Genomic DNA, 57,671 nt, shown 5'->3' with positions numbered 1-57,671 from the left:
GTTTATCGAGCAGCGCTATTACCGCGGCTAACATCGATTTCAACCTCAATTTCATATTGACTGCTGGCTGATATAGAGAAGCCAACAGTCTCCCTCTTTTTGTCAATCCATTAGGGACCTGCCGCTCTACCCACAGTGTTTATCAACTCATTACCATGTCCCTAAAGTCGTAACCGGAAAGCGTTGAGATTTTCCAACGATCACCAAGCCATGCTCTGTCTCTGAGCACCAACTATTGAAACATGTGAATTTAATAAAAAATCGTAACTATTCAGCACCCTTCATATAAATCTGGAATTTTCTGATTTTTCGACCATCATCTTATACTCAATTTTTCTAACAAATCTCCAGTATGGAACCAGACTTCCCAGCTACTCCGTTTACCGAAGCTCTCCTTAAAGAGAATGAAGAGCTTCGGACCGAGAATGCGCTTTTACGGGAACGTTGCAGCGAACTGGAAGAAAGGGTTAATAAAAACAGTCAAAACAGTAGTAAGCCACCATCGTCAGATGGTTATCAAAAGCCCAGTAAAAAAGGGAGTGATAAAGGTGATACATCTTCCAAAGAAGCCCCCTGCTCCTCACAGGAAACACCGAACCCCAAAAGCCTTAGACCATCTTCAGGCAATAAACCAGGTGGCCAGAAAGGTCATCAAGGCTCTTGTTTGAGACGTGTCGCCTTACCCGATTATGTCAGGCATCTGAAGGTTGAAAAATGTTGCTGTTGCCAGTCTTCGCTTATCGATATTAAACCCACCAAATACATTGAGCGACAGGTTTTTGATCCAGGTAGACCCGGAGAATTTGAAGTTACCGCGTACTGGGCAGACGTTAAAGTATGTCCTTGTGGTAAACGGAACACCGCTGAGTTTCCCCAAGGAGTGAAAGCCGCTGCTCAATACGGAGAAGTGACTCAGGCAATGGCTGTTCATTTAAACCAGTATCACTTCATCCCATATCACCGGGTGTCTGAGTATTTCAATACTATTTATTGCATGAGTGTCAGCGCAGGCTCTGTTGCCAATTTTGTTGCCTATACCCATGAGAACCTGGCCTCTACTGAGCAGAGTATCCGCGATGCTTTACAAGAAAGTCCGGTTGCAGGAGCGGATGAAACTGGCATGCGGGTTGACGGTTCACTGTGGTGGTTACACATTATGCGAGATGACCAATGGACGCTTTACTACCTCTCAGAAAGGCGAGGTTGTGAAGCAATGGATGCAATGGGCATCCTGCTGACTTTTGCAGGCATTCTGGTTCACGATCATTGGAAGTCCTACTTTGCCTATGCGGCAGTGCATGTGCTTTGTAATGCCCATCATCTGAGAGAGCTTCAGGGAGTTGTCGATAGGGATGCGAATAAGCTGGCTCTGCGGCTGATGAAATTGCTTACGCTCTCCTGGCACTTCTGCAAGAAATACAAAGCAGCCGGTCTGACTCAAATGCCTGGTGCAATACAGCTTCGCATTGAGACGATATACGACCAAATCCTTCAAAGGGCTCTCACGAAGGAAACCGCTTATATGGAAAAACAACGACAGGTGCTTGGACGTAAGAAGGTCAGGAATACCAAGGCCTACAACCTGTTCAAAAGGCTTATTGAGTTTAAGGTTGAAACGTTGCGCTTCATGTCGGACTTTTCAATTCCCTTCGATAACAATGGCAGTGAACGTGATGCCAGGATGGCCAAACTTAAGCAGAAGATCTCAGGCTGCTTCAGAAGCGAAGACGGAGGTACCATGTTTACCCGAATCCGAAGCTATTTATCATCTGCTAAAAAGCAGGGGTTGAACATATTTCAGGCGCTTCTTAAAGCGGTTCGAAATTACAACAATACGCCTTTGCTGGGTGCTGAATAGTTACAAAAAATCAATAAGATACGTCTTTTCCGGGATGGTAAGTTAATATTTATTTAGAAATAATGCATAATCAACCCGAACAGAATACATTGACCCGCTGTCAAACTTACTGACCGTGAGATGTACTGACAACGATAGATAATTACCGACATTTCCTGATTCTTTTATTAACCAGACAGGAAATTTGGATTTTTTGAATCATACTTTTGTGCATGGCTGAGTTTGAGGAGCCCAAGGCTTGTTATGAAGCAGTTTACAGCCGTTAAAAAGAGACAGACCAGCCTGCGTAACTGGTTAACTTTTATAATTCCATCCCTGGTTGGCCTGTTGCTATTTGTCACTCCAGTCAGCCTTAACGGTGAGTTTACTATCCCTGTTGCTCTTTTGGCCGGAGGTTTAAAAGCGCTTCTCAAAGAACAACTGACCGCAATCGTTACCCTCATTGTGAGCTTTACCGGATTGATGACCATCATCACCAAAGTATTTCAGCCACGTTTGATAATGACACGCCCGTTTCTATCATCCCTGTTTGATATTACGCCAATCTGGTGTCTGGTAAGAGTTGCGGGAATGATCTTTGTTCTTTTCAGCTTCTTCAAGGTTGGTCCAGAGGCTGTCTGGTCTGGTGCCACCGGTGGTATGGTCTTAAACGACCTGATGCCAACTCTGTTTTCAGTCTTTATCTTTGCGGGATTGTTACTGCCATTATTGATGAACTTTGGCTTGCTGGAACTATTGGGCACTCTGATGACACGCATCATGCGTCCCGTATTTAATCTTCCTGGCCGGTCTGCTATTGACTGTATAGCCTCATGGCTCGGTGATGGCAGCGTTGGCATCCTGATGACCAGCAAACAGTATGAAACGTCCTATTACACTCAGCGTGAAGCTGCAGTTATTGGTACCACATTCTCAGTGGTTTCAATTACTTTCTCGCTGGTCGTCATTGCCCAGGTTGGCCTGGATCATATGTTTACCCAGTTCTACCTGACGGTCTGCTTTGCCGGACTGGTAGCAGCATTCATTGTTCCAAAACTGCCTCCACTGTCCCGGAAAAAAAACGTTTTCATTTGTGGTAAGACCCGCAGTGATGATGATGAAATTATTCCCGAAGGTATCAGTGCTTTTGCATGGGGATTAGAGCAGGCATTGGAAAAAGCGGCAAAGATCACCAACCCAATGAAAGTGGTTCAGGATGGCGGTAAGAATGCCATTGATATGGTCTTTGGTGTGCTACCGGTGGTTATGGGGATCGGGACCATTGCTCTGATGATTGCAGAACACACGCCGCTCTTTCAGATTCTGGGAATGCCTTTTCTGCCATTGCTTGAGTGGTTGCAAATCCCTGAAGCCCAGACTGCATCCACAACCATGATGGTTGGCTTCACCGATATGTTTGTGCCTTCTATTCTGGCGGCATCCATTGATAATGATATGACCCGGTTTGTTATTGCCGCATTATCTCTGACCCAGCTGATTTATCTGTCTGAAGTCGGTGCTTTGCTACTGGGAAGCAAGATTCCGGTAACGCTCTTTGAGCTATTTATTATTTTTATTCTGAGAACGCTGGTCACACTGCCCGTGATCGCAGCCATTGCCCATCTTATCTTCTAACATAGAAAACGGAGCCTCAGGAATCTGGGGCCCGTACCCAAATTATTTAATCAGTTTGGCAATATCACGGAACTGTGGCGCTTCGGCAGACTTCATTAATTCAAACAATGCCATTTCAACGGTCGTCAGATCGGCCCCCAGCGCTGACATTTTATCAAGAGCTACCTCTTTATTTTGAATGGTTCTTGATGAAACTGCATCAACCAGAACCTCCACCTCATAGCCTCCTGCCAGAAGATCCATCGCCGTCTGGTACACACAAATATGAGTCTCTATTCCGGTTAACAACACCTGTCGACATCCCGTCTTTTCCAGTGCGGACATAAAATCAGGCTCACCACAGGCACTGAACGATGATTTTTTGACAGGACTGAAATCCAATAATTCCTTAGCCAGTTCAGGAATACTCGGCCCCAGCTTCTCAGGTATTTGTTCCAACCAGATAATTGGTAGATTGAGTAGTTTGGCTCCTTTCACCATGGTCACAATGTTATGAGACAGTTGTTCATGTTCATGCATCAGAGTGGCTAGTTTTCCCTGAACATCCACTACCACCAACACCGTACTTTCAAGATTCAGCATACTGATTCCCCCGAGACTAACCGTTAAATGCGAAAATATACGCAATAAGACCGTATACAACATGTTAACAAATGTTGTTTTACGAAAATTATTGATCCAGATCCATTTTCCAACCACGAACTACAGGTATATTTGAGACAGCCCTCATCAGGCTACCTCAAGCAGGGTCGCTTCAACAAATAAACATTACTAATGGAGTTTCAGCCGTGACCAGTGTGACCAACTTAAACGACACTAGAGTGGAAATGGACATCAGGGCAGCAGGACTGAAAGAAGCTATGGACCAGTTCCAGAAACTGCGGTTTCTTGCCCACAAGATTGAAACCGATCCTTGCAAAATCATCTGCGAAACCAGTCGAATTAACGACAGCACCCTGATTCATGCCCACTTTGATTTCTGTTGCGCCGTTGAAAAAATCATATTTCAAATGAACTGCCAGTTTAACAGTGAGTATAGCTTCCATTAATTTTCTTGATTATTCACACTGCAGAGCATGCTTAAATAAAGAGAATGGCTATTAATGAATAAGTCATTGAGCCGAAGCTACTTTAGTGCTGACAGCCAAGGATATTGAAGGAGAATAACCTTGGCATACTCTTTTATTACGGAAAATCTAATACAGAAGATATTGTTTATAGGGCTATCCGATAACATACGTGAGCAACTGAAATAATATCTATATATATCGTTTTGCCCTGATATATCGTCGCTTCCAATAATCATTTTTCATACTTGACCGGGTAACCCCCTTTGATGTGGAAGCGTGTATGAATTGATTAGAACCTGTATAAATACCCGCATGCAATTGCTTTACACCTGTTTGAAATATGACGATATCTCCGACTTTCAACTTATCTCTGCTTATAGCCCTACCTCTACTGGCTAGCCCTTCTGTTGTTTTCGGCAATACAATCCCAAAAGCTTTTCTATAAGCTGTATTAACAAAGCCTGAGCAGTCAATACCTCTTCGATCTCGCCCCCCATATCGATAGGGTGTACCTTTATACTCTGAAAAGACCTGATTAAGTTTTTTCAGGCTAAGGTCAGATAAAGAAGTATTTGATTTTAGGGTTTTAACGGGAGGCGAGCGAACCGGCTTATGACTTTGTGAACTGACACAGCCTATCAATAAAAGGGAAAATAGCGTGGCTATCTGTATACGCATAACACCGCACCATATGTAAATATACGCTATGACAACTCTGCTCATACGGCTTTACAATAAAAATGAAGTTAAGTTGGGAATGAACGGAAATGTATAGCTGGACAAAAAGCCATGTTCTAGATAAGAAAAACAACTTAATGGCAAAAAAGTTGCCAATATAATATACATCTAGAAAGATATGATGTATGTATTACTTGGCACTCAGATCTTAAAAAGATAGCAAAATGGATATTTTCATATCATCTATTTATATAAAACAATCAACAAGACAATTCAGCCAAAGATTATTATTAACAGTAAAGCAATAACAGTACACTTACAAATAAGAATATATACTCTTCCACTTTCATAATAATGGACGACAATATTACCAATTAACAAAATACACATCGATTAATAATCATCTGGAGGAGGAAACTTGATGCTATGAATAGTATTTGGAACATCCTCCGCGAAAATTGATGGGTAATAATAGGCGGCTAGAGCAACTCCAAAAAAATAAATTCCTGCTGCCCGATAATAATAATTTATATTATTCTGCCTTGCTAACCGGTAGAAAGCAGATATACCAAGCTCTCCGGATAATAATACACTAGGCACAAACCATGAAAATGACCTCTCAGTTGTATATACAATAACCTCACTTCTAGAGCGTACAGATGCTTCAGCAGCCTGACAAAGGTTCTCAGTATAAACTCGAAACTTATTCACATTCGGAACCTGTTTTATTACTTTTTTCCTGATCGTTTTAATCCTTTCTACTGGCTTTATCGTTTCTTTTCTAATGCCCCATGTTCCAAACTCACGAGATTCATAAATGAGCTCTTTCTGATGCCTTTGCACTAAAACTTTTTTATTTTTTGTTCCTCCTTCATGCAATAGTATTTCACAATAATTCCAAGCCAAAGGGATAGGCCCCATAGAGAAGTATCCCTTACGATCCACTCTGACCACCTGACCACTCCTGAATGAGTCCTGCTTCGAGACTCCCTTGTTCCATTGAAAAAGAAAAGTTCGATCCGACTCTTCATACCTTCCTGTTCTTTTGAAATATTCAGTCTCTTCAAACTCAACCGGATGATTTACATCCGTAACAAGCTTTTTTGTTGCATAAAAGAATTTATAAAGAAGAGCAACAGCAGAATCTCTATACCTTCCCGGCCTAGGTTGTCTTTTATCTTCGTAATCATTAATTATTTTATACTCGCCATTATCCCCGTAGATATTATTTTCATCACTTATTTCATACTCCTCCACCATTTCATCGTCAAATTCGTCATTATCATCATCAGTATCCTCTACAAAATCCAATGCCAGCATGAATGGCTTCACAACATCAATAACCACAAGTTCATGCTCATGAGTTTCACTCATTTTTCTTGCAACATCTCCTGTCTCAGCTCCCAGCCGTTTAACCGTTATGGGATGATTATGATACTTACTGTCAATAACCCCTGGGCTACGCACCTCTGATCCCAGCTTGAAATCACCGATCACATTTTTAAAAACCGCCCCCCATATACTTCGTATCCACGTACTACCACCAGTACTCTCTTTGAGACGATTATCAAAAGTCCCTAGCATGACACTATCCATATATCGAAAATAGTGATCTCCCTTACGGACAGGGTCAATAACATGGTGATTAATGGCATCCTTCCATGCCAGAGAAAATCGATAAAACGGAAGGAGCAGTGAGCCAACCATTAAATCGGAGAACAAATAGTTTCCGGACTTGGCAATTTTCTCCATAAACGAGTAAGTTGGCGCTCTTTTTGATTTTATTAATTCTTTGTAATAATCAATCTCAGTGTCTTTAACCTCATCTTCAGATCCATCAAAATCGAAAGCTTCTTCAAAACCACCGTTATTGCCTTGCTCATAGGCGCTCAGAAAATCATCAACCCCCTGAAAGTCTTGATCCAGCTTTTGAAAAGGAGTTTCGAAATCTGCACTTTCATACTCCTGCCCGTAGGAAGTTGAAATAAGCAATACAGAAAAGAAAAACAAATAGAAATAACGGACATAGAAAACCATCCCAATTGTATTCCTCAAAATATAAAAGCCATTCGGTATCGATCAATATTCTTATACATGACTAAAAACTGAAAAATGCAACATGCAACATGCAACATGCAACATGCAACATGCGAAAAGCATTCCTAATGAGACATTTTTAAAGAAAGATCGTTCCTGCTTTATAGAACTAAAATTTTCCATTCTTATTCAGATCATCCATCCAAAACAATTGGGCAACACTAATCAATCTGATTTGCGTGTATCTGTCATTACTTTGTTATCTTGCAATCTTAAGTACCAGTCAGCTCAGGTCTCTGGGCGTAAGAAAAAATAGCTGATAGAATGCCGGTTAAAATTAAATGTTAAATAACAAGGCAAGAGGTCGATGGAAGTCACCAGTCTTAACCCGGCTCCAGTATGGAGAAGAGCTGCGGCCATGTTGTACGATTCTCTATTAATCCTGGCCCTGTTGTTTATGGCTGGTTTTCTCAATCTGTTCATCCAGATTCAGATTTTTGGTGATGAGCAGCTCAAAGCGATGACTGAAGAGGGTTACAGCCTCGGTGGGCCCTTTTTCTACGCTGCCTTACTGGTCATTATTTACGGTTTCTTTGGTTTTTTCTGGACCCGGTCAGGGCAAACCCTAGGCATGCAGGCCTGGAGAATAAAAGTGGTCAGCACTGAAAATCAATTGATCAGCCCATGGCAAAGCATTATCCGTTTTCTAATTGCCATTCCTTCGCTGTCTCTTGCTGGTACCGGTCTTCTCTGGGCACTCATCGACCGGAAGCGGCGAAGCTGGCAGGATCTGGCCTCGTCTTCCAGAGTCATTCTTCTGGAAAAACCTGCAAAGAAAGCCTGATAACACGCTCCCTATATTCCTCGGTGCAGTTCCATAACAAGACTGCACTGGCGACACTGCCAGCCCGCCCAAGTTCATGCCCCTGCTCACTCCTACCTACAGTGAAGCGCGAATATACCGAAACATTTATTGGTATTTTTACCTACCCGGCATTAGAATGAAATCATCGCCATTGATCAATGATGGTGTGCCGGCAAGCTTATATTGGGCTATTCATTACAAACAGGCTTTCAGCAAGCAGTAGAAAAGGGAGACTTCAGTATGAACACCCAGCTATTTGAACAGCTTTTATCTCATCTGGCGGAAGTCTTTCGTCGTTTATCAGGTCAGCCGGAATCATTCGATCGCACAAGCCAACTCGAAGAGTGCAGGCTTTACTGCCCGGTCACACGAACCCCACAGCGGCCTATAAGAAGAAACCCAAGATATCCATATTAAGTCACTTCCATAAACTGGTTTTAAATCTGATGCATAGGCTTCAATCAACACCTGAAAAATTGTTTGCTTCATTTGACAGGTGTTGTAGCCATCCCCCCTTATGCAGCACGCCTTAGCATTACCGCCCCGGCCAGCAGGCAGATGATGATTGGTATCATGACCGATAATACCGGCGGAAACCCGAATACCAGACTGGATGGCCCCATCAGGTTCTGAACAATCATGAACACAATACCGGTGATCACTCCGGAGAATATCCGTAATCCCATACTGACCGAACGCAAAGGGCCAAAGACAAAAGAAATGCCCACAATAACCAGGGAGAGTATCGATAACGGCTGAAGCAACTTTGTCCACAATGCCAGATCATACTCTCCAGCATCCAGCCCCTGTGCTGCCAGATACTGCGTGTATGTGAGCAGGCCGGATATCGGCAACGCTTCCGGCTTTACCACAACCACTTTCAGAAGCGTTGTGGTCAGGCTGGTATCCCAGGGTTCTACAAGACTCTCCTCAGTAATGAATTGTTCATCCTTACGGCTTATGGTCGTGACATTCTCAAGCAGCCAGTGATCACCCTGGTAAATGCCTCGTTTGGCAAAAGAGCTTTCCTGAAGTCTCATGTCATCATCAAAAACATAACGACTTACGCCATAAAGCACTCCGTTTGGCTCAACAGCATTGAAGTACATAAATTCATGGCCTTCGCGATGCCAAAAGCCTTCTCCGGTATAGGTTCCATCCGCTGAGCGGGCAATGGCTTTTCTGGTCTCTCCAACCTGCTCCGCCATGGGAGCCAGGTATTCTCCCAGTATCAACCCAGTAAGAATCATGACCAGGGTGGCCTTCATCACAGCACCAAGGATGCGCCATAACGAGACACCCGCAGCCCTCATAACCACCAGCTCGCTGTTGGAGGCCATGGAGCCGAGTCCCACAAGACAGCCAACCAGTGCTGAAACGGGAATCAGCTCGTACAGTTTTTTGGGAATCATCAACAGAGTGAAAATCAATGCATCCAGCGATTGATAATTGCCTCTGACATCATCCAACTGCCCAAGGAAAGAAAACAGTGCTTCAAGAAACACCAGAATCAACAGGACAATAACCGTTGCCCCCAGAACATTCCTGGATATGTACCGATCCAGCTTACGCATTTCCAGCCCTCCGGCGCGCCAGCCAGAGTTTGCCCGGCTCAACAAGGTACAACATCAACGCAATCAATAAGAAGAGAATATGAATGGGCCATAAGCCAATGTCTACCGGGAGGCGTCCATCTTCAATCGCCCCACGCCCACTCATCAGCAAAGCCAGATACAACAGATAGAGCAATATGCCAGGCAACAGTTTCACATAACGACCCTGCCTGGGATTAACCTGGGCAAGCGGTAATGCCATCAGTACAACGATCGGTATTAACAAGGGTAGAGAGATCCGCCATTGCAGCTCAGCACGATGGCCGGGTGCGTCGGAATCCATCAGCTTAGTCGTTGGCAGCGCCTGCTCTTTGCTGATCTCTTTTCTCGAGCGGCGCTCTTCCATTCGAAGACCGTAATTTTCAAACTCAATTTCCCGCAGAGGCAAGGCTCCGGGAGTCAGGTCATAGCGGTAACCATCATCCAATATCAGATAGCGCTGTCCACCCTCTCCTGCATTGGCTTCGATTCTTGCCTTTTCCGCCAGAAGCAATGTCATGGACCCCAGGTTATTGCTATTCACGTTACGGTTGGCAATAAAGACCTTGTTCATCTGCTGATGATCATCGGTCAGCTCCTCGGCATAAGTTACGCGCTGCCAGCCAAACTTCTGGAAACGACCGGAAACCAGGGTATCAAACTCGGTCAGCGAGTCCTGCTCGGCAAAAATTCGTTCAACCTTCTGTATTCCCTGGGGGGCAACCACAAGACTTAACAGCGCGACCAGCAGCATCACCCCGACAGCAGGAATCATCGTCATGCCTAAAAGTTGATTACGACTCAGACCACAGGCGCTGAGCACCGTCATTTCGTTATCAACATACAGCCTGCCATAGGCGAGAAGAATGCCCAGAAAAAGCCCCAGGGGCAGTATCATGACCAGAAACTCAGGAATCCGGTACCCCATGATGGCAAAGAGAAAGTCTGCTTTCAGAGTGCCAGTTGCAGCCTGTGCAAGGTAGTTCACAAAGCGTCCACTCATGATAATGAGCAGTACGACAGACGTCACAGCTAACATGACCTGCAGCATCTGTCTGGACAGGTAACGAAATATGATTAAAGGCATGCCTTGGTGAAATTCACAAAATCAAAACGAACAATTATACGTCAGTCGCCGTAAAAAACCGGAAAAATCCCCGGCTATCTGGCAGAAGCGTAGAATAAACATACAATGAATCTGTTGCTTTTCCACGCCCTGATTGCAGCTCGGATATTGCAGGAGCCTGCCATATCCGAGCTAAAGCGTCTGGTTGAATTGGCTTAACCATATTATTATCCATGAAATCGGATAACTTGTCCCCTTGGAGAGACTATGGAATTTGTTGTTAAGAGCGGCGCCGCAGAAAAACAGAAAACTGCCTGTCTGGTTATTGGCGTCCACAAGAAAACGCTTCCACCCTCTGCGACAGCCATAGACTCATTAACTGAGGGGTATCTTGCCGGAGTACTCAAGCGTGGAGACCTGGATTTCAAGCCCGGTCACTCACTGATGCTCCTGCATACCCACCATGCGCCTTTTGAGCGTCTGCTGCTACTCGCCATGGGTGATAATAATAAGCCATTAAAGGAAGCCGAGTTTAAAAAGCTGACGGCCAATCTGGCCAGCCAGTTGAAGTCGGTTAATTCCAGGGAAGCAACCGTTGCCATCGAAGACATCGCCGTAGAAGGTAAATCACTTCAGTGGATTACCCGCCAGGTGGTCGAAGCGGTTGAGTATGCGTTTTACCAGTTCAGCCAGTTCAAAAACGATACGGGCAAAGGCCCAAGCCTGAAAAAAGTCACACTATTGGCGGATCGTAAAAATGCCGAAGCAGTGAAAGCGGGTCTTTCCCAGGGACAGGCCATTGGCAATGGTCGTAATGTGGCCAGAACGCTGGGCAATTTGCCAGGCAACATCTGCCACCCTACCTATCTTGCTGATGAAGCCAAAGCACTGGCGAAAAAGCACGCCAAGCTGACCACCAAGGTACTGAATGAAAAACAAATGTCTGACCTTGGCATGAGCTCCCTGCTGTCCGTCAGCGCCGGTTCCGAACAGGAAGCCCGACTGATCTGTATGGAATTCAAAAATGGCAAGCGTGGTGCCAAGCCTCTCGTTCTTCTGGGTAAAGGGATCACCTTTGATACCGGTGGTATCTCGCTGAAACCCGGTGCAGCCATGGACGAAATGAAGTTTGATATGTGCGGTGCCGCCAGTGTATTTGGCGTAATGAATGCCATTGTCGAAATGGACCTGCCCGTTAATGTTATTGGCATGGTGGCTGCAGCAGAAAATATGCCCAGTGGCAAGGCAACACGCCCGGGCGATATCGTAACCTCCATGTCCGGCAAAACCATTGAAATTCTCAACACCGATGCCGAAGGTCGGCTGGTGCTTTGTGATGCACTGACCTATGCCGAACGTTACAAGCCCGAAGCGGTTATTGATATTGCCACGTTGACCGGCGCCTGCATCGTTGCCCTGGGTCACCATACCACTGGCCTGCTCAGTAATAATGAGCCGCTGACTGAAGAGCTTCTGAGTGCGTCCAAAGAGGCCATGGACCGAGCCTGGCAGCTCCCAATGGGTGAAGAGTATACCCAGCAACTGGACAGCAACTTTGCCGACATGGCCAATATTGGTGGTCCATCTGCAGGTACCATTACAGCAGCCTGCTTCCTGGCAAAATTTGCTGAAGCCTACCCATGGGCACATCTGGATATCGCTGGTACTGCCTGGAAATCCGGTAAGGAAAAAGGCGCAACCGGTCGCCCGGTGCCAATGCTGGTTCAGTACCTGCTGAATAAAATCTGATTAGCAGTACCAATAATCAGCCCGAAAACAGGCCTTGGATGAGTTCTCTCAAGGCCTGTTTGTTTGTGTCAATTGAGTTATTATTCCTGAATGACCAGAGTTACTTTTTATCTATTAGACAGTCAGGGGCAGAATGCCGAGCAATTTGCCTGTCGCCTGATCGACAAAGCATGGCGCGGTGGACTGCCCATGCACATTCATACTTTTGATGAAAGTAGCTGTAAATCCATGGATCAATTGCTCTGGTCATGGAGGGAAGACAGCTTTTTGCCTCACGGGATTGTTTCTGACACTCAGAACAGCACTCCTGAAAGTCGCCTACTGGTGAAACAATCCCCCATTACCCTGGGGTTTGATAAACCGCTGCTGGAGCAAAAGCGGCTCCTGATAAATCTCAGCACCGAGGTTCCCTCCTTCTTCAAAGACTTTTCCCGTGTCTGCGAAGTCGTGGTTCAGAACCCGGATCAGAAAGCCGTTTCCCGAGATAAATTCCGCGCCTATCGACAAGCCGGAATTGAGCCCGAAGTTCACAATATGCCAGCGTTTACCGGTTAATAACAAGCCGAAGACTTTGCTACTCGTTGAGAGTATTTTGAATACCATCAAATAAATGGAATATGCATGAACAGTGAGTAGAATTTCTTTCCACTGTTCAAACACCGGAAATTGGGACAGACTTTATTCTTAGTACCAGTTTCCCCCTCCCCTCAGTCTTTAAAAACTCTCTACCCGCACCAAATAATTTTAAAAAGCAATCGTTCTCAACATTCTTCAAACATTCTCCGAGCAAAGGAAGCACGGTTTTGACAAAAAAACCATGATCAAGCCATTCATTCAAGATCAGCATCTTCTCTATGTCGCCCTGAGCACATAAAATACGTTTCAATATTTCATTAATCGTTTTTCTTCTTCCTACAGCCTTTTCGGTACTGTTTAAATCATGCTGATTTAGTCCTGATTTATCACCTACTTCTACACTATCACCACCATGAATCTTATTGCACAATAGAATAAAATTGGAGATAAAATCCCTATGCCCTGTGACAAAATCACTTAAGGTGTAACGGTCTGCCATAGACTGACAAAGACGCCAGCTACGGCCTACCTTAACAACCAGAAAGTGATGCGCCGAGAGTTGTGACCTATCGCCTGAAGGAAACCTGCTAGCCAGCGTACAGTTAAACAATTGGCTATCATCCTTGAAAATACTAAATACTCTATGCATATCAAATGGGCTGTTTGCCTCAAACTGCTTTTCTTCACCCGCTTGAAAAATACGGAGCTTTTCCAATAACTGATCCGTGGTTTTATGACACACAGTGGTCGTTATATCACTGCATGCTTTTTTAATTACATTATCTACACGTACTTTAACTGCACTGTTATTATCAGCGCTCGACACAACTTCTAAAACATTGACTTCAGGAGAATGACTGGCAACTTTCATTTCATGCAAATATTTATTTCCCTTTTCAGACCTGGTCTTTAACCCTTTGTCAGCATCAGGATTACACATACAACTTTCCTGCAAGGGAGAATTAGGAGCATTCCTGAGCGGAGCACCGTTAAAAACACTATTGTGCAAAAAACCTGGTGTATTATTTGATCTGACATCCATATTTAAGCGCCCATTAACACCAACTAAAAATACTGGCTATTATTTGCAGTAGAATATTGGGTAATAATGCTCATTTGTGTACCGAATCAATTAAAAAGTTCCCTTGGAATCCAGCTCTCCTTTTAGATACAAGGATACTAACTTTGCCAGGACACCTCACTCCGATCAATTCTTCGAATAATAGAAGAATGACAACGACTTTCGACTTCCTGAATCAGCCCCACAGTGTATAATCACTCGTTTATCCAAACCCAGAGACTCCCTGCTCTTCAGGACACGCTTTGGAACATCTACTGGAAAAGCAGTTATGGAAAAGACGTTCAACCCCCAGGCCATCGAACGCACGCTGTATCAAAACTGGGAAGAGAAAGGCTATTTTGCACCATCTGGCGAAGGCAAGCCTTACTCCATCATGATCCCTCCTCCCAATGTCACCGGCAGCCTGCACATGGGCCACGCCTTCCAGGACTCCATTATGGATGCCCTGATCCGCTACAACCGGATGAAAGGCTGCAACACGCTGTGGCAGGTGGGTACTGACCATGCGGGCATCGCAACCCAGATGGTGGTTGAGCGCAAGATCCTGGCGGAAGAAGGCAAAACCCGTCACGACTACGGACGTGAAGCCTTTACTGATAAGATCTGGGAGTGGAAAGAAGAGTCCGGCGGCACCATCACCCGTCAGCTTCGTCGTCTGGGTGCATCCGTTGATTGGGATACCGAGCGCTTCACCATGGACAAAGGCTTCTATGCGGCTGTCCAGGAAGTCTTTGTCCGCCTTTATGAAGACGATCTCATCTACCGCGGCAAGCGTCTGGTTAACTGGGATCCAAAGCTGCACACTGCCATCTCTGACCTGGAAGTAGAAAACAAAGAAGTCAAAGGCAATATGTGGCACCTGCGCTATCCACTGGCGGATGGCGAGAAAACCGCAGAAGGCAAAGATTATATTGTGGTTGCCACCACCCGTCCGGAAACCATGCTGGGTGATACCGGCGTTGCTGTAAACCCGGAAGATGAGCGTTACAAAGCACTGATCGGAAAAGCCGTTATTCTGCCTCTGGTTAACCGTCGCATCCCGATTGTCGCTGATGAACACGCCGACATGGAGAAAGGCACCGGTTGCGTAAAAATCACCCCGGCACACGACTTTAATGACAACGAAGTCGGCAAGCGCTGCAACCTGCCAATGATCAATGTCATGACCCTCAACGGTGACATCCGCCAGCAGGGTGAAGCCTACAACATTGACGGCACGGTTAATCAGTCTATTGATACTGCCATTCCAGAAGCCTATCAGGGCATGGAGCGCTTTGCTGCCCGTAAGCAGATCGTTGCTGACTTTGATGCGCTTGGTCTACTGGAAAAAATCGATGACCACACACTAATGGTACCTTACGGTGACCGTTCCGGCGTGGTTATTGAGCCTCTGCTGACTGACCAGTGGTTTGTCCGCGCTGCGCCGCTGGCAAAGCCTGCAATCGAAGCGGTAGAAGACGGCCGTATTCAGTTCGTACCCAAGCAGTATGAGAACATGTACTTCTCCTGGATGCGAGATATTCAGGACTGGTGCATCTCCCGTCAGCTCTGGTGGGGACACCGTATTCCAGCCTGGTACGACGATGCAGGCAATGTCTACGTTGGTCGTAATGAAGACGACGTTCGTGAAAAGCACAACATTCCCTCTCCGGTTGTCCTGAAACAGGATGATGATGTTCTGGATACCTGGTTCTCTTCTGCTCTCTGGACCTTCGGCACCCTGGGCTGGCCAGAGCAGACCGACCGCCTGAACACCTTCCACCCGACCGATGTGCTGGTCACCGGTTTTGACATTATTTTCTTCTGGGTAGCCAGAATGATCATGATGACCATGCACTTCATGAAAGATGAAGACGGCAAGCCACAGGTACCGTTCAAGCACGTGTACGTGACCGGTCTGATCCGTGATGAGCATGGCGACAAGATGTCCAAGTCTAAGGGTAACGTCCTTGACCCTCTGGATATGATTGACGGTATCGAGCTGGAGTCACTGGTTGAGAAACGCTGCGGCAATATGATGCAGCCTCAGCTGGCGGAGAAGATCGAGAAGCGTACCCGCAGCACCTTCCCTGATGGTATTTCTGCCCACGGTACCGATGCCCTGAGATACACCCTGTACTCACTGGCCTCGACCGGTCGTGATATCAACTGGGATATGAACCGTCTGGAAGGCTACCGGAACTTCTGTAACAAAATCTGGAACGCCGCCAACTATGTCAAAATGCACACCGATGGTCAGGACTGCGGCAACAATGATGAGCCGGTTGAGCTGACTCTGGCTGACCGCTGGATTGTTTCCCGACTGCAACGGGTAGAAGCCCAGATCGAAAAGAACCTCTCCGAGTTCCGTCTTGATCATGCGTCCCAGAACCTCTATGACTTTGTCTGGAATGAGTACTGCGCATGGTACCTGGAACTGTCCAAGCCAGTATTGTGGGACGAGAACGCACCTGCTGAGCGTAAACGTGGCACCCGTCGTACACTGGTTCGGGTTCTGGAGTCCATCATGCGACTGGCTCACCCGTTCATGCCTTATATCACTGAAGAGATCTGGCAGAACATCAAGCAGAGCGCTGGTGTTGAAGGAGAAACCCTGATGCTGCAGAGCTATCCAGTGTCTGACTCAGCCCGTATTGATGAAACGGCTGAGCGTGATATTGAGTGGCTTAAGTCGTTTATCACCGGTATCCGTAACATCCGTGCCGAACTGAATATCGGGCCAAGCAAGCCGCTGAACGTCCTGCTGCGTAACACCTCGGCTGACGACGTTGCCCGCCTGAATGACAACCAGACCTTCCTGAAGTCTCTGGCCAAGCTGGAAGACATCAAGGTACTGGCTGCAGGTGAAGAAGCACCAATGGCAACCACGCAACTGGTGGGTTCCATGGAAGTACTGGTACCGATGGCCGGCCTGATCGACAAGGAAAAAGAGTCGGCCCGACTCAATAAGGAAATTGAACGGTTTGCCAAAGAAGTGGCCCGCTTTGAAGGCAAGTTGAACAACGAGAAATTCATCAGCAAGGCACCTGCTGACGTTGTTGAAAAGGAGAAAGCCAAACTGGCTGAAGCCCAGGCTGCCAAAGCCAAGCTGGAAGAACAGCTGGAAGCGATCAAGGCTCTGTAAACCAGAGTCTTGTATATGATAACCACCTGCAGAAGTAGGTGGTTTAGGGATAAACAATAAAAATGGCTGCAGTTATTGCAGCCATTTTTTTACGTCCTGTTTTTTACACCGCTGCACGCCCTGTCGCAGGAGCCAGCAGAAGACGGGCAGTCATCACCACCAGCAGGGTCAATACACAGAGAATTGCGGCTACCGGAACCTGACTGGACATAGGGATACTGGCGGCCACCAGCGTCACCAGACCACCGCCCAGGTTTTGCATACCACCCAGAACCGCACCGGCTACACCGGCATTTTCCGGAAATGGCTCAAGTGCAGCAGTCGTTGCAGTAGGAAACAGCAGCCCTGACCCCAGGAAATAGAGTGTTGCCGGCACCAGTATCACCCAGGCATTCAGATAACCCATCAACCCTGCCACCAGCATACTGGCCGAGCCAATAACCAGCATCACCACACCTCGGCCGATGATGCTTTCCAGACTGTGTTTCTTTGCCATCTGCCCCGCCAGCCAGGAACCAAACAGGTAACCAGGGATCGGAATCACAAACAGTACGCTGATCACTCGCGGATCAAGTCCCATCAGTTCACCAAACAGCACACCCGCAGCGGCTTCGAATACCGCAATACCGGCAAAGGTGGCCACCAGTGAGATCATAAAACCATTGAACTGCCCATTACTCAGAACATAACGATAACTGGCCAGCGCCCCCATGGACCGTTTGCCAACATTCTTGTGGGTCTCACCAAAACGCCCCAGCACCAGAAGCCACACCAGCACACCAAAGCCGGTCAAAAACCAGAAGCTGGCCTGCCAGCCAAACGCCGTGCCCAGAAAGCCACCCAGCATCGGCGCAATCAACGGTGTAAAAATCAGCGCCATGCTGATGTAACTGTTAGCCCTTTGCAGATGAAGCCCACTGTACAGATCACGCATGACCGTACGCGCCATCACCCCACCGACACCGGTTCCCATGCCCTGAACGAAACTGGCCAGCAGCAACATTTCAAAGCTAGGGGCGACGCTGCCAATCAGCGAGCCGGCAATAAAAATCACCAGACCAATCAACATTAACGGCTTACGGCCAAAACGATCCGACAACGGCCCATACAAAAACTGTGAAATGCCATAAGGAATCAGGTACAGAGCAATTGCCGCCTGAATAGCCCCCGGGGCTACCCCGAAGTCCGCCGCCATCTGAGACATGGTCGGTACATAAATCGTGTTGGTCAGCTGGCCACAGGCCGTCAGCACCACAATGACAAACAGTACCTGGAAAAATCCCTGTTGTTTCATTACCCCAATCTCACCAAACTGAAAATCAAATAGCCCCTGCTCACCTCAATGGATGAGTCAGAGAAATTCAACATGTACCGCCCTGGAACCACTCAGGCTTCAGGGCTGACAAAGAAAAGTGTTGCTTAGCAACTCAGAGATCAGGACTGATCCTGAGTACATCGTCCGTGGCTGATAGAAAGATTGTTTTTATTATTTCATCAGACCATCAGTACAAAATGAGACGATTGTTTTGCTCGAAATGTAATCACATCTATCGCTACCGGCAATGGGTAGAGAGCGCAAGGCCGCGTAAACATAAAATATTATTGTTATGCAGTAAGAAAGCAGAGATTAAAACCACAAATAAAGCATAATTCAGACATTAAAATACAACAGGAAGACAATAAACAGATAATATAGCGACAACAAGAGGAGTTATGAATCAGCGGCAAATAAATGGTGCAGGCCGCTTCGGTAAAGAATTCCCAGCTCTGTCTAACAAAAGACACCTTTCGGCTTTTTTCATCATTCAGGCCTCCATCGAAAAAGGGCAATAGCAGACGCTATCAAGCCTGTACCTACCACTCTATTCAACCACACTGAAAACCGACCTATCTTTGCTGAGATAGCATGTGAGCATATGCCATATAACAGGAATACCGACATTGCTATAGCAATGTACAGAATACCTAAGAGTAACAGGTCAAAAAAATAGCTTTCCTGACGCTCAATAAACTGAGGCAGGAAAGCTGAATAAAACAGAACAGGTTTTGGGTTGGTCATTGAAATCAAAAATGCCTGAAAACAGACCAGCCTACCGGAAATCCGTTTGACGTTTTCGATCACCCTTATTGAAGGGGATGCCAGCACTTTGACTCCCATGTAACCGAGATAAAATGCTCCACAGATACGAAGAGCATCCAGCATCTTACTGGATGCAACAATTAATGCTGTCACCCCAAAAACGGACAGTATCAACCAGAGCAGATTGGCCACAGCAATCCCTATCAGCGCTGATACGACACGCTTGAAATTTCCTGTTGTTCCCTGTGAAAGTACAAATAAATTCGTTGGGCCGGGTATCGCAACAATCGCTATCGACAAAATAAGAAATGCTGGAGAAACGGCCATATTGAAGACTCCTTCGATACTATAGCTATAGACCTTATTTACATTGATAAGTTCTTGTACAACTACAGTTCAGCGGGTAGGAAGCAAAGGGTCATTATCACTCATGTATCCAGCAGGCCATACAATGACTATAGGCAAATCGCTGGATTTTTTCTCAATGATTACCGACACCGCACGTTCTCAGATGCCGAAGAAACGACAGCCTCTTTCAGTGATAGGAAACAATGGCTTGAAGGAATGCGAGATAATGCTTTCAAATAATAGAGATAAGCCGAACGATGATAGTTTACAGAATGCGTGTTCATAAAGCCGTGCAGAAAGTCTGTCCGTAACACATCAACATATTGCTTTTGCTCAACCACCTCGATCAACTCAGACACATCAAAGTGCTTTTCTTCTTTCGGAAACACCAGGCACATCGGGAAAGCGGGCTCGATACCGGAATAGTGACGAATCTGTGAGCCATAAAAGCCCAGAGCGCCAGAAACCCTTGAAGCAGCAGGTTTCTCAGAAAGTCTCCAAATGGCAGATGCTCCAACGCTGAAACCAAGAAGGCTCACCTGATCATCAGAAATCGTGATTTTTTCAGCCAGCTTGTTAGTGTATGTGTCCAAACCTCCTTCAGAGCAGAAGCAGGTATACGCCTCAGCTTCATTGCTAAACCTCATGTGTTTTCCATCATAAGGATCAACCAGCTCAACATTGCCTGGAATCAGCGATATGAGTTCTTCGAGTGCAGCCGTTGCCCCAAAAATATCTGACACAATAATACGATGCATGATTTTCCAGTACTCTTTCCACGTCGGGTCACATCATGGCACCAAGTATCATCAGGGAAAACGTATAATAAGCATAAATGGCTAATAACACCTCAGCGGTGGCTGCCATGAACTCGGCGGGTCTTGAAAGCACCCCGAGGAAGCCAAACTGCCCTGAATAGTTATCCTGTGTATCCAGAAAGAACTCAGTGAGTAATAAAAACAACGTAAAAACATTCACATTATCCCCCCGTTTATACAGCCCCTTTTTAGTCAGATAAATGGTAGGTGCAACCAGAAGGTACACAAAATAGAAAAAAGCAACGGCAGGAAACAGCACACTTGAAAAGACATTGTTGCTTGATAAATCAGTATGAATTACCGATTGGAAGCAAAGAAAGACAGTCAATAGCCGGATCATAAATTCCCTTTACTGTGGCCACCTGGAGCCTTACCAAAAGCCTGTTGATTAAAAAGTACATCCCATGTTGCTTAAAACATCATTACTCAACAAACAATAACATGTAGAAGTTCAGACCTGACCTGACAGTTACCGATTTTCAAGAAGGTGTCTGTCAGGTTAAATTCAGGCTATGAACTTTTCCTTCCAGATCTCTTTCCCATCAATCAGTGTTTCTATCGGCGTTCTCCCGTTGCACTGCTTACCTTGATGGGTACGCTCAGTATTGTAGTGAATTAACCATTCGTCCAGATCTGACTGAATCATCTCAATACTCGTATACAGCGTCTTTCTCAATGCAGGTTGATAAAACTCCTGCAGAATCGTTTTATGGAAGCGTTCACAGATTCCATTCGTTTGTGGATGCCGGGTTTTCGTCTTCGTATGTTCAATGTCGTTCACCGCCAGGTAAAGTTGATAATCGTGTTGATCAGCACGACCACAATACTCTGTACCTCTGTCTGTCAGTATTCTGAGCACAGGTAGCTCTTGAGCTTCATAGAATGGCAACACGCGGTCATTGAGCAGGTCTGCAGCCGTAATTGGGGTCTTTGTCTTATAGAGTTTGGCCTGCGCTACCTTGGAGTAAGTATCAACATAAGTCTGCTGATAAACGCGGCCAACACCTTTAAAGGTTCCAACATAGAAAGTGTCCTGTGAACCAAGGTAGCCAGGGTGCGCTGTGTCAATCTCACCACTGGCCTCATCATCCAGCTTCTTGCGCTCAAGTGCCCTGACCTGGGACTCGGTGAGAATGATTCCTTCTCGAGCCACTTTCTCTTCAAGGGCTTTGAGGCGCAGTTTGAAGCTTCCCAGATCATTTCTTAGCCAGATGCTTCTCACACCGCTGGGAGAGACGAAGATACCTTGCTTGCGAAGTTCATTGGAAACACGGGCCTGCCCATGGGCAGGATCTTCTACCGCATACTCATTTCAACAGCGGGGTCTACTCGGTTTTTGAGGTTTGGAACTCTTCGGCTTTGATCAAGAAGTGCTTCGACCCCACCTTCATCAACAGCATCCCGGTAACGATAAAATGTATCTCTGGAGACACCCATGGTTTTACAGGCTTTAGAGATGTTTCCGAGCTCATCTGCAAGGTTCAGTAGCCCGACCTTGTGCTTGATGATTTTCTGGTTGGTGTGAATCATAAGGGTCACCTTTAATGATTTAGATTTCAGTGAACTCACCTTCTTTCTAAATCGGTAACCCTTTTCTTTTGATGAGAAGAAAATGTCAGATTAAGTCTGAACTACTCCAAATAACACACCAGAAAAAGTATGTGACTGAAAAGCTTTCTACTTTTCCTTTGCTTCACGCCGTTCAGTCACTTTCTGGATCACACGGTCTGGTGGGATCACCCCCGTTTTGCTGAGCACACAACCACGTGATGTTCCTTCAGCCACCACCCTGCCCTTAACCAGAAAGGTATGCTGCATATGGAAACTTTTGTCATCCCAATCAACGATCTTCATCTTCACTTCATATTTCTGAAAAGGCTTTAATGGCTTTTTATACTTCATGGTGTGTTCAGAGACCACCGGCATCCAGCCTTCTTGATGCATGGTTCTTGCCAGGCCAGTCCGGATAAACATATCCACTCTTGAGAGATCACAGATGGTCAGGTAACGACCATTGTTCATATGAATATTAATATCCAGATCGTTGGGTAGTACTCTCAACGTCAGTGAATTTTCAGGTTTTACCACGGGCAGCCTTGGCTTGAAAAAAGATGCCAACAACAGATAGATCATTCTGAATATCAAGCTCATTCCACACTCCTGAATGCGATGAACGGCAAGGTATTCATCAGCAAGTATTCGGGTTTAGTCATCATCTGATGCAAACGTTCCCCTGTTATTTTTCTATTGCATACCAAGTGAAATCATTGCTGAAATCCCGTTAAACACCCTTGAAATGCTGTGGCATTTAACAATAAATCCTCTAACAGACTCAAGGATTAGCAGCGTATTTTCTCATTTGTCACCACTGTCTGTGCAATTACTAATACGGCACCAGCAGAAGTGATAGAACTCACCAATAAACCACGGCTTCCACGAAATCCGAAGCCCTCCTGTACCAGAGATGAATGGATTCGCAAATAAAGTGATTTGTTGTAGTATGCGCCACCAATTTTTTCCGGGTAACAGCGCTTGATTACTGCTTCCTCAAATGCATTGTATACAGACCTCTCCTGCTACTACGACTTAATGTGTGCCGACATTAACTACCAGGACCAGAGTAATTATGTGCATCGGCTACATCAACTATTCGGTAATAAGGGCACAAAACACCTGGACCTTGCCTGTGGCACAGGCCCACATGTTCGCCACTTTATCGATAAGGGTTATCAGAGCAGTGGGCTGGATATTAACCAGCCCATGCTGGATATCGCAGGACTGCGTTGCCCGGAAGCCGATTTTGTACTGCAGGACATGTGTGACTTTGTGGTTGAGCAGCCAGTGGATTTGATGACCTGCTTTCTCTATTCCATTCATTACAGCAGTGGCATTGATAGACTCAGGTCGTGTATTGCCTGTGCTCATGCAGCACTGAATAAGGGTGGCTTGTTTTGCTTTAATGCTGTTGAGAAGAACATGATCAGTAATAGCTCAGTGGTGAGTCACACGGTTGATTATGATGACAGCCATTTCGTGTTCAGCTCCGGCTGGAGTTATTGCGGCACTGGCGATAAACAGTCACTGAGATTGAGTATTGAGAAAAGTACAGTACAGGAGAGACAGTTCTGGCAGGATGAGCACCCTATGGTCGCCATCAGCTTCAGCGAGCTTGAAAGGTTATTAAGCCCTTACTTTGAGGTTTATACGTTTGAGCATGACTATGAAAAAATAATTCCGCTGGAAGAAAGCGCAGGTAATGCGATTTTTGCCTGCATAAAGCGATGACCTCCAACTGCGGCATCACTTAAGATGCCGTCATTCTTCGTCCTCAATTCATCCATTGCATTAATTGTTAGAGATACTGTTTCACTAAAACCTGCGGTAAAAACCGACCCGAAAACTCTGTTCTTTAAATTCCAGGGAATGCTTAAACCCGTCTGCCGGGACAGTTCTGAGGCTACTCTCCATATCAACAATGTCGTCATAGGAAGAATATAAATACTCTACTTTTAAAGACCATGCTCCTTTCAGCAGTTGCTCAAAACCAAGGCCTGCAGCCCAACCCAGAGACCATTGTTCATCACTTTTGTCAGCATACTCTGATGCAAATGTATCTGTGAACTTGAAGTTATATTCAAAGTGCCTGAGCACCGGCCCCAGAGAAAGATAAAAAAGATAATCTCCAGTGATATAACCTAATCGAGGGCGTAAACTCAATGCTATGTTCGATTTGACTCTGGAATTTATCTCAAATGTGTGTGCAGGCTGCGTCAGATACGTAATATTGCCAGAGCGATAGGGTTCGTTGTAATCCGTCAGATACAAATCAATCTCAACCCCATAGAGGATATTGTCCAACTGCCGGTTTACCCCCCAAAACACCGTGCCACTGACGTTACCAGCCTTTATATCATGAGATGCCACCGGATCTAGCTGGCCTGGGTCAGTAGTTATAAAATATCCATTCGCTTTCGCGTTGGCTGTCGGGTCTGCGGCTCCTCGGGAATAACCACCCGTAAAACCAACATAATGTCCTATCCATGTTGATGAAGATGAATCTTCAGTTTCCGCTACGACTGCACCTGATAGCAATAAAGCAGTAACCCCTGCCAAAAATATTTTGTTGCTCATTCTTATCATCCCTGAGAGGCTAATATTGTCTGAGATGTGCACCTCTGACTGGCCTTATCAACTAAAAGTTGTTGTCGCATTTAATCAATGCTTAACCTTTAGAGCTGCCGCGACTCACACAGCCTTGCAATTATCATGCATAGCCACAGTTTTAGCTGATATTTCGGCACAGGCTCTATAACCTGTAATTATCTGCACATACCCCATGCCGCGGTCGTTAAAGCAGCGCTAATCAACAAGATTCAAATACAGCCGCAACATGTCCTTATGCTGAATGCCATGCTCAAAAATGGGTTCCGGATAATGGTCAAGAAAGTGGTTAGCAATAACGCCGGATACCCGAAACCCAAGCCGTTGATAGAACGTCAACTGATAACCAAAGGTGCCTGTCCCCAGCTCAACACATTGTATTGACCGGCAAGAGAGGTCATCAATGACATAGTTGAGCAACTGCGTTCCAATCCCCCTGCCCTGCAGATCCGGCATGACCGATACATTGAACACTTCAGCACACCCATCCGAGATCGTTTTGACGATACAGGCCCCAACAATACGCTCATGCTCTCTGGCAACGTAACACCAGCCATCCCTCAGGTAAGACAGAATACTGGCTTCAGAAGGATCGGCTTCGAGCAGAAGTTCCAGGGGCACTTCGTCAGACCTGACGTTTTCAAACTGCATCAATTTGCATTCCCTTACCAGTGTATGGATTGATGGGAACTATACCGCTTAAAGAAACCTCACTGCCACCTGTTCCCAGCAGGTGTTATAAGCAAAGAACTCAACTTGTTTGCCAGAGCGACTTAAGAACTCATGCAGCGCTTTTACTTCATGCTCTTCCCATTTAGGGAAGTTGTATAACTCATCAAACAGTACAATAGAGCCTTTCACCAGGCGGTGACCTACTGCATTGAAGATATCCACGGTGGACTGGTATAAATCACAATCGATATGCAGCAACGCAATGGGCTGCTCTTTCAGTACCTCGCTCGCAAAAATGGGCAGTGTCTCACTGAACAGCCCTTTGACAAGACAGACATTATTCAACACAGGCGGAGGAACGTCCGGATTGTGATAACCAAAAACGCCCTTTGGTAGAGGAAAATCATTCCGACTCCAGTCTTCCGGTAACCCGTTGAACGAGTCAAACCCATAAACGGTAGAGTGTGGGTTCAGGGCAGCGATGAAATTAATCGTTCGACCAGTACAGACACCCATTTCAGCAATCACACCATCCAGTGATATTTGGTCACACACATAGCGCATTAATTCAGCATCAATATCAAAAGGTTTTGCACCATTCAGATATTCCTCAACAAACTGGGTCGCTTCGGCATTCTTACGGTAATGCTTGTCCGTTGAAAAGAAATTAAGGATCTGACTGCCTTCGGGTGAATCTGCCTTGATGGTTTCTATGGTTGATGACCAGTCATAAGAAGGCATTATGTATTGATCAAACATTGTCTATCCTCATCAATAGTGACTGCGCATTTGATAGGGTAGACAACATTTCAAACAAAATATTAATCGTAACTATTCAGCACCCAGCAAAGGCGTATTGTTGTAATTTCGAACCGCTTTAAGAAGCGCCTGAAATATGTTCAACCCCTGCTTTTTAGCAGATGATAAATAGCTTCGGATTCGGGTAAACATGGTACCTCCGTCTTCGCTTCTGAAGCAGCCTGAGATCTTCTGCTTAAGTTTGGCCATCCTGGCATCACGTTCACTGCCATTGTTATCGAAGGGAATTGAAAAGTCCGACATGAAGCGCAACGTTTCAACCTTAAACTCAATAAGCCTTTTGAACAGGTTGTAGGCCTTGGTATTCCTGACCTTCTTACGTCCAAGCACCTGTCGTTGTTTTTCCATATAAGCGGTTTCCTTCGTGAGAGCCCTTTGAAGGATTTGGTCGTATATCGTCTCAATGCGAAGCTGTATTGCACCAGGCATTTGAGTCAGACCGGCTGCTTTGTATTTCTTGCAGAAGTGCCAGGAGAGCGTAAGCAATTTCATCAGCCGCAGAGCCAGCTTATTCGCATCCCTATCGACAACTCCCTGAAGCTCTCTCAGATGATGGGCATTACAAAGCACATGCACTGCCGCATAGGCAAAGTAGGACTTCCAATGATCGTGAACCAGAATGCCTGCAAAAGTCAGCAGGATGCCCATTGCATCCATTGCTTCACAACCTCGCCTTTCTGAGAGGTAGTAAAGCGTCCATTGGTCATCTCGCATAATGTGTAACCACCACAGTGAACCGTCAACCCGCATGCCAGTTTCATCCGCTCCTGCAACCGGACTTTCTTGTAAAGCATCGCGGATACTCTGCTCAGTAGAGGCCAGGTTCTCATGGGTATAGGCAACAAAATTGGCAACAGAGCCTGCGCTGACACTCATGCAATAAATAGTATTGAAATACTCAGACACCCGGTGATATGGGATGAAGTGATACTGGTTTAAATGAACAGCCATTGCCTGAGTCACTTCTCCGTATTGAGCAGCGGCTTTCACTCCTTGGGGAAACTCAGCGGTGTTCCGTTTACCACAAGGACATACTTTAACGTCTGCCCAGTACGCGGTAACTTCAAATTCTCCGGGTCTACCTGGATCAAAAACCTGTCGCTCAATGTATTTGGTGGGTTTAATATCGATAAGCGAAGACTGGCAACAGCAACATTTTTCAACCTTCAGATGCCTGACATAATCGGGTAAGGCGACACGTCTCAAACAAGAGCCTTGATGACCTTTCTGGCCACCTGGTTTATTGCCTGAAGATGGTCTAAGGCTTTTGGGGTTCGGTGTTTCCTGTGAGGAGCAGGGGGCTTCTTTGGAAGATGTATCACCTTTATCACTCCCTTTTTTACTGGGCTTTTGATAACCATCTGACGATGGTGGCTTACTACTGTTTTGACTGTTTTTATTAACCCTTTCTTCCAGTTCGCTGCAACGTTCCCGTAAAAGCGCATTCTCGGTCCGAAGCTCTTCATTCTCTTTAAGGAGAGCTTCGGTAAACGGAGTAGCTGGGAAGTCTGGTTCCATACTGGAGATTTGTTAGAAAAATTGAGTATAAGATGATGGTCGAAAAATCAGAAAATTCCAGATTTATATGAAGGGTGCTGAATAGTTACTATTAATCAATACTTTAAATAAAAAGAGGACGAAATTCATTGAAATGGAATAATCATTGAATGTAAATCACCGGGTGGGTGCTCTCTCTGAATGATTGAAACAATAGTGCTCTATTTTCACAGCTACTATGGGAACACCACTCATAATAGTTAACTGTCATGCCCGCTTCTGTTATTTCCAGCTCTACCAAAAGCATCGTTTTGCAAATTGAAGTTTCTATAGATTCAGGCAACATGCTGAATCTTGAAGATAGTTTACAGCGTGCACTCAATGAAGCCGGGCAGCTTGGAACAAAAGAGTTATTGGGGCTATTTGAATCACCCAATAAAGAACCTATCGTCGTTAATCAGCAGAAGTGGAACTACAAAGGAAAGGTTCTTAAGCACTATGAAACCTTATACGGTCGTATACCTTTGGAGCGCTCCGTATATCAGGGTGTCAGAGGTGGCAGTACTCTGGCAGCACTTGATCTTCGTGCCGGTATTATTGGTTCAGCTACCCCCAAATTTGCCAAGTCTATCGCCTGGAAATACAGCCAGATGCCAGCGCCTGCGGTAAAAGAAGATTTTGAGACCAACCATCAAAGGACGCTTTCAAATTCTTATATCAAGCATTTATCGGACAGAGTAGGTGCATTAATTGAAGACCAGCAAGACACTCACTACCACCTTCCTCCACTAAAAGAGCCTGTTGAAACAATAGCCATTGGTCTGGATGGAACCTGCATGCTGCTTTGTGAAGAAGGCTGGAGGGAAGCCATGTGTGGGACATTGAGCCTATATTCTGCAGATGGAGACAGGCTCCACACGATATATACAGCCAGTTCGCCAGAGTATGGTAAACAAAGCTTTATGAGCAAGCTCGACGAGGAGATTGCAGATCTAAAACGACTCTACCCAAATGCCACATACATCGGGGTAGCTGACGGGGCTAGAGAAAACTGGAGTTATTTGAAACAACATACCTCTGGGCAGATACTCGATTTTTATCATGCATCTGAATATTTAGCTGGAGCAGCGGAAGCACTGTTTCCAACCAGTAAGGCGAAGCGACACCAGTGGCTTGAAGACAGGCTACATAGTTTGAAAAACAAGCGTGGAGCAGCCAAAAAAATCCTTCAGGAAATTGAATCAGCCGAGCTCCCGAAAAAGACAATCGCACTGACAGAGAAGCGCTACAAAGCTGTGAGCTATTTTACAAACAATCACCAGTTAATGAATTATCATCAGGCGCTTAAACGCCATTGGCCAATAGGTTCAGGAGTTACTGAAGCGGCTTGTAAGACTCTGGTAAAGCAACGATTATGTGGTTCTGGAATGAGGTGGAAAGCAACAGGAGCGGAAGTGCTTTTGACAACAAGAGCACTGATCCAGAGTAAGGGGCGCTGGGAACAACTTTGGTCTGAGTTCATGACTGGAAAGGTTGAAGCTAACCTATGAGTCAGTTATCAAATTGAGAGAGCACCCCACCGGGTCATGGATTTACAGCGACTCTCTCTTTGGTTCACAGCATCAAAAAAGCCCTGAAAAAACAGGGCTAAAACTGTCCACAGCCATTACCGTGAGAACGTATTGATCAGTGAGTCAGTATGCTATGTTTAATAAAACCACCGCACACCGGCAAAAGCACTCCACTCATTGAGATCGTCTTTCAACGACACTATGTATCGCTCTCCATTTAAACTCTCCAATTCATCATAGTTTGCCCCTGCAAATACAGAGAACGTGTCTGTTACCCGGAGTTCACTCTCAACACCATACCCCGTGCCATAGCCCATGATGGCATGACCTTGAAGCGTTAACCCCTGCATATAAGGAAACTCTTTATAAGCCCCCAGGGTATATTCTGTTGCAGAGTCCCCTTTATAAACATGTTCCACGGCTAAAGTAAGAAAGAGCTGTTCCTCTAATCGATAGGCGGTATCCATTTTCATGGACAAACCACGGGAAGTGACATAACTGGAAAAATCAGGCACTCGAAAGCCGAAATACTCCCAACTCTCCAGCCTGGTGTCTCCAGTCTTTGTGTAATCATAAGCACCAGCCAGATAACGCCATGTACTGCCGCTGAGTAATACCGCCAGAATATTCGCCTGATCCATATCACCCACATCAACATGAATATTCAACAGCTGATACTGATCTTCTATCGACCTGAGATCATTCCCCAGATTATCGTCGTATTGATAGTTCAGTGCGGACGTTTTCCCCATAATCAGCCCCAGCCCCTGACTGAGATGTATTCCCTCGAAGTACATCTGATCCTGCAGGTAGTCAGCATACGTCATCTCGGCATTAATGCCCGCTGCACTGATTATTAAATTCCTGTAGTTATTACCGCCTTTACTGTTAATAAAATCCTGAACCCGATCATCCAGTGCAAAATAGGTTACACCCGTTGTTTGAGTGAACCCTTCAAAATCCCCAAAATTAGAAAAGTAATACCCAAAAAACTCATCGTCGCCCGTATTGAATCGATACCCCAGGCCCACTGATGCAAAACGGCTGCCATGCCCCTGCTCATGCAAAGCCGTCTGAAAAGACTGGTCCATAACCGTGCCAAACACCAGCTCAGAAAAGAGAAACAGACCTGCCCGGTTTAACTCACTGCCCCCCCACTGATCTGTAGCCCAATCAAGCCCGGTGCCACGAAGGCCAGCCATATCTTTACCAAACGACATCAATCCCCTGATGTCCTGCTGCTGATCACTCTGCTGAAAATAGAGAGAACTGAACGTCAAGCTGTTCTCACCCTCTGATGAATTAGCGACCGAAACGCCAGAAAGAGTAACAAGCGCGAATGAGAGGCAGCATTTTCTTAGGAAGCCCATAATAAAACAGTCCTTTGTTCTATCGATTAGCTGTTGATCCGCCACCCTTTCACATCAGCCTGCTGAACAATCCTTTGTCAGGGAGCGGGCAACGAGAACATCCATAAAAAACTATCACAAACCGCTAATGATGAACAAACAACGCGTTAACCGACTCACTATAGTTATAGACACGCCAAAGCGTTGATAAGGCTATTTTCCAATCTCAAGAAAATCGAAAAGCGGTGCTATAAAAGCGGTTGGATTTTCCATATGAATTGAATGGGCTGCGCCGTCAATGAGAGAAACACAGGCACCAGGAATAGCCTGCAACACATCAACAGACTCTGCTGCTGGAAACAGAATATCTTCTTTGCCATGGAGTATCAGTGTTTCCTGGTGAATGGAAGATAACTTGTTACGGAAATCAAAAGCCGCTATCGCCCGTGACTGGTTGGCATAAGCCGCAGGGCTCTGGGGATACGGGTACTCAACCGACAGCCGCACAGCCTCATTAACAACCTGAGGGTCTTCAAAAAACTGGGGAGAAAACAACCAGTAATAAAGGCTGCGAAACCACTGGGCAGGCTCCATTGTGCCTCGCAGGTAAGATCCAAACTCATCCAGCAACCAGCGGTTTCTGGCGGAACAAAAGGCTGAAGCCCCTTCCAGAACCAGCTGAGAAACCGTCTGGGGATAACGAACCGCGCAATCCATTGCGATAAAGGCCCCCATGGAATGACCTGGAACAATGGCGGATGGAATGTCCAGTTCATCAAGTAACGCCATACAGTCGTCACTGATCAGTTCAATGGTGGTTTCAACCTCATGAGGTGTGGTTCTGCCACACCCCCGGTTATCGGGCAGGATTAACGTGAAGTGTCTGGCGAGTTCATCAATCACCGGCAACCAGCTCTGGGAGTCGCTGCCCAGACCGGCAACCATCATCAGGGCAGGCCCGGAACCATGAACCTCATAGTACAGATCAATGTCATTCAGCGCAGCAACGGCCATATCTCGAACTCACCTTTGGTAATGGCTAACTAACACTGCTTATACTGTATATCACTTTCGGGCCGACTGCTGGCTGGCCAATCCAGTAATAGCAACAGTGGGAAGGTTTTACTGCCACCAGAAACGCTGCTGATTGATGCGGCCTCTTTGATTACAGGGAGAGCAGCAGCAAAGCCCCAATGAACACTGCAATCAAGAAGAACATTCGTCCCAGCCTGACACCGGCCTCGTGTCGAGTTTGAATGTGCTCTTTAAACCCTGCCAGCTCCGAGTCATGAATATCTTTGCAATGCGGGCATGACTCCTCATCTTCCGGGTATCGAAGACCGCAGCGATCACAAGACTTCGTGGGTTTTTGTTGTAGTGCTGCCCTGGATCCCAAGCCCCCTATTCTCATGCTCCCCCCCTTTTGTGAAGCATTAAGCCTTATCATGAGATAGCGCGATAGCATACATAACTCTCGACATGGCACCTGAAGCGAAATGCAAAGAAAAAATGCATGTGAGCCCAATCTTTATTACATGCACTGTTTTAAGATAACGGTCGAGTGCGCTGAAATCACCAGTCATTGGTTATTTTATTTCACCAGGTCCGAGCTTGATGCCATCAATCTAACATCTCCACCGGTAACAGCCTGCACGATTTCATTTCTTACACTACCAACAAAAGCTGATTATTTAGCCACATTAACGAGTATGCCCGCTGTTGAAAGGACCAGACGCTGGTAATCGCTCACAAAATACCTGGTTTCCAGGTGCCTTATAGCACTAACTTCAACCCTTGATGAGTGGCTTTAAAACCCAGTTTTTCATAAAACCTGATGGCATCTGGGCGCTGCTTATCACTTGTGAGTTGAACCAGATGGCAGCCTTTCTCTTTAGCCTGCTTGATCGCGTACTCAAACATTTGCTCACCAAAGCCTCTGCCCCGAAAATCTTCGTGGACCCTGACACCTTCAATAAGACAACGCCAGCCACCAACATGCGTCAGATAAGGAATAAACGTAAGCTGTAACATACCCACCAGCGCCCCTTCCAGCTCAACAACCAGCAGTTCATTATTTGGGTCAGCATTAATCGCATTGAAAGCAGAGATATAGCCTTCATTTAAAGGGATGGACACATCTTCTCTCTGAGAACCCAGTGGGTCATTGGACAGTAAAGAGACAAGACTCTTCAGGTCACCCGGCGTTGCTGAACGATACGTCAATATCATTAAGACTTCCTTTCACATCATAAAACGATTGGACATATTGAATGTTTTGCAACGAAAATAGTTTTCCTTGATGTTTATTTGCTTTTTACACACGCCTCTCTTTTCAATTTCCATTATTAGTCATCTGACCGATAATAATACCAACAGGAAGTTTTGTGAGTTGGCTGCTCGCCATTAAAGGAACTGAAATACTGATAAGTGCTATCAGCAAGAACTTACCAAAAAATTATAACTCATTATTCTCTATCTACTTTTTATTATCTAATTTTTTTGCTCTCGAACGTATCGATCCTCACTGAACGTTGCTCTCACTCCTCGCATTTATCCTTAATAAAGGCTCTGATCATTTCCTCATAACTGTTGTACTGAGGATTGAAGGTGTGAACTCGGCCTTTGAACACATTTTCATCACTTAAGTATATCGCCAGCGACTTTTTATATAATGTACATGCCATTTCAGTATTGTCATCGGTTGCATACGCGTTTGCCATGACAAACGTGGCTTTAGACACCCCCCAGTAATCGCCATCTAATGTAAAAGCCTCAATTGCACTCTTTAAGTGAGAGATTGATTTACTGGCGGTTTCGTCGTATTCGCCATGCTGCCGATAAAAGCCTTTATGGAATCGGTATGAAGGGCTTTTGTAATATGAGCCAAGCATGGTATGTGCTTCAGCTATTCCATATGAATCATTTTTCTCTTGAAAGACAGCCAGAGCTTCTTTACCCAGCTTTTCAGCGGCAAGCCCTCTTCCATCAGTCCCCATCAGTTGATAGGCATAGCCCAGTTTTTCCATCGGGTCATTAGTAGAAGGTACGCCAACAGCAGCACACCCAGCAAACGAAGCAATAAGCACCAGGCCTGACATTATTCTTATCATTTTTACATCTCCCTATTTATGGGTACATACAATTAGGACGCAGCAGGAATTGTGATATCTATACGGTCAAATTCGACCAGAAGTAAAATGGTCTTGATGTCTGTTTAGCGTGAGGAGGGTACAAACTGACAGCAGTTTTTTAACACCTGTACTGCATCGTCTTTATTGACGACACTCAAATCGCTGACGGAATACGGTGTCAATGTTAAACCACCAGCAACCATCATTTCTCCTGAGAATTCAAGAAAATAATAATTGCCAGGCTTTACATCCACTTCATACCTTTCACCCGGCATAAGTGCAAGCATTGGCCATGATATCGCTATATCATGGCTTCCTTCTTCAAGATAAAACCAGGTAAAAGCGTTATTGGGAAGCGTAGAAACGGGTTGACCATTTACACTGGCTTTAACGCTGTATGCCACGGGAGAAACGAGCTGTCTGTAAATCACGAAAACGGATTGCTTGCTGTCAGGTAGACCAATATCGGTTTCGCTGTACCTTGTTGCCTGTTCCGGTGCGGTTGCACATGCAGTAAGAAACAGAGATGCGGCAATGAAAAAAATCGATTTTATTTTCATAATCCTCACTTTTAAAATTTATGACACTGAATGTAAATGGTATGAACATAAAGACGGTTCAATACTGAAATGAAACAACGAAAAATAAGATGGCCATTGAGTAGTTTTTGAGCCTTAGGCAGCCGATCACGCTGCAATAGATACGTTAAAAGCATTCCGGTTCTGTGCAAATCTGAGAAAGCATGATCCTCTTTAAACTGCTCTCAGTGTTTGTGCCTTAAACACGGAAGCCCACCCTTCTCTGACAATACCAAATGTTGAGATTCTGCCTTGAGTATTTGGTTATGATAATTGTCGTGGAACTGTGTACTCATAAAAGACAACGTTGCCACTCCTTCCAGGCTGCTCAACAAACCCCAGTTTTTTTAGCAAATGAGCCGAGGCGGCATTATCCTGAGATACACCACCAATCAACTTGTCCCAGGTTGTCGATTGAGGTACGTACTCTATAAAGCCCTGCAGCAGTTCAGTTCCGAAACCTTTGCCCCACGTATCCTCTGACAGAAGATAGCCAATATGAGCATCATGCCCTTTTTCTGAAGAAGCAAACAGGAAACCGATTAAAACATCGGATTTGGATTTAACCAAAAACAAGCGGCTGTCCCGCAACATGCGCTCCAGCCATGCGTGCGCAGTCGCCTTTGAGTCAATGCCACTAAAATAAGGTGGAAGGTTTGCGACGACAGCAGACGTAAGTAACGGCGGAATGCTTAACAACAGTTCACTGCGCTCAGATGCAAGCATATCCATGGAGGCTTCATATATCTGCAACCTCACAGTTTCGAAGACTGGAATCATCTATTATCCTCAGGGTTTCAGCGATCTAGGCCTTCATTTCTTCATCGTAGTGCATACGAGCCTTGCGAATCTCTGCATGATGATCATCAGCCCAGGAAACCAACTTCCACACCGAAACGGATAACCCTTTTCCTAATTCAGTGAGTTCATACTCCACTTTTACCGGAACCTGCGGGTATACCGTACGCAGAACAAAACCATCCCGCTCCAGATCTCGCAGTGTTTGCGTCAGCATCCGCTGTGAAATTCCTTCGATGCGGGATTTCAGGGAGTTAAAACGATCCGGTCCATCAACCAGCGCAAACAGAATCAGGATCGACCACTTATCACCAATCTGAGCGACCACATCACGAATAGGGCAATCTTCCGTATTCCTGAAGCTCCGTCTTTCACTGACTGCCTGAGACCCCATCATCCACTCTCCATCGGTTATCAAAAGGTAACTTGACCACTAAATAGTGCCTTATTGCCGCCCAACAATAAATGAAATAACCTAGTATTTAAAAGTAACCAAAACTAAAAACAAGCACTTAACAGTACAACGATAGGGAACGTTATGACACAGTCTCTTTTAAACAGGGCACTTTCCCAGTTTGCTTCTGATCAGCCTGAACCGGCTGTTGATCCATTTGCACCGCAGTTTGTTTCGGTCGGGAAATTTACCATTCGCTTCCTGCGCAGCGAGAAACCCAATGCACCAACGCTGTTGTTATTGAATGGCCTGCCTCAAAGTATTCGCATGTGGGAATCATCATTCGAACACTTCAGTGCCCGGTTTGATGTGCTGGCCTTTGATATCCCCGGGTTTGGTCTGTCAAAGGCGAAAGAAACGGATATGTCACCCGGTAAACTGAGTGACGTCATTACTCAGGTTATGGATCATTTCAATATCCAGAAGGCTCACCTGGTTGGGCCAGATGTTGGCGTACCTATTGCTCTGACCGCGGTGATTAACCATCCTCAGCGATTCCTGAGTCTGAACATCTTCGATGGCCCGGGAAGCTTCCCTCCCAAACTGTCACCCATTCTGATGGCCGTGATCAAGTCACGTTTTGTACGCTGGCTGGCGAAAGGTTTTATGAAAAAGTCAGTAATGAAAACCAACTTTCTGACGGCGGTTAATGAGGGGTATCACCACTACAAGCCCTCCAGGCAGGCCATAAAAGAGTACTATGACATTACCCATAACGAACAAGCGCATACATGCTCGGTCAGTTTCTTTGGAACGTATTCAACAGAGCTGCCCTGGATTGAGCAGCGCCTGAAAGACATAGAGATACCAACGTTGATTACCTGGGGCAAGCTGGACCCTTTTGTGCTGGTCGACAATGGAGAGTTCTTGGCCAGACACATTCAAAACAACAGGCTGGTTATTTTTGATCATGCATCGCATTTTTCGTCAGAAGATGCTGGACAAGCCTATGTGGACCTGCTGATCAACTGGGTTGAAGAGCATTCTGATAGGGCTGGGGCTAAGGGTTAAGAAATAAAGCGATTCGTTACTTGTAATTACGACCTGTTCAAATGTCTTACAATAACCACAGATAAAAGCCCGATGAATTCAGCGAGCCATACAGTGGCATGTATGGCGTACTGGCTATACCGATCAGCTTTTTTCGGGCGGCGGTCATCCTGACTCCGGTTTAATTTACGGGAGCCCTTTATTCTAAAAAACTGCCCCCTTATTTTTATCACTTTTGGGCCGGCTGCAGATTTTCCATTTTTTCAAAAGCCACCGTTAATTTATGCAACTTCTCGGCTCGCTGAAAGGTCGCGGTTTTTCTTACTTCAGCTAATTCAGACTCCAGTTGCTGCTTTGCCCAGCCAAAATGATCTTCTCCCATTTTATGTCGCTTTTCGCCAAATGCGTGTTCACAGACTTCACGCCCCCCATAGGCCTCATAACTATCGGCATAAAAGGCTTTGGGTATAAAATTGTCACCCTTTTTCAGGTCATAAATTCTTAAATCACACTCACCGGTTACTTCCCCCCGGTCATTCGAATAGACAACACTGCCTGACGTTAATGAAAAACTCGCTTCAAAGAAATATCGGTAGGCTTCGGGGTATCGGTCTTCAAAATAAAAGCCCTGTTGATCTGAGTACATAAGCTTGTCCATATTCCGATAGGCGACATATATCGGCGATAATAACAGTGCGCCAAAATCAAGAAACCGCAATAGACTCTGCTCTTCAGCATTCTTATCGGTATATATATCCCAGTTGGACTTCTCCCGGGTAACAAAGCGCTCATTCAACAGGAACGGCACGTTTTTGATATCCGTTCTCTGGTAGGTTTCGCTCGCCGAGCTCAACATACCCACCTGATAAATATTATACCCGAGCCCAAGCGCAAAAATGCCTGCCGCAAAGTGGAGCTTATATTTACCTCCCAGGTTGAAGAAAAATGGAAGCACACAAGGGATTGCCAGACTCCAACCGATTCTCCCCAAAAGCCCTGTTTCTTTGGATTCCGTTGCTGCCTCTTCTTCCCGTTTTTCTTTTTGTTCTGTTGTCATAGCTGCTATTGAGTAATTATTAAATGATTGAAGCGATAGATGGTGAGGGTATCGATGCGTTTCAACCTTCATGTAAAGAAGGTAATGCTGGCATCAACCTGTACCAGGGTATTTACAGAGACTGGCGACTCGTGTATCCAGCCAACTCAGGATATCTTCACCCGCGGCATGGGGATCTACTAACAACACACGCTGACCAAGATGTTGCGAATAAGCCTTGCTACCGTAGGCATCCGTAAAAAACTGATCAGCCCAGTCATCCATGTAAAACCAGTTCCCAGTAAGGTTAATGTACTGGCATCGCTGGTCGGTATTATACTGCAGCTGCAAACGATACAGAAACCACGCCCTGTCGGTGAAAATGGCCTTCAGCAAATCATAAATTCGCTCTTTCTGAATGCTCTGGGGCTTTGGAGGAACATCGGAATTGACGATATCCGACCACCCACTAACACAGACCAGGCGGTCAAGATTTAACGCTTTCAGCCTTGTCTGCAGCCTGCCATCCAGTAGCATGGTTTTGGGCTCATCATCGTAGTTGAGCAATACGCCATCAATATCGAAATAGAGAACCGTTTCCATTCTTATTTTTTGTCCACAGAGGCTATTGATTCTTATTAGAATGATTCTTTAGAAAGCAATTTAGTTTAGAAAGGAGTTAGAAAGGGCTCCCATAAATTATTAGACTACCTTTTCAACAATTAATTTTCCCTTCTTCCGGAAACCATAAACTAAATCAGAGTTGCAAGGACTTAAGAAAATGGTGCGCCTTAAGCACAGAGAGCAAATACGAAAAAATCTGGTTTATTCCTAGATGCTCAACACATGGCGAAACATGACTTCATTCAATCAGGCTCGAATACTCTCCAGTCAATGGGTTATCTTCGGTGAGAAATGGTAGACGACAGACCTTGCCAAATATTTCAAGTTAAGGCCTACAGAAACAGAAAGAATTGGAAGACACCTCCAACGGGTGCTCTCTCAATTTGATAACTGACTCATAGGTTAGCTTCAACCTTTCCAGTCATGAACTCAGACCAAAGTTGTTCCCAGCGCCCCTTACTCTGGATCAGTGCTCTTGTTGTCAAAAGCACTTCCGCTCCTGTTGCTTTCCACCTCATTCCAGAACCACATAATCGTTGCTTTACCAGAGTCTTACAAGCCGCTTCAGTAACTCCTGAACCTATTGGCCAATGGCGTTTAAGCGCCTGATGATAATTCATTAACTGGTGATTGTTTGTAAAATAGCTCACAGCTTTGTAGCGCTTCTCTGTCAGTGCGATTGTCTTTTTCGGGAGCTCGGCTGATTCAATTTCCTGAAGGATTTTTTTGGCTGCTCCACGCTTGTTTTTCAAACTATGTAGCCTGTCTTCAAGCCACTGGTGTCGCTTCGCCTTACTGGTTGGAAACAGTGCTTCCGCTGCTCCAGCTAAATATTCAGATGCATGATAAAAATCGAGTATCTGCCCAGAGGTATGTTGTTTCAAATAACTCCAGTTTTCTCTAGCCCCGTCAGCTACCCCGATGTATGTGGCATTTGGGTAGAGTCGTTTTAGATCTGCAATCTCCTCGTCGAGCTTGCTCATAAAGCTTTGTTTACCATACTCTGGCGAACTGGCTGTATATATCGTGTGGAGCCTGTCTCCATCTGCAGAATATAGGCTCAATGTCCCACACATGGCTTCCCTCCAGCCTTCTTCACAAAGCAGCATGCAGGTTCCATCCAGACCAATGGCTATTGTTTCAACAGGCTCTTTTAGTGGAGGAAGGTGGTAGTGAGTGTCTTGCTGGTCTTCAATTAATGCACCTACTCTGTCCGATAAATGCTTGATATAAGAATTTGAAAGCGTCCTTTGATGGTTGGTCTCAAAATCTTCTTTTACCGCAGGCGCTGGCATCTGGCTGTATTTCCAGGCGATAGACTTGGCAAATTTGGGGGTAGCTGAACCAATAATACCGGCACGAAGATCAAGTGCTGCCAGAGTACTGCCACCTCTGACACCCTGATATACGGAGCGCTCCAAAGGTATACGACCGTATAAGGTTTCATAGTGCTTAAGAACCTTTCCTTTGTAGTTCCACTTCTGCTGATTAACGACGATAGGTTCTTTATTGGGTGATTCAAATAGCCCCAATAACTCTTTTGTTCCAAGCTGCCCGGCTTCATTGAGTGCACGCTGTAAACTATCTTCAAGATTCAGCATGTTGCCTGAATCTATAGAAACTTCAATTTGCAAAACGATGCTTTTGGTAGAGCTGGAAATAACAGAAGCGGGCATGACAGTTAACTATTATGAGTGGTGTTCCCATAGTAGCTGTGAAAATAGAGCACTATTGTTTCAATCATTCAGAGAGAGCACCCGCTTGAGCGTCTGGTTATGCGTATTAATTCTGAACGCTTGTAGACTGCAAAGCCACCCCAAGCAACACCAGAAGAGACCATTATAAATATAAATACGCTTGATGAAATAAAGCTAAACCTTGTAAGAAGGCTTACCAAAACCAGAGCAGTTAACAGAACGACTAATGCTATTTTCAGTTTTTTGTTGAAGACAGGGTAACCTTTATAAACTGTTGAGTGATAAAAGAAACACACAACACCAATTAAACCGGCCAAGGCTAAACCTTCTATTTCATTTGACGTTTTGGTGAGTTCGATAAACGGGAACAAGCAACCTGATGCAGAGAGAACCTTATGGCCTCGATACCCGGCCTCTTCCATGAAGATGGAATAGATGTGATCGGGGTCATTTTCAGATTCGGTGGATAAGACGACCCACTTAGGAATAACAGCAAGAATTATCAGCGCAACAATTCCGTAGCTCATGAAAATTGAAATTAGTTCTATCATCGATCCCTAAAGCGCATAACGCTTGGCGCACGCGAGAGCAACGCAGTTGCGAGTCCAGCAGCCGAAGGCTGCGATTGTGGCGCCACTTGTTATAAGGCTTATTGATTGCACTGTTTACTGAGGATGGCACCATCCATGAGAACTACAATATTTTCGTTAAAATCCTTATCAGGAATACCATTCCGGAATTTTACGTAGCGAATATTATAAAGCCAATGATTAGTTTTCATGCCTTTCGCATGGTATGAAGTCAGATTATAGCTAACAATACTTGGAGAAATTTCTCCTTGATATTCTTCTTTGACCCAGTTTAAAACTAACTTCCTTGCATCACTGATACTTATTGGTGGCTCCCCATTTCCATCCCAGTATTCTTTTAGCATGGGTTCGTCGCTAGGATTAAAATAGACTGCACATTCAGGCCCATTATTCCACTGCCACTTATCAACGTAGCTCCCATTAGCCAAGGTGTTGCTGGCAAAAAACATTAACAAAGTTGTAAAAAATATTTTCATACTGCTCTCTGTTGACTAAGCCTTTGGTGTTACCCACGAAAAGTGGACACCTATTGTTGGTTTCTACGCTCAAACTCAACAGGACTTAAATATCCCAGTGATGAATGCCGTCTGATTCGGTTATAAAATATTTCGATGTATTCAAAGATTCCAGATCTGGCTTCTTCAATACTCTGAAATCGTTCGGCATAAACTAATTCAACTTTTAACCGGCTAAAGAATGACTCCATAGCTGCATTATCCCAGCAGTTACCAGGTCTGCTCATACTGGGCTCTCCACCATATCGCCGAATCAAACTCTGGTAACGAGTAGCCCGATATTGAACACCACGATCTGAATGGATAAGCAGCCCAGGCTCTGTTGATCGCTGGGCAAAAGCCATCTCAAGTGCCCGGGTGACCAACGACTCAACCATGGTGGTATCTAAAGCCCAGCCGATGATCCGGCGAGAATAAAGATCCATCACAGTTGCGAGATACAACCATCGGCTTTTTACCCGGATATAGGTGATATCAGTTGTCCACTTCTGGTTTGGCTTATCGGCCTGAAAGCAGCGGCGCAAGCGATTTTCAGCAACACCGTACAGCGCTTCAGCACTGGGCGAATATTTAAATGCGCGTCCATTACGCGCCTTGAGCCCAACCTGTTTCATCAGCCGGGCAACCATATTCAAGCAACATTGTGTTCCTGAGGCTTTCAGCTCCTGTGTGATCCTGGGTGCACCGTAGCGAGCTTTGAAAACCTTAAACGTATTAACAATGGCTGTTTTGATCTTATCCGAGCGCTGCTTTCGTACGCTTTCACCGGACATCTGCCAATAATAGAACCCAGAACGAGAGACGCTCAGAACGCGACACATCAACACCAGAGAGTAGCAACCGCGATATCTGGCAATCAGGGCGTACTTCACTCTTGGTGTTTCGCGAAGTACGCAGACACCTTTTTTAGAAACTCATTCTCCTGCTTGAGGCGGTGGTTCTCACGTTTGAGGTTTTTTACCTCATCGGATTCTTTGCGAGAATAGTCGACACCTTCAAGTGAATTGAACTGTTTTTCTGAAAGACGGGAAAACTGTCGTTTCCAGTTATAGATCTGCTGAACACTGATCCCAAGCTGTTCAGCAACCTCTGAAGCTTTTCTATCAGGTAATCCCGCCATGCGAACGGCTTCTTTGCGGAATTCTTCAGTATAAGCAGGATGTCTGTGTTTACTCATGACTCACCTCATCGTTAGAAGATAATCTAACTTAATGAAGTGTCCAGTATTCGTGGGTAACTCGACCTTATAACGCCAAGTTCAGCCGCGCGCCGAAGGCGCGTCGGGTGGAGGGGCGTAGCCCCGGAACGAACTGGAAGTTTTTGTTATGTTTCTTTTATAGGGTATCAAGCTTTCTGATGAATGCTTTTTGCAAGTTTTGATCGCTTGCAAGTTCATTACCATAGTTTAGAATAAAAGATTTAATTGATTTCTCAAACATATCGCGATAAACAATTTTCGTATCTTCTTGGATTATTTTGCCATTTGGTGATTGTGCCCAAATTCTCCATCCTTTTTTTGTAGAAGCTTCGTGTAGTAGACCACACCGAATACTTGAATAAAACTCTTCAGCAAGGTCATCGGAAAATTCAGCTGAAAATGGTGATCTTTTTGTCAGAAAGCTTTTGAAGATAGCTTTGCTAGATGAGTATTCATACTCGCCAAGTTTTTCTCCATTTTTTAGGAACTTGTAACTTTTTCCTTGATATGAAGACTCTAAAAACTCTATGAGTGAACACAAGATAGTCATAATGGAAAACCCTTCACCTTGAAAGGTACCATGTTCTTTAAGAATTTTAATAGGGTGTAAGTAACGTAGTTCTAATCTTGGTTTGAAATAACCTTCATATGTTTCACTCCAAATATCAGGAGAGCTGTTTTGCTCAAGTTTCATTTTTTGGTGTTGCCAGTCACGGATAGTATTCCTGCCAGCAATATAGTGTTGATGATTACTCATAATTCTCGTTTAGAAACATAACGCCAAAATAAGCGGCGCCGGCGCAGACGGCGTCCGGTGGAGCTGCAAAGCAGCGGAACGAACTTGATTTTTTTGTTATGAGGCTTTTGCACTTAACCAAATAAAAATGGTAGAAAACATAAAAGTACTAATGAGTGAAAAAATTAAAACTGAAAGTATATTACACCTTCTGACTAGCTCTTGATCACCGATAGATTTTGCTTTTTGACCAAATATAAATTTTAGTAATGCTATATTGTTACTGACATTATTATTTTTAATAAATCCAGGCTCACCCATAATTTTATATACTTCAGGATGATTTGATTTCAGATATTTAAAAAAGCAACTTAATTGATAAAACCACGTTATTGATCCAAGACCAAGAGTTATCCCAAGAATTGGAAATATCACATGCTCTACAAACTCTGACTTAAACTCCATACATCAACCTTATTTTATTTTTAAATACATTTAACATTTGCATTTTTTATTAACTGCAGTGATTGCCTTATCAGTTGTCCATTACAATCATCAGTATTTTATCAAAGACTAGATATAATAAAGGTGAGCAACTTAACTCTTTCATAGATAAAAATGGATCTTGTGAATCTATGATTTAGCCTCATAACAGCTATTAGACCTCAACTGAGTAATATTGGTTATTGAACTCAGTTAAGAGATATTATCCAATGGCCTTTCTTATGTACTCACATGAGTCATATTACCTGGACATTGAAATTCGTTTAACCCATTGAATATTAATAACAAACACTTAATTTCCAATCAGCCCTCTCAATATTTCTCACATAAGATATTTGCATTATCTCAATATTCGCCAAAAATACTGTATAAAAAAACAGTATTCAGGATATCCATATGCCTTCCCAATTTATGCAAAAAGTGCGCGATACATTGCGTGTCAGGCGTTACAGTTACCGAACAGAACAGGCGTATTGCTATTGGATTCGTTATTTTATCCGCTACCACCAGTTAAAATATCCAGGTGATCTCACTCCAGATCACGTCATCCAGTTTCTGACTTATCTGGCGGTCCAAAAACAAGTTTCAGCATCAACGCAAAATCAGGCACTCAATGCCCTTAACTTTTTATATACACAAGTGCTACAACAACCTTTGGGAGATGTCACCAAAACCACTCGCGCCAGAAAGCCGCCCAAAATCCCTGTGGTCTTTGAACGTGATGAAATCCAAAACATTTTTCAGGTGATTAATCCACTAGGACTTTCGCATTGACAGGCAGCTGTAAAAATTGCTAGATCAGCAAAAAATAGCGGATGTCGTCGTGCGTAGAAAGATAACAAGACCTACAACAGCTGGGTGTGATTTGCCGAAATATACAGGGTTTCTATTGTGTGAGCCGAAATCAGCAACCTGTACTCGCCTTAGTGAGATCGGAGATATGTCACACCACAGCGTTAACCGTTTTCTACAACGTGAAGACTTTGCTCCCAATGACCTTTTCATGGAAGTAGCCGCAAGGCTGATTCTTGATGGGGGCACGCTATCGGTTGATGATACGGTGCTGGATAAGCCGTACAGTAACTACACGGCATTCATCGGCTATCATTACTCGGGCAAGCATCATAAAGCCGTCAAGGGCATTAATCTCATAACGCTCTATTACACCGATATCAAAGGCTATAGCCTTCCTGTCAATTTCCGTATCTATGACTCTGCGGACGGAAAGTCCAAAAATGATTATTTTCTCGAGATGCTGAAAGAAGTACTTGTATGGGGCTTACGACCTGCATTTGTTACGGGGGATTCCTGGTATAGCAGTGCCGCAAACCTGAAGACTGTGAAAAACAACGGTCTGGGTTTTATGTTTGCCGTTAAAAGCAACCGTACTGTTTCTATCCAAAAGGGTGACTACCAACAAGTGCAGAGCCTGGAGATTCCTGAAGAGGGAATAACCGTTTGGCTACGTAATTTTGGTTCTGTGCGTTTGTACCGGACGCGGCTAAAAAACGAGCTGCGCCATTACGTCGTCTACACACCCCATGCTGGATCAGAGGTATCACCACAGGTAGGCTTTAATGAACTTCACCTGCACCATTGGGCGATCGAAGAGTATCACCGGGCGCTGAAACAACTCTGCAGTATTGAGCGCTTTCAGGTGAGAGGAAAGCAGCAGGTCAGGAACCATATTTTTGCCTCTATCTTTGGGTATGCCTGCCTTCAGGCCAAGAAAGTATCTGAATCTCTCAGTAGCATCTATCGCGTTAAGAATGATGCGCTCAAGGATGCTATTTGGGACTTCATTAAGAGCTTCTCTGATGGTAAAGACTGGCTGAGACCATCTTTTATCAGAGCTGTCAATGCGTAAGTTCTATCCACATTATCTTTTACCGGTAAAATTGCTGTATGGATCTGGCCTGCGATTGTCTGAATGCCTGAGACTGAGAATTAAAGATATTGATTTCCATAGGCAGATAATCATTGTGCGGTCCGGCAAAGGAGGGAAAGACCGAGTGACGATGTTACCTGCCGGTTCAATAAACGGTATCAAGTGCCGTATTAATCAGGTCAGACATTACCATCAGGCCGATTTGGATGCTGGATTTGGTGAAGTCTGGATGCCAGATGCCCTGGCTCGAAAATACCCTAAAGAGGCATTCAGCCTTCACTGGCAGTATCTTTTTGCTTCTTATAAACGATCCATAGAACCCTACTCTGGTAAAGAAATGCGCCATCATATGGATGACAGCACCTTACAAAGGGCAGTAAAACAGGCCATTGCAAAAGCAGGAATCCATAAAAAAGGCAGTTGCCATACTTTCCGGCATTCATTTGCTACCCACCTTTTGGATGATGGGTATGACATCCGAACCGTGCAGGAGCTGCTGGGCCATAAGGATATCAAGACAACCCAGATTTATACGCACGTACTCAACCGTGGTGGGAATGCGACCAGGAGCCCATTAGACAGGCTGATATTTAATACTACCAAAAACAACGCTACCGCCCCTTCAGCCAGCTTCAGAAGTACTCAGGAGGGTTACCAATTGAACGACTATTCATGTCTATTTTCATCGCGCGAAATAGTACTATAGAACCATTAAAATTTATAGGTGTTTTTACCTAGCTTTCTGCCCACCAAAAAAATGGCAGCTTACGAATAAGCTGCCATTGTCTTAAGGGTGCTGTGCGCCCTGCTGTCTCTTACCGCAGGGCTAAGGGTCTGGCTTACTTGATCTCCAGCACCTGCTCTTCGATCTTCTTTTTCCAGATCTGTGGGCCAGTCTGGTGTACCGATTCACCACGACAGTCGACGGCGACGGTTACCGGCATATCTTCCACTTCAAACTCGTAGATCGCTTCCATTCCCAGTTCCGGGAAGGCCAGTACTTCCGCCTTTTTCACAGCCTGGGAGACCAGGTAAGCGGCGCCACCCACAGCAATCAGGTAGACGGACTCATTGTCCTTAATGGCTTCAATGGCTGCCGGACCACGTTCTGCCTTACCGATCATACCGGCAAGACCCGTCGTTTCCAGCATGGTACGGGTAAACTTGTCCATTCGGGTTGAGGTGGTTGGGCCAGCCGGGCCAACGGCTTCATCACGCACCGGGTCAACCGGGCCAACGTAGTAGATAAAGCGTCCTTTCAGATCAACCGGCAATTCTTCACCGTTGTTGATCATATCCACCATGCGCTTATGGGCAGCGTCACGACCGGTCAGAATTTTGCCGGAGAGCAGCACGGTATCGCCGGGCTGCCAGCTTTTGATGTCGTCATGGGTCAGGTTGTCGACATTGACCTTGCGCACCCCTTCGCCCATATCCAGGCTGACTTCCGGGTAGTCATCAATATTCGGTGCTTTCTGATACACCGGACCATTGCCGTTCAGCGTAAAGTGGGCATGGCGGGTGGCCGCACAGTTGGGAATCATGGCCACTGGCAGAGAAGCCGCATGGGTTGGGTAGTCCTTGATCTTGATATCCAGCACGGTGGTCAGACCACCCAGACCCTGGGCACCAATGCCAAGCTTATTCACTTCATCCATGATTTCCAGGCGCAGTTCTTCCACACGGTTCTGTGGGCCGCGCTCACGGAGTTCATGAATGTCGATGGGGTCCATCAGGGCTTCTTTGGCCATCAGCATGGCTTTTTCCGCAGTACCACCAATACCAATACCCAGCATGCCCGGAGGACACCAACCAGCGCCCATGGTTGGCACGGTCTTTTTCACCCATTCAACAATGCTGTCGGATGGGTTGAGCATGACCATTTTGGATTTGTTTTCAGAGCCACCGCCTTTGGCAGCCAGCTCCACTTCAACGGTGTCGCCCGGTACCAGGGACATATGGATAACGGCCGGCGTGTTGTCTTTGGTGTTTTTGCGGGCACCGGCCGGATCGGCCAGTACGGAAGCGCGGAGTACGTTGTCCGGATGGGTATAGGCCCGGCGAACGCCTTCGTTGATCAGGTCTTCAACGGAGCGGTCGGTATCAAAGCGAACGTTCATGCCCACGCGGACAAAGACGGTGACAATACCGGTATCCTGGCAGATAGGACGCTTGCCCATGGCACACATTCTGGAGTTCACCAGAATCTGGGCCATGGCATCTTTCGCCGCCTTGGACTCTTCTTTCTGGTAGGCTTCATAAACCGCATCAATAAAATCAATGGGATGATAGTAGGAAATAAACTGCAGTGCGTCCGCAACACTCAGAATTAAATCATCTTCCCGAATAACAACACTCATTGGTTTTTCACCCCTTGTCCTACGGTTTTAATTCGCAAATTTTTTCGCAGCCAGACCTGACCAGTACAGCAGGCAAACCCCATCGGGTTCTTATTATTGGGCATAGATTATACCAATGCCAAAAGCTAATAACATTGATTAACGGCATAAGGGGTAAAGTTTTCTCAAAAAGAACAGAATTCTATTTTGGTGGTTATCCGTTGCAGGTTGTAAACTTGCACATCAAATTCACTATAAAAAGCAACGATCAGGGGCTTTTCCGTGCCGGAGATTCAGTTTCAGGGCAACCGCTACTCACTTGATGAGAACGAGAACCTTTTGGATGGCCTGTTGCGCCAGCATGCCCGGGCGCCCTATTCCTGCAGAGCCGGAGTCTGCCACTCCTGCATGCTACGGGTAACAGCAGGATGTTCACCTTCAGAAGCCCCGTCGTTACTGACCGCAGAGCAAATCAAAAAAGGGTATATTCTCGCCTGCCAGACGAAAGTAACTGGCGATTTAAGCCTGACACTGCCAACCCGGGATGAAGTGCCGGGCATTCTTACGGAACTGGAGCCCATCAGTTCAACAGAAGTGGCGGTTAAAGTATCAACCCGCCTGCCCTTTGACGTTTCTATTGGCGAACATATTACCCTGGTATCGAATGAAGGTTTGGAAGCCCGTTACCCGGTTACCGGCCTTAGTGAAGATTTGCAAACGCTGGAGTGCACCATCACCCGTTCAGCTGGAGGCAGCCCGTTCAGCGCCTGGATTCACTCCGAAGCAAGAACCGGCGACCGCCTGATGGTGATTAAGAATGGTTAGTCTGGAGACTGTCGGACTTAAGAGCATCCTACGGTGGTTGCGATAAATTGGACTCAAATTCCTCCCAGTTTGGGTGCTCTCTCAATTTGATAACTGACTCATAGGTTAGCTTCAACCTTTCCAGTCATGAACTCAGACCAAAGTTGTTCCCAGCGCCCCTTACTCTGGATCAGTGCTCTTGTTGTCAAAAGCACTTCCGCTCCTGTTGCTTTCCACCTCATTCCAGAACCACATAATCGTTGCTTTACCAGAGTCTTACAAGCCGCTTCAGTAACTCCTGAACCTATTGGCCAATGGCGTTTAAGCGCCTGATGATAATTCATTAACTGGTGATTGTTTGTAAAATAGCTCACAGCTTTGTAGCGCTTCTCTGTCAGTGCGATTGTCTTTTTCGGGAGCTCGGCTGATTCAATTTCCTGAAGGATTTTTTTGGCTGCTCCACGCTTGTTTTTCAAACTATGTAGCCTGTCTTCAAGCCACTGGTGTCGCTTCGCCTTACTGGTTGGAAACAGTGCTTCCGCTGCTCCAGCTAAATATTCAGATGCATGATAAAAATCGAGTATCTGCCCAGAGGTATGTTGTTTCAAATAACTCCAGTTTTCTCTAGCCCCGTCAGCTACCCCGATGTATGTGGCATTTGGGTAGAGTCGTTTTAGATCTGCAATCTCCTCGTCGAGCTTGCTCATAAAGCTTTGTTTACCATACTCTGGCGAACTGGCTGTATATATCGTGTGGAGCCTGTCTCCATCTGCAGAATATAGGCTCAATGTCCCACACATGGCTTCCCTCCAGCCTTCTTCACAAAGCAGCATGCAGGTTCCATCCAGACCAATGGCTATTGTTTCAACAGGCTCTTTTAGTGGAGGAAGGTGGTAGTGAGTGTCTTGCTGGTCTTCAATTAATGCACCTACTCTGTCCGATAAATGCTTGATATAAGAATTTGAAAGCGTCCTTTGATGGTTGGTCTCAAAATCTTCTTTTACCGCAGGCGCTGGCATCTGGCTGTATTTCCAGGCGATAGACTTGGCAAATTTGGGGGTAGCTGAACCAATAATACCGGCACGAAGATCAAGTGCTGCCAGAGTACTGCCACCTCTGACACCCTGATATACGGAGCGCTCCAAAGGTATACGACCGTATAAGGTTTCATAGTGCTTAAGAACCTTTCCTTTGTAGTTCCACTTCTGCTGATTAACGACGATAGGTTCTTTATTGGGTGATTCAAATAGCCCCAATAACTCTTTTGTTCCAAGCTGCCCGGCTTCATTGAGTGCACGCTGTAAACTATCTTCAAGATTCAGCATGTTGCCTGAATCTATAGAAACTTCAATTTGCAAAACGATGCTTTTGGTAGAGCTGGAAATAACAGAAGCGGGCATGACAGTTAACTATTATGAGTGGTGTTCCCATAGTAGCTGTGAAAATAGAGCACTATTGTTTCAATCATTCAGAGAGAGCACCCCCCAGTTTTCGCTCCGGACGATTAAGCCGATAGCCTCCCAGGGGCGTTAACTTACTCCCTCACCGGCAAAGCATGCAGGGTTTTGTCATGCCCCATTTTTTCCGGGTCAACATCGCTTCTGGAAAACAGATCGCGGGGCATACAACCGGTTTCAACATTGATCAGGCTGAAAGAAGGTTGGTGAACCACTTCCTGAAACGCAAGGGTACCGTCCGGCATTTCCACGGAGTGGGCAAGGTAGGCATCCACCAGTCCGCTCCGGTAATCTATGCCTTCTGTCTCAAAGCCTTTCAATACCACCACTTCATTAGCCCGGCAACCTTCGGCCAGCGCATCACCTGACTTTATACTTTTGATAATTGCGGGATGCCGGCTGCCCAGAGGAAACTGAATACTGCCATAGTAATGGTTCTCTTCATTACTCTGAGGCTCTACCAGAACGTCCCAGAACGCCATGACATTCAAGAACTCTCTTCCCTGGTTATCCTTGATGATGTTATTGCCATGCTCCCCCTTGTCCAAGTAAGACCCAGCAACCTTGAACCGCCGAGTAATGGCTGGATCAAAATTGGTGATTTTAGGGTCTTCGTCGGGTGAGGCTATTTGAAAAGTAACGGGGCGACTTGGCAGAATATCCAGAACGGATTTTGTATTGCTTTCATGATGGTCCTGTCCAGTGGGCAGATCGTTTTGCCCTGGTGCTAATGCCGGGCTGCTCTCCCCAACCCTGCTCTCAAGCGAGACTCTCTGCCTTTCCTCAGCGAGGCGCAACCTTTCTGCCAGCGTTAATACCACCGCTGCTTTTTTCATGTCAGCCGTCGCTGCTACGCTCTTATCCACCTTCTGTTTTTCTTTTGCGGTTTTTGGCTTATCGACTTTCTGCTTTATCGTCTTCGACTGGTCTTCCGCCTTACGCTTACCTTTATCAACACTGGCTACGCCTTTCTTCTGCTTTTCTGCTGATGCTTTTTTAACGGGCTTGCGCTGTTCACCCGATTGCTTCTGAGCTTTGGCCTTTTCTGTTTTGGCTTTTACATCCGTTTTTCGCTTGGTTTCGTCTTTTTTAGTCACCTCTGTTTTCTTTTTTTTCACGTTCGTATCGGCTTTACGCTGAGCTTTAACGGATTCAGGCGTTTCTGATTTCTGCTTTTTAACCTTTGTGACTGCTTTACGTTCCGGTTCTACCAACACCAGCCTTTTTTCTTCTTTCTTACTCTCTCCTTCCTCTTGTTCTGCTTTTTTATTTTCCTCATCTGACGTCAATACGTCCTGCTTCTCCTTTTCAGTCTTTGCCTTCTCATCAGCTTTTCGTTTTTTCTCCATCAGTACCAGAGCTTCCTGCTTACGATTCTCAAGTCGCTTCTTATCTTCAAGCGAGCGTTTTTCCTCATCCTGCCGCGATGCCTGCTCCTCGGCTATGCGTTTTTCGTCTGCCTGCTTTAATACCTCATACTTCTCCCTGATAAACTGCGCTTTTTCTTTCGCCCGTCGCTCTTCTTCAGCCTGTGCCAGTGAATCCTGTTCCTTCTTCTCAAGATTGGCTTTCTCTTCAGCCAGACGTTTTTCCTCTGCCAACCTCAGCGATTCCTGCTTTTGCTTTTCAAGGCGGGCTTTTTCTTCGGCCAGGCGTTTTTCCTCCGCCAGTTTCAGTGACTCCTGTCTCTGTCTTACAACTCTGGCTTTCTCCTCGGCCAGGCGTTTTTCTTCCGCCAGCCTCAGTGACTCCTGCTTCTGCTTTGCAACTCTGGCTTTTTCCTCGGCCAGGCGTTTTTCTTCCGCCAGCCTCAGTGACTCCTGCTTCCGCTTTGCAACCCTGGCTTTTTCCTCAGACAAACGCTTTTCTTCCGCCAGTTTCAGTGATTCATTTTTCTGCTTTTCAAGCCTGGCTTTCTCCTCAGCCTGACGCTTTTCTTCCGCCAGCCTCAGCGATTCCTGTTTCTGCTTTTCAAGCCTGGCTTTCTCCTCAGCCTGACGCTTTTCTTCCGCCAGTCTCAATGATTCCTGTTTCTGCTTTTCAAGCCTGACTTTCTCCTCAGCCTGACGCTTTTCTTCCGCCAGTCTCAGCGACTCCTGCTTCTTCTTTTCAAGCCTGGTTTTCTCTTCTGCCAGACGTTTTTCTTCCGCCAGTCTCAGCGACTCCTGCTTCTTCTTTTCAAGCCTGGTTTTCTCTTCTGCCAGACGTTTTTCTTCCGCCAACCTCAGTGACTCCTGTTTCTCCTTTTCAAGCCTGGTTTTCTCCTCGACCAGGGCTACCTCCTCTCCAAATGGACTTTCCGATCCAATATGCTCTTCTTCAAAAAAGCTACCATCATCTTCCAATCCCCCCCCTCCTCTGACTCTCTCCCTCGCCCTCCTTCTTTCCATCGCTCGTAGAATCCAACCCCGCTCTTTTTCAGTAAGCGAACCCCGACCCGGTATCTGAGTCAACTCTGATTTATCCGCTATTATGTCATCCTCTGTTAATTCTTCTGCCGACTCTCTCTGGAAAGGTACATTGTCTTCCCTCTGATTACTGGTCTGATCATCAGGGTTGAGACTTCTTTCTCGAGGATCGCTGCCTTTGAATTCCTTCCCAGGTAAGGAACCAGAAAGGCCAAGTCCAGCAACCTGACGGTATAATTTAAAGTCTTTAGAAACATCGGACTCTTTTGGCGTGCGGTTTTGTTCTCTATTATTACTTTCACTGGTATTTTTTTCAGGGAGTTGATTAGATTCCTGTGGCACAATACTCTCTGAGTCTGCGACGAAAGCTTCTGCTTTTTTTGCATGGGCAATACTGGACGAGGCTGTCATAATTACCGCTGCTGCAAGAGCTGTCATAGCAAATTTTGCTGATCTTTCAGCAAAACTTTTTTCCGGATACTCCATGAGTTCTATCCCCTTGTTGGACGTAAAAGAAGAACTTCGTCGTATAGCCTGAAAGCACGTATTACAGAGCGCTTGTGTCCAGGGTGGTATGAGCATAGACCATGAAAAAAAATCATCCATCAACAACAAAATGAATGGTCAGCAGCCGGAAAGATAAGCGTTATATCGCGTCTCGAATGAGCAATGAATCAGGCCAGTGCCTTGTCATTTTAATAGTAGGCAGGATCACAGAGGTGATATATGGGAATGAGAGAGAATATCATCAACAAGCTCAATGACTCCTTACAAAATGAGTTTATTGATGTAACCAACGAGAGTCATTTGCACAATACACCTCCTGGCGCAGAATCACATTTTAAAGTGGTCATCGTCAGTGGAGCATTTCAGGGAAAGCTGCCCGTTAAACGGCATCAGATGATCTATGGCCTGCTGGCAGAGGAATTAAGAGAACAGATTCACGCTCTCGCACTTCACACCTATACGCCTGCCGAGTGGCAGGCAAGAAACCAGTCAGCACCAGAAACTCCAGATTGCCGCGGCGGTAGTAAAAAGTAAATTTTTTGAAAGTAGCACGGTACAGAGGATGGTCATCTTCAGGCGTGGTGCTCTGTCGCGAGCACACCCATTACTTAATAGAGAATCATCAAGGTATCAGAGCTATTTGATGATTCTGCAGTCCAGGGCTTTTATACCCACATGAAACAAGCACGCTTCATAAGCGTGCGACCGGCCCTTTTAACCGGACACGGAGGTATGAAGCCCACACTCACGATGCCCATAGACTTTCGTTGGGTCATAATAATCTTCTTCTATCGGCAGATCGTGGGTGACCAGGTATTCCTCCACATCCAGCTCTGTCCAGTTCAGTAATGGCGCTACTCGATAGTAGCCATCTTTTGTCAGACTGACCACGTCGAGGTTCTGGCGGAATTCAGTCTGGTCCTTGCGAATTGCAGTCAACCAGTAATCCGGAGCTGATTCCTTCATGGCACGGGCAAAAGGCTCAAGCTTTACCTGACGGGTAAATTCATCGTGTTCCGCCGTATCAACCTCAGGTACGCCGCCATAAATCGCGTCGCGATAGCCACGGCTGTATTCCGGATGAAAGACCTGAATATTGAGATTCAAGCGTTGAATCAGCTGATTAGCAAAACGGTAAGTCGCTTCGGTACCATAACCAGAATCAATCCAGACTACCGGGATATCCGGCTTGACCTGGGTTGCCATATGGATAATGGCAGCTTCATGCGGCCCGAAGTTTGTGGTCAGAACAGGTTTCCCTGCACGCTGAACCGCCCACTGAACGATCATCTGCGGGTTCAGTGTAGACAGTTCCTGATTCATCATCTCCAGATTCATTATTTATCCCATCAGTCCATAGCTTTGTACGATGCACTATAAGTTCGAGCGTTTATAACTACAAAGACTAATATGGACTATAAATATTACCGAAACTGCTTATACGGTTTTCACTGATCATCCCTTTCGCTTACAATTATCCTGCAATAAATCATCGAACAATATTTTAAGCTGTAGGGATCGCAATGAAGTTTCGTCGTATTCCATTTTTGTTCTTGCTGCTGTTTTCATTAACCGGCAATGCTCAAACCACCAGTTTCCACCTGGTCACTGAAAACTTCCCCCCCCTGAACATGACCAATAATGGCACCTCTTATGCCCGAAATGATCGGGTCTCAGGCTTTGCCACTGATATCATGCGCAAACTGTTTGCCTCCACAGGGTATGACGTGGATTTCACCTTGATGAGTGACTGGGATGAAGCCTACAACAGTGCCAGGGACACGTCAGGTTTTGGTGTTTATTCTACGTTCAGAACCCCCGAACGTGAGGAGAGCTTCCAGTGGGTAGGCCCCCTTTACGAAGAGGACTGGGTGATTCTTGCGCCTCAGGACAGCGAAGTAACAATCAACTCACTGGATGATTTGAAACAGTTTCAGGTAGGCTCCTATGAATTTGATGCCATCACGGACCATCTGATAGAAAACAAAATTAACGTCGTGCCGGCGAAAAGTGATGCCGTCAATGTTGTTAAACTGAAATTAGGCAAGATTGAACTCTGGGCTTCCAGCTCATTGACCGGGCCTTACACCGCATCCAATTTTAATATGCCGGTCAAACCCATTCACACCTTCAGTGAAAGCTCTCTGTGGCTGGCCATGCACAAAGGCACTGACCCCACCATTGTTTCTCAGCTGAATAACGAACTGAAAAAGATGCACCAGTCTGGTGAGATACAGCAGATGATCAATAGTTATAATCAGCTTTGAATGATAGGCCGGGAGTTTAATCACTCCCGGTTGTCTGGAGTGCGATGATCAGGCACCTTCTTTTAAGACACGACGATAAGCTGTGAACTGATTACCAAATGTGTCAATGCCATCCTGGCGAAGCGCTGGAGCCAGGTGTAATAGATAGTGATCCAGCGCACTCTGTTCGGACACTCGATAGCGAATGGAAAAACCGGTTGAATAAGGTCTTGCAGTCAGCTGGTCATCATCCGTCAGGTTAAGTACTTCCGCACTGTGAAACCCTTCAGCCTTCAGCACAGCATCAACGTGTGGCTTTAACCACTCCCTGAACTCATCCACAATACCATTATCCACCAGGCAATTGACTTCATAGATAATCATGAACGTCCCCCTCACCTTTAATAACCATTTGGGAGTAATGGATAATAGTGGATAAATGACAGAACGGTAGAAGATCAGACTTTTCGCACAATATTTAAGCCATGCCGGATGGGCAGCAGCACACTCTCAAGGTTGGGGTGTTCATAAATATAACGATTTAAATCAGCAATCACCTGATCCCGCTCCTCTTGAGGATCAAGCACCTTCCCTTTCCAGAGAGCATCATCGATAACCACCAACCCGTTCGGGTTCATCATGGGCAATACCATCTCCAGATAATCACGGTACTTCTTCTTATCCGCATCAATAAACACCAGATCCAGCTTTTCCCGAATGTCAGGAATGGTATCCAGCGCCCTGCCGAAGAGCACTTTGATTTTATGACCATGAGGAGACCGGTCAAAAAACTCCTGCCCAATGGCAATGGATCTGGGGTTGGTCTCACAGGCATAAACCACACCATCATCTGGCAAACCTTCCGCCATGGACAGTGCTGCATAGCCGGTAAACATGCCGATCTCGAGAACCGTTTTGCTCTGGCTGATGTTAAGCAGCATTTTCAGGGTCTGCCCTACCAGGCGACCAGAGAGGTTCACCGGGTAGCGGGTTCTGTCCACCGTGGCCTGAGCCAGCTCTGCCAGAATCAGAGACTCACCGGATGTCATATCCTGGCAATAGTTTTCAATCGCTGGATCAACCATATGGTCCATGTAAAACACCTTGTAACTCTATACTCACAACCGCACGTTGACTTAAAAGAGGTGAGAAACAGCGTCCGTTTCCCTGGTAAAGCAATCACCAGAAACACCCTCACATCTTTTTCTGATGTAATCAGTAGCAATTCTGCTATTTTCTACTTCCAGCAAAACGGACCTGCAGCACACAGAGAAATGCTAATCGACGACTGCTGCAGCCATCGTATTCACTATTTCTGAGTACCTCCCAAAAGCAGCGATGGATTTTAAGTGAGAGGGGTATGAGTGAAAAGCCCATTTGTCATACTTTATTTTGATGAGAACACCTAAAAACACCATCAGAAAAACCACTAAGGCACGAATCCCCGGGTAGATCCAACCAACAAATAAGGAAAACCGACAATAAAAGACGCAGTCACACCATGCCCTGATGACATATTTGATAAAACAAAATAAAGCAGGCTCGTAAGATCACAAGTGACCAAAATGCCGGTCAACAATACCTTAACGGATGTCGTACGGCATTTTTTAGTATCAACACTCCTTGGAAGCACAGCAATGATAAAGTGGCCAACAGTAAATAGCCTGGCTGCACCTTACCATAAAACAACTGAAGTCAAGGGACCGATTCAAAAACAGGGTGATTTATTATACCTGGTGGGTAAAAATCATTTTGAACTAAAAAGATCTAAATCACTTTTTTGCTTTTCCATTCACGCTATAAAGCTTACAGAAAACCATTGCTCAAGTGTCTGTAAAAAAGCTGACGTGCAGTATTCAGGGCCTGTTAATGAGCACCACATTACTCATCAGTTTCCTGCATTACCTCCGGAGTGGGTCGCCTGTAGAGCAGCACTGCAGGGTGACTATTCAGCCATTGAAGAAATCCTGTTAACAGAACCTCTAGACGTTCTATTAAAACATGACTCTATCTGGGGCTATACACCACTTCATTATTCAGTCAGAGCCTCTGACTGGATAACCACTAAGCTCATAGTTAAAAATACCCCTGATGCCATCACAGTAAAAGACAGATTCGGAAATACCGCTCTTCACATTGCTGCAAAATACAAATTCATCGCAGGCATTCATACATTGCTCCAGAAAAAGCAGGGTGTAAAATGCCTTTTCATAAAAAATAATGAGGGTATGTACCCAAGTTGTTACACCATCATCAATGCAAATCCACAGACTACCCCCTGTCTTCATATGATGGATAAGCCACTCCTGTCCGCTTTAATGACGCGCTACCCAAAAACTGTAACGAGCATTGATCAAAAACTTAGATACGAAGCCAAACTCGCAATAAGTATTCTTGAAAATAAAGAGAACAGAGAAATGGTCAATTATTTTGCAAGAGTGATTGCAACAATGATCTTAACCATGAGTGATACCGAGTTTGAAAAATACCGAAGCGATGTTGATGACTTTATTATGCGCTGTAATTTCCCCACCAGCTCTCTGATC

At 45.6% G+C, this 57,671-nt stretch carries 55 protein-coding genes and 1 pseudogene (2 of these 56 cut by a window edge); 18 read left to right on the top strand and 38 right to left on the bottom strand.

The genetic code is table 11. From position 1 onward, the window contains the following. From gcvT to ACOCLE_RS05435, 3 genes are all read left to right on the top strand, one after another. Positions 1-31: the final stretch of a glycine cleavage system aminomethyltransferase GcvT gene (gene gcvT / locus ACOCLE_RS05445; protein WP_419535838.1), read on the top strand. The gene continues 1,100 nt to the left of window position 1, outside the view; the window shows 31 of its 1,131 coding nt (coding positions 1,101-1,131); the start codon falls outside the window, past its left edge; its stop codon occupies positions 29-31. A 321-nt stretch (positions 32-352) separates the two neighbouring features. Continuing rightward, positions 353-1,858 carry an IS66 family transposase gene (gene tnpC, locus ACOCLE_RS05440; protein ID WP_419532963.1) on the top strand — a complete coding sequence of 502 codons (1,506 nt, stop codon included), beginning with the start codon at positions 353-355 and terminating at the stop codon, positions 1,856-1,858. 243 nt (positions 1,859-2,101) lie between these two features. Continuing rightward, on the top strand, positions 2,102-3,472 hold the full coding sequence (locus ACOCLE_RS05435) for a YjiH family protein (RefSeq protein ID WP_419535837.1): 1,371 nt from the start codon (positions 2,102-2,104) through the stop codon (positions 3,470-3,472). A 42-nt stretch (positions 3,473-3,514) separates the two neighbouring features. On the opposite strand, the gene ACOCLE_RS05430 is transcribed toward ACOCLE_RS05435, so the two are convergent. Next, entirely contained in the window at positions 3,515-4,054 is a 540-nt protein-coding gene (locus ACOCLE_RS05430) for a hydrolase (RefSeq protein ID WP_419535836.1), read from the bottom strand. A 245-nt stretch (positions 4,055-4,299) separates the two neighbouring features. Between ACOCLE_RS05430 and ACOCLE_RS05425 the strand changes: the two genes are divergently transcribed. Next, on the top strand, positions 4,300-4,521 hold the full coding sequence (locus ACOCLE_RS05425; protein WP_419537156.1) for a DUF406 family protein: 222 nt from the start codon (positions 4,300-4,302) through the stop codon (positions 4,519-4,521). A 210-nt stretch (positions 4,522-4,731) separates the two neighbouring features. Here ACOCLE_RS05425 and ACOCLE_RS05420 read toward each other — a convergent pair whose 3' ends face one another. Both ACOCLE_RS05420 and ACOCLE_RS05415 read right to left on the bottom strand, forming a co-directional pair. Continuing rightward, on the bottom strand, positions 4,732-5,220 hold the full coding sequence (locus ACOCLE_RS05420) for a C40 family peptidase (protein WP_419535835.1): 489 nt from the start codon (positions 5,218-5,220) through the stop codon (positions 4,732-4,734). A 393-nt stretch (positions 5,221-5,613) separates the two neighbouring features. Beyond that, complete coding sequence (locus ACOCLE_RS05415; protein ID WP_419535834.1) at positions 5,614-7,257, bottom strand: hypothetical protein; 1,644 nt, start codon at positions 7,255-7,257, stop codon at positions 5,614-5,616. A 367-nt stretch (positions 7,258-7,624) separates the two neighbouring features. Here ACOCLE_RS05415 and ACOCLE_RS05410 point away from each other — a divergent pair, with 367 nt between their 5' ends. After that, positions 7,625-8,101: an RDD family protein gene (locus ACOCLE_RS05410; protein WP_419535833.1), complete on the top strand. Its 477-nt coding sequence runs from the start codon at positions 7,625-7,627 to the stop codon at positions 8,099-8,101. Between the two features lie 536 nt (positions 8,102-8,637). Here ACOCLE_RS05410 and lptG read toward each other — a convergent pair. Beyond that, positions 8,638-9,696 carry an LPS export ABC transporter permease LptG gene (gene lptG, locus ACOCLE_RS05405; protein WP_419535832.1) on the bottom strand — a complete coding sequence of 353 codons (1,059 nt, stop codon included), beginning with the start codon at positions 9,694-9,696 and terminating at the stop codon, positions 8,638-8,640. Then, complete coding sequence (gene lptF / locus ACOCLE_RS05400; protein WP_419535831.1) at positions 9,689-10,753, bottom strand: LPS export ABC transporter permease LptF; 1,065 nt, start codon at positions 10,751-10,753, stop codon at positions 9,689-9,691. The genes lptG and lptF overlap by 8 nt, the downstream gene beginning before the upstream one ends. 294 nt (positions 10,754-11,047) lie before the next feature. On the opposite strand from lptF, the gene ACOCLE_RS05395 reads away from it, so the two are divergent. Both ACOCLE_RS05395 and ACOCLE_RS05390 read left to right on the top strand, forming a co-directional pair. Further along, positions 11,048-12,529 carry a leucyl aminopeptidase gene (locus ACOCLE_RS05395; RefSeq protein ID WP_419535830.1) on the top strand — a complete coding sequence of 494 codons (1,482 nt, stop codon included), beginning with the start codon at positions 11,048-11,050 and terminating at the stop codon, positions 12,527-12,529. Between the two features lie 90 nt (positions 12,530-12,619). After that, positions 12,620-13,084, top strand: coding sequence for a DNA polymerase III subunit chi (locus tag ACOCLE_RS05390; protein ID WP_419535829.1), 465 nt, complete (start codon positions 12,620-12,622; stop codon positions 13,082-13,084). A 97-nt stretch (positions 13,085-13,181) separates the two neighbouring features. Here the strand turns inward: ACOCLE_RS05390 and ACOCLE_RS05385 are convergent, their stop codons facing one another. Next, positions 13,182-14,147: a hypothetical protein gene (locus tag ACOCLE_RS05385; RefSeq protein ID WP_419535828.1), complete on the bottom strand. Its 966-nt coding sequence runs from the start codon at positions 14,145-14,147 to the stop codon at positions 13,182-13,184. Positions 14,148-14,454: 307 nt separating this feature from the next. Here ACOCLE_RS05385 and ACOCLE_RS05380 point away from each other — a divergent pair, with 307 nt between their 5' ends. Next, on the top strand, positions 14,455-17,310 hold the full coding sequence (locus ACOCLE_RS05380; protein ID WP_419535827.1) for a valine--tRNA ligase: 2,856 nt from the start codon (positions 14,455-14,457) through the stop codon (positions 17,308-17,310). Positions 17,311-17,413: 103 nt separating this feature from the next. Here the strand turns inward: ACOCLE_RS05380 and emrD are convergent, their stop codons facing one another. The 6 genes and pseudogenes from emrD to ACOCLE_RS05350 all read right to left on the bottom strand — a co-directional run bounded on the left by emrD (position 17,414) and on the right by ACOCLE_RS05350 (position 22,707). After that, positions 17,414-18,604 carry a multidrug efflux MFS transporter EmrD gene (gene emrD, locus ACOCLE_RS05375; RefSeq protein WP_419535826.1) on the bottom strand — a complete coding sequence of 397 codons (1,191 nt, stop codon included), beginning with the start codon at positions 18,602-18,604 and terminating at the stop codon, positions 17,414-17,416. A 507-nt stretch (positions 18,605-19,111) separates the two neighbouring features. After that, positions 19,112-19,717 (bottom strand): LysE family translocator, encoded by a 606-nt coding sequence (locus tag ACOCLE_RS05370; RefSeq protein ID WP_419535825.1) that lies wholly within the window; start codon positions 19,715-19,717, stop codon positions 19,112-19,114. 161 nt (positions 19,718-19,878) lie between these two features. Then, a complete protein-coding gene (locus tag ACOCLE_RS05365; RefSeq protein WP_419535824.1) occupies positions 19,879-20,496 on the bottom strand; it encodes a hypothetical protein in 618 nt (205 codons plus the stop codon). Positions 20,497-20,524: 28 nt separating this feature from the next. Then, complete coding sequence (locus tag ACOCLE_RS05360; RefSeq protein WP_419535823.1) at positions 20,525-20,815, bottom strand: hypothetical protein; 291 nt, start codon at positions 20,813-20,815, stop codon at positions 20,525-20,527. 246 nt (positions 20,816-21,061) lie between these two features. Further along, positions 21,062-22,086, bottom strand: a pseudogene (locus tag ACOCLE_RS05355) (IS481 family transposase). Positions 22,087-22,233: 147 nt separating this feature from the next. Beyond that, entirely contained in the window at positions 22,234-22,707 is a 474-nt protein-coding gene (locus tag ACOCLE_RS05350) for an acyl-CoA thioesterase (RefSeq protein ID WP_419535822.1), read from the bottom strand. A gap of 438 nt (positions 22,708-23,145) precedes the next feature. Here ACOCLE_RS05350 and ACOCLE_RS05345 point away from each other — a divergent pair, with 438 nt between their 5' ends. After that, positions 23,146-23,841, top strand: a complete 696-nt coding sequence (locus tag ACOCLE_RS05345) for a class I SAM-dependent DNA methyltransferase (RefSeq protein ID WP_419537155.1) — start codon at positions 23,146-23,148, stop codon at positions 23,839-23,841. A gap of 84 nt (positions 23,842-23,925) precedes the next feature. Here ACOCLE_RS05345 and ACOCLE_RS05340 read toward each other — a convergent pair whose 3' ends face one another. From ACOCLE_RS05340 to tnpC (ACOCLE_RS05325), 4 genes are all read right to left on the bottom strand, one after another. After that, positions 23,926-24,687 (bottom strand): outer membrane protein, encoded by a 762-nt coding sequence (locus ACOCLE_RS05340; RefSeq protein ID WP_419535821.1) that lies wholly within the window; start codon positions 24,685-24,687, stop codon positions 23,926-23,928. Positions 24,688-24,915: 228 nt separating this feature from the next. Further along, entirely contained in the window at positions 24,916-25,368 is a 453-nt protein-coding gene (locus ACOCLE_RS05335) for a GNAT family N-acetyltransferase (protein WP_419535820.1), read from the bottom strand. A 48-nt stretch (positions 25,369-25,416) separates the two neighbouring features. Next, complete coding sequence (locus ACOCLE_RS05330) at positions 25,417-26,148, bottom strand: TylF/MycF/NovP-related O-methyltransferase (protein ID WP_419535819.1); 732 nt, start codon at positions 26,146-26,148, stop codon at positions 25,417-25,419. Positions 26,149-26,220: 72 nt separating this feature from the next. Continuing rightward, complete coding sequence (gene tnpC, locus ACOCLE_RS05325; protein WP_419532963.1) at positions 26,221-27,726, bottom strand: IS66 family transposase; 1,506 nt, start codon at positions 27,724-27,726, stop codon at positions 26,221-26,223. A gap of 248 nt (positions 27,727-27,974) precedes the next feature. Here tnpC (ACOCLE_RS05325) and ACOCLE_RS05320 point away from each other — a divergent pair, with 248 nt between their 5' ends. After that, a complete protein-coding gene (locus ACOCLE_RS05320; RefSeq protein ID WP_419532972.1) occupies positions 27,975-29,255 on the top strand; it encodes an ISKra4 family transposase in 1,281 nt (426 codons plus the stop codon). A 158-nt stretch (positions 29,256-29,413) separates the two neighbouring features. On the opposite strand, the gene ACOCLE_RS05315 is transcribed toward ACOCLE_RS05320, so the two are convergent. The 7 genes from ACOCLE_RS05315 to ACOCLE_RS05285 all read right to left on the bottom strand — a co-directional run bounded on the left by ACOCLE_RS05315 (position 29,414) and on the right by ACOCLE_RS05285 (position 35,529). Then, complete coding sequence (locus ACOCLE_RS05315; RefSeq protein ID WP_419535818.1) at positions 29,414-30,556, bottom strand: hypothetical protein; 1,143 nt, start codon at positions 30,554-30,556, stop codon at positions 29,414-29,416. A 282-nt stretch (positions 30,557-30,838) separates the two neighbouring features. Further along, positions 30,839-31,639, bottom strand: a complete 801-nt coding sequence (locus ACOCLE_RS05310) for an alpha/beta fold hydrolase (protein ID WP_419535817.1) — start codon at positions 31,637-31,639, stop codon at positions 30,839-30,841. 759 nt (positions 31,640-32,398) lie between these two features. Further along, entirely contained in the window at positions 32,399-32,854 is a 456-nt protein-coding gene (locus ACOCLE_RS05305; protein WP_419535816.1) for a GNAT family N-acetyltransferase, read from the bottom strand. A 308-nt stretch (positions 32,855-33,162) separates the two neighbouring features. Next, on the bottom strand, positions 33,163-33,735 hold the full coding sequence (locus tag ACOCLE_RS05300) for a hypothetical protein (RefSeq protein ID WP_419535815.1): 573 nt from the start codon (positions 33,733-33,735) through the stop codon (positions 33,163-33,165). A 104-nt stretch (positions 33,736-33,839) separates the two neighbouring features. Further along, entirely contained in the window at positions 33,840-34,316 is a 477-nt protein-coding gene (locus ACOCLE_RS05295; protein ID WP_419535814.1) for a hypothetical protein, read from the bottom strand. Positions 34,317-34,598: 282 nt separating this feature from the next. Further along, on the bottom strand, positions 34,599-35,114 hold the full coding sequence (locus tag ACOCLE_RS05290; RefSeq protein ID WP_419535813.1) for a GNAT family N-acetyltransferase: 516 nt from the start codon (positions 35,112-35,114) through the stop codon (positions 34,599-34,601). Positions 35,115-35,139: 25 nt separating this feature from the next. Further along, the gene (locus ACOCLE_RS05285; protein ID WP_419535812.1) at positions 35,140-35,529 is read right to left on the bottom strand and encodes a winged helix-turn-helix transcriptional regulator; all 390 of its coding nucleotides are present in this window, start codon (positions 35,527-35,529) and stop codon (positions 35,140-35,142) included. Positions 35,530-35,670: 141 nt separating this feature from the next. On the opposite strand from ACOCLE_RS05285, the gene ACOCLE_RS05280 reads away from it, so the two are divergent. After that, positions 35,671-36,597 (top strand): alpha/beta fold hydrolase, encoded by a 927-nt coding sequence (locus ACOCLE_RS05280; protein ID WP_419535811.1) that lies wholly within the window; start codon positions 35,671-35,673, stop codon positions 36,595-36,597. Positions 36,598-36,805: 208 nt separating this feature from the next. On the opposite strand, the gene ACOCLE_RS05275 is transcribed toward ACOCLE_RS05280, so the two are convergent. From ACOCLE_RS05275 to ACOCLE_RS05235, 9 genes are all read right to left on the bottom strand, one after another. Beyond that, positions 36,806-37,633: a hypothetical protein gene (locus ACOCLE_RS05275; RefSeq protein ID WP_419535810.1), complete on the bottom strand. Its 828-nt coding sequence runs from the start codon at positions 37,631-37,633 to the stop codon at positions 36,806-36,808. A 93-nt stretch (positions 37,634-37,726) separates the two neighbouring features. Continuing rightward, the gene (locus tag ACOCLE_RS05270) at positions 37,727-38,215 is read right to left on the bottom strand and encodes a hypothetical protein (protein WP_419535809.1); all 489 of its coding nucleotides are present in this window, start codon (positions 38,213-38,215) and stop codon (positions 37,727-37,729) included. A gap of 416 nt (positions 38,216-38,631) precedes the next feature. After that, positions 38,632-39,912 (bottom strand): ISKra4 family transposase, encoded by a 1,281-nt coding sequence (locus tag ACOCLE_RS05265; protein WP_419532972.1) that lies wholly within the window; start codon positions 39,910-39,912, stop codon positions 38,632-38,634. Positions 39,913-39,980: 68 nt separating this feature from the next. Further along, entirely contained in the window at positions 39,981-40,460 is a 480-nt protein-coding gene (locus tag ACOCLE_RS05260) for a hypothetical protein (RefSeq protein ID WP_419535808.1), read from the bottom strand. Between the two features lie 122 nt (positions 40,461-40,582). Further along, entirely contained in the window at positions 40,583-40,999 is a 417-nt protein-coding gene (locus tag ACOCLE_RS05255) for a hypothetical protein (protein ID WP_419535807.1), read from the bottom strand. A gap of 50 nt (positions 41,000-41,049) precedes the next feature. After that, a complete protein-coding gene (locus ACOCLE_RS05250; protein ID WP_419533453.1) occupies positions 41,050-41,910 on the bottom strand; it encodes an IS3 family transposase in 861 nt (286 codons plus the stop codon). After that, positions 41,907-42,215, bottom strand: a complete 309-nt coding sequence (locus tag ACOCLE_RS05245; RefSeq protein WP_419533454.1) for a transposase — start codon at positions 42,213-42,215, stop codon at positions 41,907-41,909. Before ACOCLE_RS05245 ends, ACOCLE_RS05250 begins: the two co-directional genes overlap by 4 nt. A gap of 157 nt (positions 42,216-42,372) precedes the next feature. Continuing rightward, positions 42,373-42,993: a hypothetical protein gene (locus tag ACOCLE_RS05240; RefSeq protein ID WP_419535806.1), complete on the bottom strand. Its 621-nt coding sequence runs from the start codon at positions 42,991-42,993 to the stop codon at positions 42,373-42,375. Positions 42,994-43,089: 96 nt separating this feature from the next. Further along, complete coding sequence (locus ACOCLE_RS05235; protein ID WP_419535805.1) at positions 43,090-43,437, bottom strand: hypothetical protein; 348 nt, start codon at positions 43,435-43,437, stop codon at positions 43,090-43,092. 435 nt (positions 43,438-43,872) lie between these two features. Between ACOCLE_RS05235 and ACOCLE_RS05230 the strand changes: the two genes are divergently transcribed. The 3 genes from ACOCLE_RS05230 to ACOCLE_RS05220 are packed head-to-tail and all read left to right on the top strand — an operon-like array spanning position 43,873 to position 46,070. Further along, positions 43,873-44,250, top strand: coding sequence for a site-specific integrase (locus ACOCLE_RS05230; protein WP_419535804.1), 378 nt, complete (start codon positions 43,873-43,875; stop codon positions 44,248-44,250). Positions 44,251-44,299: 49 nt separating this feature from the next. Then, entirely contained in the window at positions 44,300-45,343 is a 1,044-nt protein-coding gene (locus tag ACOCLE_RS05225) for a transposase (RefSeq protein ID WP_419533005.1), read from the top strand. Continuing rightward, complete coding sequence (locus ACOCLE_RS05220) at positions 45,336-46,070, top strand: integron integrase (protein WP_419535803.1); 735 nt, start codon at positions 45,336-45,338, stop codon at positions 46,068-46,070. The genes ACOCLE_RS05225 and ACOCLE_RS05220 overlap by 8 nt, the downstream gene beginning before the upstream one ends. A gap of 133 nt (positions 46,071-46,203) precedes the next feature. On the opposite strand, the gene ACOCLE_RS05215 is transcribed toward ACOCLE_RS05220, so the two are convergent. Next, entirely contained in the window at positions 46,204-47,724 is a 1,521-nt protein-coding gene (locus ACOCLE_RS05215; protein WP_419535802.1) for a fumarate hydratase, read from the bottom strand. Positions 47,725-47,985: 261 nt separating this feature from the next. Between ACOCLE_RS05215 and ACOCLE_RS05210 the strand changes: the two genes are divergently transcribed. Further along, on the top strand, positions 47,986-48,528 hold the full coding sequence (locus tag ACOCLE_RS05210) for a 2Fe-2S iron-sulfur cluster-binding protein (protein WP_419535801.1): 543 nt from the start codon (positions 47,986-47,988) through the stop codon (positions 48,526-48,528). A gap of 98 nt (positions 48,529-48,626) precedes the next feature. Here ACOCLE_RS05210 and ACOCLE_RS05205 read toward each other — a convergent pair whose 3' ends face one another. Both ACOCLE_RS05205 and ACOCLE_RS05200 read right to left on the bottom strand, forming a co-directional pair. Further along, the gene (locus ACOCLE_RS05205; RefSeq protein ID WP_419532972.1) at positions 48,627-49,907 is read right to left on the bottom strand and encodes an ISKra4 family transposase; all 1,281 of its coding nucleotides are present in this window, start codon (positions 49,905-49,907) and stop codon (positions 48,627-48,629) included. Between the two features lie 134 nt (positions 49,908-50,041). Then, positions 50,042-52,309, bottom strand: coding sequence for a hypothetical protein (locus tag ACOCLE_RS05200; RefSeq protein ID WP_419535800.1), 2,268 nt, complete (start codon positions 52,307-52,309; stop codon positions 50,042-50,044). Positions 52,310-53,098: 789 nt separating this feature from the next. Between ACOCLE_RS05200 and ACOCLE_RS05195 the strand changes: the two genes are divergently transcribed. Then, the gene (locus tag ACOCLE_RS05195; RefSeq protein WP_419535799.1) at positions 53,099-53,413 is read left to right on the top strand and encodes a BolA family protein; all 315 of its coding nucleotides are present in this window, start codon (positions 53,099-53,101) and stop codon (positions 53,411-53,413) included. Positions 53,414-53,593: 180 nt separating this feature from the next. Here the strand turns inward: ACOCLE_RS05195 and ACOCLE_RS05190 are convergent, their stop codons facing one another. Then, positions 53,594-54,217, bottom strand: a complete 624-nt coding sequence (locus ACOCLE_RS05190; protein WP_419535798.1) for a phosphoadenosine phosphosulfate reductase family protein — start codon at positions 54,215-54,217, stop codon at positions 53,594-53,596. Positions 54,218-54,402: 185 nt separating this feature from the next. On the opposite strand from ACOCLE_RS05190, the gene ACOCLE_RS05185 reads away from it, so the two are divergent. Next, on the top strand, positions 54,403-55,146 hold the full coding sequence (locus ACOCLE_RS05185; RefSeq protein ID WP_419535797.1) for a substrate-binding periplasmic protein: 744 nt from the start codon (positions 54,403-54,405) through the stop codon (positions 55,144-55,146). A 48-nt stretch (positions 55,147-55,194) separates the two neighbouring features. Here ACOCLE_RS05185 and ACOCLE_RS05180 read toward each other — a convergent pair whose 3' ends face one another. Together ACOCLE_RS05180 and ACOCLE_RS05175 are read right to left on the bottom strand one after the other, a co-directional pair. Beyond that, positions 55,195-55,509 (bottom strand): DUF4286 family protein, encoded by a 315-nt coding sequence (locus tag ACOCLE_RS05180; protein ID WP_419535796.1) that lies wholly within the window; start codon positions 55,507-55,509, stop codon positions 55,195-55,197. Between the two features lie 74 nt (positions 55,510-55,583). Further along, complete coding sequence (locus tag ACOCLE_RS05175; RefSeq protein WP_419535795.1) at positions 55,584-56,219, bottom strand: O-methyltransferase; 636 nt, start codon at positions 56,217-56,219, stop codon at positions 55,584-55,586. A gap of 471 nt (positions 56,220-56,690) precedes the next feature. On the opposite strand from ACOCLE_RS05175, the gene ACOCLE_RS05170 reads away from it, so the two are divergent. Continuing rightward, a protein-coding gene (locus ACOCLE_RS05170; protein WP_419535794.1) for an ankyrin repeat domain-containing protein crosses the window boundary here: on the top strand, positions 56,691-57,671 show its 5' portion. 660 nt of this gene lie beyond the right edge of the window; the window shows 981 of its 1,641 coding nt (coding positions 1-981); its start codon is at positions 56,691-56,693; its stop codon lies off the right edge, out of view.

The organism is Endozoicomonas sp., assembly GCF_965196975.1.
Classification (GTDB): domain Bacteria; phylum Pseudomonadota; class Gammaproteobacteria; order Pseudomonadales; family Endozoicomonadaceae; genus Endozoicomonas.
This window is presented reverse-complemented; position numbering and strand designations above follow the sequence as displayed.

Bases quoted from the DNA above. Each gene is read 5' to 3' on its own strand.
- tnpC (WP_419532963.1), top strand. From the start codon at position 353: ATGGAACCAGACTTCCCAGCTACTCCGTTTACCGAAGCTCTCCTTAAA.
- ACOCLE_RS05435 (WP_419535837.1), top strand. From the start codon at position 2,102: ATGAAGCAGTTTACAGCCGTTAAAAAGAGACAGACCAGCCTGCGTAAC.
- ACOCLE_RS05430 (WP_419535836.1), bottom strand. From the start codon at position 4,054: ATGCTGAATCTTGAAAGTACGGTGTTGGTGGTAGTGGATGTTCAGGGA.
- ACOCLE_RS05425 (WP_419537156.1), top strand. From the start codon at position 4,300: ATGGACATCAGGGCAGCAGGACTGAAAGAAGCTATGGACCAGTTCCAG.
- ACOCLE_RS05420 (WP_419535835.1), bottom strand. From the start codon at position 5,220: ATGCGTATACAGATAGCCACGCTATTTTCCCTTTTATTGATAGGCTGT.
- ACOCLE_RS05415 (WP_419535834.1), bottom strand. From the start codon at position 7,257: ATGGTTTTCTATGTCCGTTATTTCTATTTGTTTTTCTTTTCTGTATTG.
- ACOCLE_RS05410 (WP_419535833.1), top strand. From the start codon at position 7,625: ATGGAAGTCACCAGTCTTAACCCGGCTCCAGTATGGAGAAGAGCTGCG.
- lptG (WP_419535832.1), bottom strand. From the start codon at position 9,696: ATGCGTAAGCTGGATCGGTACATATCCAGGAATGTTCTGGGGGCAACG.
- lptF (WP_419535831.1), bottom strand. From the start codon at position 10,753: ATGTTAGCTGTGACGTCTGTCGTACTGCTCATTATCATGAGTGGACGC.
- ACOCLE_RS05395 (WP_419535830.1), top strand. From the start codon at position 11,048: ATGGAATTTGTTGTTAAGAGCGGCGCCGCAGAAAAACAGAAAACTGCC.
- ACOCLE_RS05390 (WP_419535829.1), top strand. From the start codon at position 12,620: ATGACCAGAGTTACTTTTTATCTATTAGACAGTCAGGGGCAGAATGCC.
- ACOCLE_RS05385 (WP_419535828.1), bottom strand. From the start codon at position 14,147: ATGGATGTCAGATCAAATAATACACCAGGTTTTTTGCACAATAGTGTT.
- ACOCLE_RS05380 (WP_419535827.1), top strand. From the start codon at position 14,455: ATGGAAAAGACGTTCAACCCCCAGGCCATCGAACGCACGCTGTATCAA.
- emrD (WP_419535826.1), bottom strand. From the start codon at position 18,604: ATGAAACAACAGGGATTTTTCCAGGTACTGTTTGTCATTGTGGTGCTG.
- ACOCLE_RS05370 (WP_419535825.1), bottom strand. From the start codon at position 19,717: ATGGCCGTTTCTCCAGCATTTCTTATTTTGTCGATAGCGATTGTTGCG.
- ACOCLE_RS05365 (WP_419535824.1), bottom strand. From the start codon at position 20,496: ATGCATCGTATTATTGTGTCAGATATTTTTGGGGCAACGGCTGCACTC.
- ACOCLE_RS05350 (WP_419535822.1), bottom strand. From the start codon at position 22,707: ATGAGCTTGATATTCAGAATGATCTATCTGTTGTTGGCATCTTTTTTC.
- ACOCLE_RS05345 (WP_419537155.1), top strand. From the start codon at position 23,146: ATGTGTGCCGACATTAACTACCAGGACCAGAGTAATTATGTGCATCGG.
- ACOCLE_RS05340 (WP_419535821.1), bottom strand. From the start codon at position 24,687: ATGAGCAACAAAATATTTTTGGCAGGGGTTACTGCTTTATTGCTATCA.
- ACOCLE_RS05335 (WP_419535820.1), bottom strand. From the start codon at position 25,368: ATGCAGTTTGAAAACGTCAGGTCTGACGAAGTGCCCCTGGAACTTCTG.
- ACOCLE_RS05330 (WP_419535819.1), bottom strand. From the start codon at position 26,148: ATGTTTGATCAATACATAATGCCTTCTTATGACTGGTCATCAACCATA.
- tnpC (WP_419532963.1), bottom strand. From the start codon at position 27,726: ATGGAACCAGACTTCCCAGCTACTCCGTTTACCGAAGCTCTCCTTAAA.
- ACOCLE_RS05320 (WP_419532972.1), top strand. From the start codon at position 27,975: ATGCCCGCTTCTGTTATTTCCAGCTCTACCAAAAGCATCGTTTTGCAA.
- ACOCLE_RS05310 (WP_419535817.1), bottom strand. From the start codon at position 31,639: ATGGCCGTTGCTGCGCTGAATGACATTGATCTGTACTATGAGGTTCAT.
- ACOCLE_RS05305 (WP_419535816.1), bottom strand. From the start codon at position 32,854: ATGATATTGACGTATCGTTCAGCAACGCCGGGTGACCTGAAGAGTCTT.
- ACOCLE_RS05300 (WP_419535815.1), bottom strand. From the start codon at position 33,735: ATGATAAGAATAATGTCAGGCCTGGTGCTTATTGCTTCGTTTGCTGGG.
- ACOCLE_RS05295 (WP_419535814.1), bottom strand. From the start codon at position 34,316: ATGAAAATAAAATCGATTTTTTTCATTGCCGCATCTCTGTTTCTTACT.
- ACOCLE_RS05290 (WP_419535813.1), bottom strand. From the start codon at position 35,114: ATGATTCCAGTCTTCGAAACTGTGAGGTTGCAGATATATGAAGCCTCC.
- ACOCLE_RS05285 (WP_419535812.1), bottom strand. From the start codon at position 35,529: ATGATGGGGTCTCAGGCAGTCAGTGAAAGACGGAGCTTCAGGAATACG.
- ACOCLE_RS05280 (WP_419535811.1), top strand. From the start codon at position 35,671: ATGACACAGTCTCTTTTAAACAGGGCACTTTCCCAGTTTGCTTCTGAT.
- ACOCLE_RS05275 (WP_419535810.1), bottom strand. From the start codon at position 37,633: ATGACAACAGAACAAAAAGAAAAACGGGAAGAAGAGGCAGCAACGGAA.
- ACOCLE_RS05270 (WP_419535809.1), bottom strand. From the start codon at position 38,215: ATGGAAACGGTTCTCTATTTCGATATTGATGGCGTATTGCTCAACTAC.
- ACOCLE_RS05265 (WP_419532972.1), bottom strand. From the start codon at position 39,912: ATGCCCGCTTCTGTTATTTCCAGCTCTACCAAAAGCATCGTTTTGCAA.
- ACOCLE_RS05260 (WP_419535808.1), bottom strand. From the start codon at position 40,460: ATGAGCTACGGAATTGTTGCGCTGATAATTCTTGCTGTTATTCCTAAG.
- ACOCLE_RS05255 (WP_419535807.1), bottom strand. From the start codon at position 40,999: ATGAAAATATTTTTTACAACTTTGTTAATGTTTTTTGCCAGCAACACC.
- ACOCLE_RS05245 (WP_419533454.1), bottom strand. From the start codon at position 42,215: ATGAGTAAACACAGACATCCTGCTTATACTGAAGAATTCCGCAAAGAA.
- ACOCLE_RS05240 (WP_419535806.1), bottom strand. From the start codon at position 42,993: ATGAGTAATCATCAACACTATATTGCTGGCAGGAATACTATCCGTGAC.
- ACOCLE_RS05235 (WP_419535805.1), bottom strand. From the start codon at position 43,437: ATGGAGTTTAAGTCAGAGTTTGTAGAGCATGTGATATTTCCAATTCTT.
- ACOCLE_RS05230 (WP_419535804.1), top strand. From the start codon at position 43,873: ATGCCTTCCCAATTTATGCAAAAAGTGCGCGATACATTGCGTGTCAGG.
- ACOCLE_RS05220 (WP_419535803.1), top strand. From the start codon at position 45,336: ATGCGTAAGTTCTATCCACATTATCTTTTACCGGTAAAATTGCTGTAT.
- ACOCLE_RS05215 (WP_419535802.1), bottom strand. From the start codon at position 47,724: ATGAGTGTTGTTATTCGGGAAGATGATTTAATTCTGAGTGTTGCGGAC.
- ACOCLE_RS05205 (WP_419532972.1), bottom strand. From the start codon at position 49,907: ATGCCCGCTTCTGTTATTTCCAGCTCTACCAAAAGCATCGTTTTGCAA.
- ACOCLE_RS05195 (WP_419535799.1), top strand. From the start codon at position 53,099: ATGGGAATGAGAGAGAATATCATCAACAAGCTCAATGACTCCTTACAA.
- ACOCLE_RS05190 (WP_419535798.1), bottom strand. From the start codon at position 54,217: ATGAATCTGGAGATGATGAATCAGGAACTGTCTACACTGAACCCGCAG.
- ACOCLE_RS05185 (WP_419535797.1), top strand. From the start codon at position 54,403: ATGAAGTTTCGTCGTATTCCATTTTTGTTCTTGCTGCTGTTTTCATTA.
- ACOCLE_RS05180 (WP_419535796.1), bottom strand. From the start codon at position 55,509: ATGATTATCTATGAAGTCAATTGCCTGGTGGATAATGGTATTGTGGAT.
- ACOCLE_RS05175 (WP_419535795.1), bottom strand. From the start codon at position 56,219: ATGGACCATATGGTTGATCCAGCGATTGAAAACTATTGCCAGGATATG.